Origin of the sequence: Pseudomonas sp. 2995-3, from assembly GCF_002742565.1 — a bacterium.
GTDB classification, from domain to species: Bacteria; Pseudomonadota; Gammaproteobacteria; order Pseudomonadales; family Pseudomonadaceae; genus Aquipseudomonas; species Aquipseudomonas edaphica.
On sequence record NZ_LJSB01000223.1, the window covers coordinates 1 to 56,117 of the forward strand.

The following is a 56,117-nucleotide window of genomic DNA, read 5'->3' on the forward strand; positions in this document are numbered from 1 at the left end:
TCCCGGCGAAGCTGGCTTCGCCGAGAAGTGTCCACCATGTCCCCGCACACCCGTCAACCATGTGTCCGGTCCGTACAGGGCGTTTGCCAAAAGTGACCCGCTGTAAGAGCGGAACCAATAGAAGCCGTTACCGCAGCAACGGATATGTACACAAAACAACACAAAAAGCCCGCCACAGCAGTCAAGCCAGCCCCCACAATTGTTTATCAGTGTGACGAATATCCTATTCCAGGCATAAAAAAACGCCGCGCATCTTGCGATGCGCGGCGTTTTTTAAATCACAACATCTTAGGCTTGAATCACCGGGATGTTGGCGCTTGCTGCGATTTTGCGGAACTCGGCGATCTGGTCGAAGTTCAGGTAGCGGTAAACGTCGCTGGCCATGGTGTCCAGTTTCGCTGCGTAACCCATGTACTCTTCGACGGTCGGCAGGCGACCCAGCGTGGAGGCAACTGCCGCCAGTTCTGCCGAAGCCAGGTAGACGTTCGCGCCATCACCCAGACGGTTCGGGAAGTTACGGGTCGAAGTCGATACGACAGTCGAGTTCGGCTCTACACGTGCCTGGTTACCCATGCACAGCGAGCAGCCCGGCATTTCCATGCGCGCGCCAGCCTTGCCGTAGATGCCGTAGTAGCCTTCTTCGGTCAGTTGGTGAGCGTCCATCTTGGTCGGCGGCGACAGCCACAGACGGGTTGGCAGCTGACCCTTGACCTGCTCCAGCAGCTTACCGGCAGCGCGGAAGTGACCGATGTTGGTCATGCACGAACCGATGAACACTTCGTCGATCTTCTCGCCGGCAACACTGGACAACAGACGGGCGTCGTCCGGGTCGTTCGGTGCGCAGAGGATCGGCTCGTTGATTTCGGCCAGGTCGATCTCGATGATTTCGGCGTATTCGGCGTCGGCATCGGCTTCCATCAGCTCCGGGTTGGCAACCCAGGCTTCCATCGCTTGGGCGCGACGTTCCAGGGTGCGTGCATCGCCGTAGCCTTCGCCGATCATCCAGCGCAGCAGGGTGATGTTGGAGTTCAGGTACTCGGTGACGGAGTCCTTGGACAGCTTGATGGTGCAACCGGCAGCCGAACGTTCAGCCGAGGCGTCGGACAGCTCAAAGGCTTGTTCCAGCGTCAGGTCGTTCAGGCCTTCGATTTCCAGGATGCGGCCGGAGAAGGCGTTCTTCTTGCCTTTCTTCTCTACGGTCAGCAGGCCAGCCTGGATCGCGTAGTAAGGAATGGCATGAACCAGGTCACGCAGCGTGATACCAGGTTTCATTTTGCCTTTGAAGCGCACCAGGATCGATTCCGGCATGTCCAGTGGCATTACGCCAGTGGCTGCGGCGAACGCGACCAGACCGGAACCGGCCGGGAACGAGATGCCCATCGGGAAACGGGTGTGGGAGTCACCACCGGTACCGACGGTATCCGGCAGCAGCATACGGTTCAGCCAGCTGTGGATGATGCCGTCGCCTGGACGCAGCGAAACACCGCCACGGGTCATGATGAAGTCAGGCAGGGTGTGGTGGGTGGTCACGTCGATCGGCTTAGGGTAAGCCGCGGTGTGGCAGAAGGACTGCATTACCAGATCGGTCGAGAAGCCCAGGCACGCCAGGTCCTTGAGTTCATCACGGGTCATTGGACCGGTGGTGTCCTGGGAACCTACGGTGGTCATCTTCGGTTCGCAGTAGGTGCCAGGACGAACGCCTTTGCCTTCTGGCAGACCGCAGGCCTTGCCGACCATTTTCTGTGCCAGGGTGAAGCCTTTGCCGGTGTCGACAGGTGCTTCAGGCAGTTTGAACAGGTCGGTAGGGCCAAGGCCCAGTTCAGCACGCGCCTTGTCGGTCAGGCCGCGACCGATGATCAGCGGGATACGGCCGCCGGCGCGAACTTCGTCCAACAGAACCGGGGTCTTCATTTCGAAGGTGGTCAGGACTTCGTCGGTGCCGTGTTTGCAGACTTTGCCAGCATGCGGGTACAGGTCGATCACGTCGCCCATGTTCATGTTGGTGACGTCGAATTCGATTGGCAGTGCGCCAGCATCTTCCATGGTGTTGTAGAAGATAGGAGCGATCTTGCTGCCGAAGCAGAAGCCGCCGGCGCGCTTGTTCGGCACGTAAGGTACGTCGTCGCCGAAGAACCACAGTACCGAGTTGGTTGCCGATTTACGCGACGAACCGGTACCCACCACGTCGCCGACGTAGGCGATCGGGAAACCTTGGCCGCGCATTTCTTCGATCTGCTTCATCGGACCGGTTTTGCCTTGCTCGTCCGGCACGATGCCTTCGCGCGCCATTTTCAGCATGGCCAGAGCGTGCAGCGGGATGTCAGGGCGGGACCAGGCGTCCGGGGCAGGGGACAGGTCGTCGGTGTTGGTTTCGCCGGTGACCTTGAAGACGCGCAGGCTGATCTTGTCGGCCAGGGTTGGGCGGTTGCGGAACCACTCGCCGTCAGCCCAGGACTGGATCACGCCTTTGGCGTGCTCGTTGCCGTTCTTGGCTTTTTCGGCCACGTCGTGGAACGCATCGAACATCAGCAGGGTGTGCTTGAGTTGGGCGGCCGCGACAGGGGCCAGCTCGGCGTCGTCCAGCAGCTCGACCAACGTCACGATGTTGTAGCCGCCTTGCATGGTGCCAAGCAGTTCAACCGCGCGTTTCTTGTCGATCAGGGGAGAAGTGACTTCGCCCTTGGCCAGGGCGGACAGGAAACCGGCCTTGACGTAGGCAGCCTCGTCAACGCCTGGTGGAATGCGGTTGGTGATCAGGTCAACGAGAAATTCTTCTTCGCCAGCCGGAGGATTCTTCAGCAGCTCGACCAGGCCTGCGGTTTGTTCGGCGTTAAGCGGCTGGGGAACGATACCCAGTGCTGCACGCTCTTCGATATGTTTGCGGTAGGCTTCAAGCACAGTTATTACCCTCATCAGTGGTCCCACGGGACGCTCATCCAGAAATGAACGGCACGCATGCGCTCGGGGGCTTTTTGGGCCGCAAAGCCAGCGCTGCCGGCATTCCTCACAGAAGCTGCTTTCAAAGTTTTACGCCTGCAGAACGGAGCTGATGAGGGTTGGCGCGGGCTCTGACCTACCGGGTCGAACCTGCGCCAACACCGTTCTGAAGGAACGACTGTGCTCGTGACGCTTTGAAAACAGCTTCCAGCGGATTATTGGCGCCTTACAAGGCCGGATGATTCTACGGCAAAAAAAATCTAAAGGTAAGTTACCTAGCCAAGTTTGCTGGGTGATCAACCTTAGACAAAGGGCTAACATGGCGCACTGTTTCGCTGATTTGTGTGCATTGCCCATGTCCAACCAAGCCATCAAGACCCCCTGCGTCGGCCTGTGCTCCACGGTTTACGGCGATCTCGTCTGCCGCGGTTGCAAGCGCTTCCACCATGAGGTGATTCAGTGGAATGGCTATAACGAAGAAGAAAAACGTGCGGTATGGCTGCGGTTGGAGCAACTGTTGGTGCAAGTGATGGCCGGCAAACTGGAAGTCTTCGACCCCAAGATGCTGCGCGGGCAGCTTGAGCTGCGCAAGATTCGCTTCGTGCCGCACCAGTCCGAGTACTGCTGGGCCTACCAGTTGATCGCCCGAGGCGCGCGGGTGATTTCCAACCTTGAAGCCTATGGCATGGTGTTGCTGCCGGAGTTTCGTGAGTGGGCACTCCCGGAACTGCGCGATGCCATCGATCGTGAGTTCTTTATCTTGTCCGAGGCGCATTACCAGCGCTATATCGCGCCGGGGTTCCTGAGAGACGCACTGGGACACTGACCGCGCAGGTCAATGTGGGAGCTGGCTTGCCTGCGATGGCGGCAGATCAGCCAAAGGTGTTTTGACTCAAAGGTCGCTATCGCAGGCAAGCCAGCTCCCACCTTTGATCTCCATAGTTTGAAGAGGCTATGTCAGGCCTTGGTGGCCAACTCCTCCAGGTGATCCATCAACGCCTGCGGCTTAAGTACCAGCACATCACCTTCCACCGCATCCAGCACCACCTCCGCCGTATTGCCGATCAATGCGCCGGAAATCCCGGTGCGCGCCACTGTGCCGATAATGGTCACCGCCGCTTGCAGTGTGTGCGCGGCATAGGGGATCAACACATCCGCCGGGCCTTCGTTGATGTGCAAGTGGGTGTCGTCGATATCAAACTCGGCCTGGAACGCCTTGCATTGCTCGCGATAGCGCGCCTCGATAGTTTCCTTGAGCTGGAAGGTCGGGTCTGCTGCTGACAGCATGGGGGACGGGTGAGCGCTGATCACATGCAACTGGGCCTTGGCCAGGCTTGCAATATCGAACCCATGGTCGACGATAGCGTTGTGCAGTGCCTGGTGTTCGCTGTCGGTGTTGCCCACATCAATGGCCGCCAGCACCACCTTGCCGGCCCAGGGCGTCGAGGTTTTTACCAGCAGCACCGGCGTAGGGCAGTAGCGCAGCAGTTTCCAGTCTGCTGGCGTCAGCAGGGCCTTTTTCAATGGGCTGTCCGGGAAGTGCTGCTTGATCACCAGGCCACAGCCTTCGGCCTGCTGCACGTCGATGATGGTTTCATGCAGGCTGTCATTCCACGCCTGCTCGGTGGTCACGCTGTAGCCGTCCTCCTGCAGGCCGGACTTGAGCAGGCTGAGCAGCGCCGAATGCTCGTGCTTTTTGTCGCACACCAGCAAGTGCAGGTGCGCGCCGGTGACCCCGGCAATCAGCTTGGCGCGCTTGAGCGCGAGGCTTTCGGAATGCTCGGGTTCGATAACCACCAGGATGCTGCGGATGGCTTGCATGGTCGGGGTCTCCAAAGGGTGGGCCTGGAACAACTATAGTTGCTGCCCGCGAGACGTCATGTTGATGCACATCAAGGCCAGTAGCTGGTGGTCTGCGGCGGGGTCGGTATAATCGCCGGCCTTTTGTGATCCTTTTGCCCGTGAGCCCGATGAACCTGCCCGAAATCCACGAATTCCTCGGCTGCCGCACCCCCGACGCCTGGGTCCAGGCCGCGTTGGCCGATCAGCACACCCTGCTGATCGACCACAAGAACTGCGAATTCAAAGCCGCGAGCACCGCCCTCAGCCTGATCGCCAAGTACCACGCCCACGTGGACCTGATCAGCATGATGTCGCGCCTGGCCCGTGAAGAGCTGGTGCACCACGAACAGGTCATGCGCCTGATCAAAAAGCGCAAGATCGAGCTGCGCCAACTGCATGCCGGCCGTTATGCCTCGGGTTTGCGCAAGGTTGTGCGCAGCCACGAGCCGGTCAAGCTGGTGGACACGCTGGTGGTCGGCGCCTTTATCGAGGCGCGCAGTTGCGAGCGTTTCGAAGCCCTGGTGCCGCATTTGGACGAAGAACTCGGCAAGTTCTACTTCGGTTTGCTCAAAAGCGAGGCCCGGCACTTCCAGGGTTACCTGAAGCTTGCCTACCAGTACGGCGACGCCAAGGACATCGCCCAGGTGATAGAACGGGTGCGCGCCGCCGAGCAGGAACTGATTGAGTCACCCGACATCGAGTTCCGCTTTCACAGTGGCGTGCCAGCCTGAGGCGACGGCCACGCCGATCAGCGCGGTGATCCCGGCCAACAACAGGATCACCGTTTGCGTGCCCAACGGCGCCGCCAGCACGGCAATCAACAGGCCCGCCAGCGGCTGCGCCAGGTTGTTGAGCAAGGTGATCACGCCCACTGTCTTGCCGAAGTCCTGCACCGGAATCACCCGCTGGCGGGTGCTGCGCATGTACACGTTGAACATCTTGTCGAAGCCGGTGATCAGTAAAAATCCCAGGGTGTAAGCCCACAGGTTAGGGCTGACGGCCATGACCAGTGCCCCCGCCGCGATCATTGAATAAGACAGCCCGCCCAGCACCTTCAGCGGCAGGCTGGAACGCGCCAGGTAAAACAGAATGACGATGGTCACCACCGCGCCGGCAGCCTGCAACAACGCATAGGCGTCTTTGCCGGCGGCGAACAGGCCAGTGACCATGGCCGCGGACGTGGCCAGCGTTACCCCGATGATCAAGTTGACGCCCACCGCCAGGGCAATGACCCGCTTCAATTCCGCCAGTTTGCGGATATGCCCGAAGGCAATGCGCAGTGGTTGCAGCCAGATATCCTGATGCTGCTCAAAGCTTTCCAGGCTGACCGTGGTGTTGCGCTGCCACACCAGCATCGCCAGGTCCGCCAGCACAAACAGCCCGGCAATGCCCGCCACCACCCACGGCCACGCCCACACCTCCAGCATCAGCGCCGCCACCAGTGGCCCCAGCACCAGGCCGCTCTGGTCGGCGATCTGTGAGTAGGACAAGGTCTTGGCATAGGTGTAATGCTTGAAGATATGCGGCATCACCACTTCGCGGGCCATGATGCCCTGGGTCGTCAACACGCCGCACAGCGCCGACAGGATGACCAGCCAATAGATGCCGTCGAACACGCCATACAACGCCACCGCCAGCACGCACGCCAATGCGCGGTAAACCTGGCTGATATGCAGGATGCGCACCGGCGAGAACTTGTCGCACAATGCGCCGCACACCGGGAACGCCAGGTAACGCGGCAGTGACTCGACGAAAAACGCCAAGCCAGCCCACGACACACTGTTGGTGGTTTGGAATACGATCAGCGGCACGATAAATAACAGAATCTGGTCCGCCAGCCGCGACAGGAACAGCGAGATAAAAAAAGCCAGGTAGTCCTTGCGCATGGTGCTCTCGTTTCAATCGATCAAAGCGTCAAGTGGGGTGCGTTGCCGCCGTAATTGCGCCCACGCGCAGGACGGCGAGATAAGCGGCAATGAGATCGATGCAGATCGGTGAATACAGGGCGACGCGATCGCCTGGTTGAACACCGCTGGCGACCAGCAGTCGGGCTATTTGTGTCGTTCTTGCTTGAAGCATTCCATAGCTGTAATGGACGGCATCGAGCGCAACAGCGCACTTGTGCGGGTGGCGGGAGGCGTTATGTTCGATGACCTCGTGATACAAAAGCATGGCGTGTACCTGTATTCAATAACACGCTTAAATAAAGACAGAACGGCTGTGTGAGAGCGGTTCGCTAAATTAAATAAAGGCTGTGTTTGAATAAAGCGCTGAGGTAAGCGCCAGGGGTAGCAATCGATAAAAGTTGCGGGTGCACAATATCAACTCCTTTGATATTTATTTTAATTATCTTCCATGACTTTCACCGGCAGGTGTCGCTGAAAAGTGCATGGATAGTTTCATTGGCGTTGTTGGGCTGTCAACGACGGTCGCGTCACTGTTTTGTCACTGCGTCGTGACAATTTAAGGCGTTTACTCAATAAATGTTAGTGTCGAAACTTCCGAAAATGACGTGAGTTATGGCTGTCAGAAAAATCACTATCTTTCTTGGGCAAGGCTGCGAACGCCGCGATTTGATACGTTAAAAACTCCGGGTGAAATGTTAAAAACCTTTAAAAACATGAAGGTTGTTCGAAAGCCCCACAGAAAGGCTTTTTTTGCCGCGCCCAGTACCTTTTCAGGCCAGCTTGCCACCTATAATGCTCCAACTTCAATCCGCGCATCCACACTGAGAACTTATGGAAAACCTGGGTCTGGGCAAGGTCCTGCTCGTTGAGGACGATGAAAAGCTGGCAGGGCTGATCGCGCACTTCCTGTCGCAACACGGTTTCGAGGTGCGCGTGGTGCACCGGGGCGATGAGGCCTTGGCGGCGTTTCTCGACTTCAAACCGAAAATTGTGGTGCTCGACCTGATGCTGCCGGGCCAGAGCGGGCTGCACGTGTGCCGGGGAATTCGCAGCGTGTCCGACACGCCCATCGTCATCCTCACCGCCAAGGAAGACGACCTTGACCACATCCTGGGCCTGGAGTCGGGCGCCGATGACTACGTGATCAAACCGATCAAGCCGCCGGTATTGCTCGCCCGCCTGCGCGCGCTGCAGCGCCGCCAGGTGCCGGAGCCCACGGTGCGCGGTGCGCTGGAGTTCGGCCGCTTGTCGATTGATCGCAGTTGTCGGGGCGTCAGCCTGGGCGGTGAGGCCATCGACCTCACCACCATGGAGTTTGAGTTGCTGTGGCTGCTGGCCAGTCACTCTGGGACTATCCTTTCGCGCGACGACATTCTCAACCGCATGCGCGGTATTGCCTTCGACGGCCTGAACCGCAGTGTCGACGTATACATCAGCAAATTGCGCAGCAAGCTCAATGACAACCCGCGCGAACCGGTGTGCATCAAGACCATCTGGGGCAAGGGATATCTGTTCAATCCGTTTGCGTGGGAGGTTTAGATGCTGCGCCTGTTTCTGCGCCTGTATGTGATCCTGGCGCTGGGGTTGGCCGGGGCAATCTGGCTGGTCAACTACACCTTCGACGAGTTATTGCCCGAGGCCAACGAGGTTTATAACCGTGAAGCCTTGCGCGGGCCGGCCTATGGCCTGGTCGAGCAACTGCGCCCGGTGCAGGGGGCGGCCCGCGATGCGCGCCTGGCTGAGCTGCAACCCCATTATGGTTTGCGCCTCAAGCTGGTGCCGCGCGACACCCTGGCGCTCAATGACCGCGAACAGCAACTGTTGGCGGGCGGCCAACTGGTGGTGCGCGGCGACTTCATGGAGTTCCTGACCACCATTGATGGTGGCCCGCAATTGTTGCAGATCAAACTGCCGGAAGAGCCCAAATGGTTGTACCTGTGGGCCTATGGCTTCCTGGGTGTGAGCCTGGCCATCGTCCTGTATTTTTGGGTACGCCCGCATTGGCGCGACCTGGAGCATATCCGCCTGGCCGCGCAGCGTTTTGGCGATAACGACCTCGGCTCGCGTATCCTGCTGCCGCGCCGTTCCACCGTGCGTGAGCTGGCCGGGCACTTCAACCAGATGGCCGAGCGTATCGAAAGCCTGATCGCCAACCAGCGTGAACTGACCAACGCGGTGTCCCATGAGTTGCGCACACCGATTGCGCGCTTGTCGTTTGAGCTGGACCAACTCAAGCAACAGGCCGACCCACGCCAGAGCCGCGAATTGATCGCCGATATGTACGCCGACCTTGGCGAACTGGAAGAAATGGTGTCTGAGTTGTTGACCTATGCCAGCCTGGAGCGCGGCGCCACACAGGTCACCCGGGAAAATATCGAAGCGCATAGCTGGCTCGATAGTGTGATCGGCAGTGTGGCCCTGGAAGCTGAAGCCGCGGGTGTGCAGCTCTCGTTGCGCACCTGTGACGTCGACTTTATCCAGATCGAGCCGCGCTTTATGGCGCGTGCAGTGATCAACCTGCTGCGCAATGCCATTCGTTATGCCGAGCGCCGTGTAGAAGTGTCGCTGGTCAAGTTCGGCAATGGTTACGAAGTGCGGGTCAATGATGATGGCCCAGGTGTGCCGATGGAGGGCCGTTCCAAAATCTTCGAACCCTTCCTGCGCCTGGACGCCAGCCGCGATCGCCGCACCGGCGGCTTTGGCTTGGGCCTGGCGTTGGTCAAACGCGTCAGCCAGTGGCATGGCGGGCAGGTTGAAGTGCTGGACTCGGAGTGGGGCGGGGCGTCGTTTCGGATGACGTGGGCGTATGGCGAGTAGGCGGTTGCCGGCGGTCGCGGGCAGCCGCCAAAGGCTTTAAGGTGCCCCGAACCGTACCAGCATGCGCTGGCCCACACGCAGTGACGCAGGTGCAGGTTGTTCGAACGCTACTATGCATTCCACGGTACGCATATTGGCTCGTGCCTGTGGGTCGCCTTCAAGCGTGCTGTTACCCAGCACGGAGCTGATACGCACCACATGACCGGACAGCGACGGTTGGTCGTTGCCGTTTTCGGTCGATATATCGGCTTTCATACCGGCGTGGACCTGCGCAATAAACGACTCGTTGAGCTCGGCTCGCACGATGCGTACCTCGTTCGGCAGCAACACGAAGGCAGGCCCTGACTCCGATGAAACGGTAGCGCCAGGTTGGGTCAGGCGCCGCACGACTTCGGCGTCCGCCGGTGCATAGAGGTTGCGCTGGGTCAGTTCGTAGCGCGCACCGGTGAGTGTTCTTGTGGCGGCTTCGAGGTGTCCTTGGTTTTTTTCAATAGCGTCGCGCAGTTGCTCGGCGGCCTCGCGCGCATCATCGGCACTCTGGCCATCTGCGGCTCCAGCCGCGGCCGCCTCTGACAGGCGCGTGGCTTTCTGGTCGGCAAAGTTGAACTGTCTTTGCAGGTGCCTGGCGTGCACTTGAGCCTGTTGTTGGTCGGCAAGCGCGGCACTTACGGCCAGGCGCGCCTGTTCGCTGTCCAGGGAGGCGAGCAGTTGGCCTTTTTTTACAGGGTCACCTTCTTTGGCTTTGATCTCGGCCACCACGCCATCGCGGGCAAACTGCAGGTTGAGCAGGCCACCCTCGACATCGACGCGGCCGCGAGCCACTGCCAGGTAAGTCGGTGACGAGGCCGTGGCTTGAGCCGGCGTATCCTCACGTGAACAGCCGTTCAGGAGCAAACAGGCACTGAACAGGGTCAGCCAAGGGGAGAGGGAGCGGACATTCATACACAGTGTTCCTGGGGGGCGGCAGGGCTGGCGGGCCGCAGGTGATGGTGGGAGTCGCTGATGATGCGGCCGTCTTCAATGGCCAATACACGGTCGGTGTGGCTGATCAAACGCGGGTCGTGGCTGACGCACAGCACCGTAGTGCCGCGTTCACGGGCGATACGGTGCAAGATATCGATCACGATCTGGCCGTTGGCCGCGTCCAGGGCGCTGGTGGGTTCGTCTGCGAACAGCAACTCGGGCGCCTTCGCCACGGCGCGGGCGATAGCCACCCGTTGTTTTTCTCCCCCGGACAGCGCGGCCGGGCGCAAGGCCATGCGCGAACCGAGGCCTACATCTTCCAGAGCCTGAGTCGCGCGCCTGCGCACTTCCTGCGAAGTGAGCCCGAGGTAACTCAGGGGCAACTCGACCTGTTGCAAGGCCGTCAGCGCCGGGAACAGATTGAAGCCTTGGAATATGAAACCCGTGTGATGCAGTCGAAAATGCTCCAGCGCCCGTGGGGCAAGCGTTCCCAGGCTTTGCCCGAGGGCCTCCACACGGCCTTGGTCGGGTTGCTGCAAGCCGCTGAGAATCGCCAGCAGCGTGCTTTTTCCGCAACCGGATGGCCCCGCGATCAGGGTCAGTTCCGCGGGCCTTATTGCCAGGGTGATGTCGTGCAGTACAGGGGTCATAACCTGGCCTGATACAAATGCCTTGCCGATGCCAGTGGCATGCAGGGTGAAGGATGTGGTCATCGTGGGTTCTATCTCAAAAGGCTTGCTGGGTCGGCATGACGCAATGAGTGCATCGCGGCCAGGCCGGAAACCAGGGCCAGGGTCATGTTCAAGAGCAGGCAGGCCAGGGCTGCGACGGGGGAAAGAGTCATCGGAACGTTGTAGTAATGCGCCAGGGCGAAGAACAGGCCGGTCAGCCCAGTGCTGCCCAGCAAGCCCAGGGCGCCCACCCAGAACGCTTGTTCCATCACGACTTTGCGCAGAGACGTGACGCCGACGCCGAGGGCGTTAAGGGTTGCGTATTCGCGGATCGATCCAATCACGGCCGCCACCAGGGTCTGGCTGGTAATCACCGCCCCTACCAGGAACACGATCACTGCCAAAAACAACACACCCGCGCCGGCCCCGGTGTCGAACATCCAATGCATCTGCGAGCGGTAGCTGAACTGCGCTGCGGTCCACACCGCGTATTTGCCGAATGCCGGGCTGCCGTCGATGCGTGCTGCAACCGCGTCCGCCTGACTGGGGTCTCGGACCTTGGCCACCCAGTAGGTCATGCGATCTGTATCGGCGCTCGTATCCAGCTGGCGGGCCGTGGCTAACGATGCAATCACGTTAACCCCACCCAGTGCGCGTAATCCGCTGATGACGCCGACTACATGCACCCGGTGGCCGTTGATAGTGGCCGCGTTTCCAGGATCAAGGCCCAGGCTGTCGAGGTCGGCGCGGTCAACGATGACCGCTCCCGGTTCATTCAGGCGTGCCCGCAACGAGCCGGGCAGTAAGCGGGCGAACATCAAACCTTGTGGGTCTGCGTCGATACCGGAAACAAATACCGAGACTCCACCTGTGTCCCGGGTACCCCGCCAGTCAGCATCCACCCAGCGGTAGGGCTCGACCCTGAGGACATCGGGGTCCATGCGTATACGCATCTCTACACCGGCATCGATCGGTCGACCCAGGTTGACGCTTTGGGTGCCGGGGTACCCCACCCAAAGGTCGGCGCGCGAGCCGGTGACGTACACACTGGCGCTGCTGAAGATACCCAGTACCAACGCGGTCTGAAGCAGTTGCAGCAGCCCTGCGAAGCCCACTGCAATAATCGCTGGCAGGAAGCGCCGCCATTCATGGATCAGCGTCAGGCGTGCAAGCGCAACCATCAGTCAGTCTCCTTATGGCGCGTGGCTGTCTGAGGTGCAGCGCTGGGCAACGGTGCGCCGCCGAGTGCCTTGTAGAGTGCGACGTAGGCAATGGCACGCTCGGTGCCGGCCCGGTCGACTTGTTGCTGCGCATGCAGTGTCTGAACCTGCGCTTCTACCAGGTCCAATGGACTCAAGAGCTTCAACGCTGCCCGTTGTTGCAGTGCGCCAAGCTGGGTTTGCCTGGCGGCATAGGCCTGACGGGACAATTGTTCGCGTGCACGTAATTGCTCCAGGTCACCCAAGGCGTTTTCGACTTCGGCAACCCCCTCCAGCACCGCTTGGCGATACCCGAGGACGGCGGCCTGCAGATGGTGGTCCTTGGCTTTCGCAGCCGCCACGCGCAGGCCCCAGTCGAACAAGGGAATACTGATGCCGGGGCCCGCCGAGAAGATGCTGTTGCCATTGGGGGTATTGTTGCGGTTGCTGGCGATATTGAGCGACCACTGCAGTGAGGTGCCGAAGCTGATGTGCGGGTAAATATCGGCCTGGCTCATGCCCAGCTCACCGGCGGCGATAATCACCGAGGCTTCGGCGCCGGCAATTTCCGGGCGGGTGCGCAACAGGTCTGTGGGAACGCTATTGAGCTGCCAGTCACCGAGCGTCGGTAGCCGCCCCGGTTGCAGCCAAAGAGGGTCGGGCGCGATCTGGCCCAACAATAACGCCAACTGCTGCGCGCTGCGGTTTGTCCGCTGGTGCACACGCGTCAGTGCCATTTCAGCGAGGGCCAGTTCAGCCTGTGCAGCGGCAACGTCTGCGCAGGAGGCCAGTGCGAGCTGTTCCCGGGCGCGCAGCCGTGCCAGTTTTCCATGGCCAACTTCGCGCAGGGTTGCAAGGGTCTGCTCCGTTTGTTGGGCTGCTCGCAATTCGATCCAGCGCCGGCTGACTTCAGCCACCAATGAAACTTGTAGGGTGCGCAGGTTGTTATCCGCCAATGCCTGGTTCCCTTGGGCGAGGCGCTCGGCACTTTGTTGCATGCCAAACAATGGCAACTCCCAGACCGAATCGAAGCCGATCAGGAAATAAGAAGTACTGGTATCAGGGCTGACGGCATCCTTGGTTTTTATACTCAGCGAGGGCAGGTAAGGGGACTGCGCGTGCTGGCTCATAATCCGGATGGCGCGCAAGCGCTCCACCGCTACGGCGACGTTCAGGTTGTTTTGCAGTGCACGATCCACCAACGCATTGAGCTGGGGGTCGTTGAATGCATGCCACCATTGGTTCAGATCGGGTTGGGGCGGCGCAAGAGAAGGTTGGACGTTGCGCCATTGCTCCGGTGTAGACGGTTTCAATACGGGCAGGGGGGCAGTTGAGCATCCTGCAAGCGCCATTGACACTAACGAGAGTGCGCATAGCGATCGAAAGGCATGCGATCGGTTAAGAGGCTTGATGGTCGTTCCCCGGTTAAATACGGATACTGCGGTATTCATGCGATGGGCGCGTTGGTCGGCGCGCCAATGCACGATGTCACTGATCGGTTGATATTGAATGAAGCGTTCGAGCACCAACGTAGCGGCAGGGGGTGTTCAGTTCTGTTGGTAAATTGTATTGGTGCGCAATGATGGCTTTTGCTTCAGCCCAGGTTCAGAAACTCAAGGGTTTATCTCGCGATTGCGTGCGTTTGAAGGAGTAACCCGAAGCGCTGAGTCCGTTTACCTGGCGGCTTACCGTGTCGCCCAGGCCGTAGCCGTTGCCGGCCAGCACCGCGTGGGCGTTGTCGACGGGAAGCAGGATGTAGTCGGTGAGCGGCTCGTTGTGCAATTGGCCGCGAATCACCAGAAAGCCTTCTTCCAGGCGCACGCTGATACCGCTCAACGGCGCGTCGGGTTCGTGGGTGTTAAGCACCTGGTAGGTGCCGATGGTGTTGGCCCACGCCAGCGGCAGCGGCGGCGGGTCGATGCGCTCGCCGATGGCCAGGCGTTGGCCATGGCTGCGGGCCGTGAGTACTTGGCGGCCCTGCACCGTGACCACGTCCAGCTGCACGCGGCCCAGTTCACCCAGGTCCTTGAGCCAAAAGCCAAGGACTTTTTTCTGCGCGCGCAGCCAGCCGTGTTCGTCGCGCAACAACTCGAAGTCAAACCCGGCCAGCTCACCGCTCAGTCGATCGCCCTCATCCTTGACCCGGAATACGCCCCAGGCCGTGGCATAAAACCCGGCCAGGCGCTTGCGGTCGACGGCGGCGGGCACCTGGCGCAACTTGAGCCCATGGCTGGGCGCCTGGCAGTCGTCGGCGCACACGGACTGCCCGGTTTGCGCCTGGAACATCAGGCGCAGGGTCTCGGTGGCCAGGCGCGCGACCAGTTCTTCGGCGTTGCTGTCATTGGCCATGATGATCACCGCCAACTGCTGGTCTGGCAGTACGCTCAGCTGCGCGGCAAAATCATCGCCGCCGCCACTGTGCTGGTAAGTGCGCACGCCGGGGGCGACGGGTTCATCGCCGCAGGGCGCCAGGAACCAGCCCAGGCCCATCTGGCAATCGAAGTCCAGGGCATTGCCGGTGTTTTGCTGGGTGAACATCTGATCAATCGACGGGCTCTCAAGCACACGGTTGCCCTTATAGAGGCCGTGGGCAAACAGCATCTGCACATAATGGCTAAGGTCTTTGGGGCTGGCCCACAAGCCGCCGGCGGCAAGGTCACGCACCTGTGCATCGGTACTTGCCACGCCGTCTTCGTAGCCCAGGGCGCGAAAGCTCAATTGCGTGCCGGTGCCGACAAAACTCGACTGGTTCATCTCCAGGGGCTTGAGCAGGCGGCTTTGCAGTTGGGCTTCAAAACTCTTGCCGCTGCTGCGCTCGATGGCCGCACCGACCAGCGAATAACCGAGGTTGGAATAGGCCACCTGCGAGCCCGGCGGGCTGCTCAGCCATACACCCGACACCCGCATCGGCATCTGGCCCATGGCGTAAGTGCTGCGCACGTCGCGCAGGTGCTCGCTGGGCAAGCCGGATTGATGGCTGAGCAGGCGGCGCAGGGTGATGTCGCGGTCGGCGGCGGCCTGGTCAGTATGAAAGCGCGAGCGCACGTAGAATTCGCGCAAGGTCTGCTGGATCGGCGCGTCGAGGGCCAGGCGCTGTTGGTCGACCAACTGCATGGCCGCTGTGGCTGTCAGTAGTTTGGAAATGCCGCCGGCGCGAAACGCCGTGTTGGCGGTCACCGGCACACCCTGGGCCTTGTCGGCCAGGCCAAAGCCGCGCGCCCAGATCAGCTCCTGGCCATTGACCAGCGCAATCGACAAACCGGGCACATTCTCGCGGGCCAGGTCCTTGGGGATGCGCGCTTGCAGGTAACGGATGATCGCGCCGTAATCGCCCTTGGGAATCGCGGGCGGGGCAGGCGGCTGCACGTGGCAGCCGAGCGTGCCGAGCAGGCAACCCCATAACGGAATACCGCGCAATGTGCGAAACATGAAGAGCACCCGAATGGTGGTTTGGATGCTCGAATGCTAAGGCGATGCTGGCCAACAATCTTTGAGAGCTTTGTCGAGAAACTGTCAAAGAGTGTTAACGCGCGAGCCCCAAACGCTCATGCCACTGGGCGATGGATTCTTCGGGGTACTCGTCGAACTGCAAATCGCCCTTGTGCACACTGACTTCGACCCACGGCACCTTCGAGCCGAGCATCAGGTGCGTGTGCTCAGGCGGCACCGGCAACGGCGTGTCGATGGCTGAAGCAAACGGGTGAATCAGCTCTGGCCATTCGGGGCTGAACAGCCACAAGGCGCTGCCGCATTGCGAGCAAAAATGCCGTTCGGCAGTGCTCGCATGCGCGCGGCTGGCGCCTTCGGGCTTGAGCCTGGCGTGGTAGACCGAGATCAGCTTGCGCCCGCGTACCTTCAAACTCTTGGCGTCGCCGCCCAGGTTGATCGCATAACCGCCGCCGCCTTGGGTCTTGCGGCAGATCGAGCAATAGCAACGCTGGTACGGGTAGGGATGCTGGCTGTTCAGGCTGAATGTTACGGCGCCGCAATGGCAGGATCCTTCGAGTTGCATGGGCTGGCTCCTCTAAGAGTGTGTAACAACACTTTGCTAATACCTTAGCCTCAGGCAAGATTCTCTGCTTTGGTTTCAGGGAAGACACCCATGATTGCTCAGTTGCAAAGCGCTGCCACGCAAATCCGCCACGCTGTGCGCAAGGCGACCGAAGGATTGATCGGGCGCGAGCAATTGGCCGAGCTGATTGTGCTGGCGGCGGTCGCCCAAGAGCACATTCTGGTGATCGGCCCGCCTGGCACGGCCAAGAGCGCCGTGGTACGCCGTGTGGCGCAGTCCATGGGTGGGCGTTACTTCGAATACTTGCTGGGGCGCTTCACTGAGCCGTCGGAGCTTTTTGGTGCCGTAGACCTGAAGAAATTGCGTGAAGGCACGGTGGAAACCGACGTCAGCGGCATGCTGCCAGAGGCCGATATCGTGTTTCTCGATGAAGTCTTCCTGGGCTCGACCGCCATTCTCAATACCTTGCTGGGCGTGCTCAACGAGCGTCGCTTTCGCCGGGGTCATACTCAAATTCAATGTCCGCTGCGTGTGTGTGTCGGCGCGGCCAACGGTTTGCCGGACGATGAGGCACTGGCGGCGTTTGGCGACCGCTTCCTGTTGCACCTGTTCGTCGATTCGGTGCCGGACAATCAACTGGAAGCCATGCTGGCGGGCGGTTGGCAGTCGGAGCAGCGCCCGGTGCAACAGTTACTGGGTCTGGCCCAGTTGGATACGCTGAGCCAAGCCCTGAAAAACGTCGACCTGGGCGCGGTGCGTCCAGCCCTGGCCCAGGCGATTCGGCGCCTGCGCGAAGCCGGCATAGCGTTATCGGACCGCCGTATCGTCAAGTCTCAACGGCTGATCGCGGCCGCCGCGTTGCTGGGCGGGCGGCTGGAAGCCAGCGACGCGGATCTATGGCCCCTGCTGTATGTGCTGCCCACTAAAGAGACTCAGCAGCATGGCCGCGAGGTGCTGCGCGACCTGTTTGCCGCGTCCAGCAACAGCCATTTGTTCAGTGCGGTCGAAGAGGCCACCTTGCAACCGATGTCGCGCTTGAATCGCTTGCTGGAAACTGCGCAAGACTACCTGGCCCGCAGCGAGCCGCCGGACAGCACGGCCCTCGAAGGGCTGCTGCGCGAGATCGACGCCAACTTCAATAGCGAGACAATGCCGGAAACCTTGCAGCAGGTACGCGGGCAACTGTCCCGAATGCTGACGCCATGAGTGCAGACCACTACGCCTGGACCTGGCGCCCAAGGCCGGTGCCTGCCGAGCCACAAGCAGCCGTCGGATGGGGCGACGCCGCGCGCCGCTTGCTTGCGCGCTTGCTGCTGCTCGCAGATGAACAGGCTGCCCGCTTGCACGCTACCGCCAATGGCGATGTATTGGTCGTCACTGGGGCGGTGGCGGATTTGCCGTGGGTCGACGGTGTCGAATACGCCGCAGTACACCCCGGCGCGCCTGGCGTATGGCTGCCCACCAGTTGGGAGCCGACAGTGCCGGTAGACTTGCTCGGCCAGACGCTGTCGGCACGTTTCAAGCGCTCGCCCTTGCTGTTGTGGCGCGAACCGCAAGTTGTAGTGCCGTTGGATCGCCTGTTGCCGGTGACGGTTGAACACCTTCAGCGCATCGCGACGAATTGGGGCACCCGCCATGCAACTGCCTGAAGCCTTGCAACCCTGGCGCCAGTGGCTGGAGTGGTTTGCGCCGCAGCATCTGCCGCTGTTCGCCGACTTGCTTGGGCGGCTTAACCCGGTGCTGGGGCCACTGCGCGGTAGGCAGCAAGGCGGGGTGCCTGAGCCGGATGGCGTGGGCGATCTGCAACGCCGTGGGCCTTACGAGCGCCTGCTTTCCAGCGAATGGCTGCTGGCCGATGAAGTGCCGGATGAGTTTATGCGCAGGGCTGTCGGCGGCGAGCATATGTTCCTGGCGCCGCAGTACCGCGCCCGTGAAGCCAACCGCCTGATTGTCGTGCTGTTCGACGCCGGCCCGTTGCAATGGGGCGCCGCGCGGCTGGTGCATATCGCCTTGCTGATGCTGCTGGCCCGGCGTGCCGAGGAGGCAGGGGCGCAGTTGCGTTGGGGGATCCTGCAAGGCGCGCCGCTGCTGCATGAGTTCGATAGCGCGGGGCAGCTCAAGCAACTGCTCAGGGCGCGCACCTATGAAAGTGTCGCCCCGGCGCACTGGCAAGCCTGGCAGGAATGGCTGGCCACGCAGGGTGAGACGTTGGGTGAGTGCTGGACAGTCGGGCAACGCTTGCCCAAGGACACGACCAAGACCTGTACGCACCGGGTGCAGGTGCAGCGCAGTCTGGATGGGCACAGCCTGTCATTCGAGTTGCAAGCCGGTTCTGTGCGGCGCGTGCTGCTGCCTATGCCGGATGAGGCGCACGCGGTGCAACTGCTCAAAGGCCAGTTCGACGATGAAGTCCAGGCGCCGCCGCCGAATCTCGCACGTGCGGTGCCACGCGTAGCCTTGACCTTGCCGCCGGTAATCTCCAGCGCCGGTAACTATGTGGCGCTGCGCCTGCTCGATGAGACGGGCATGGTGGTGATCAAGCTGCCGCACAAAAACCAGAAAAAGTCGCTGGAGGTTCGACGCCGTCTGTGGGGCAAGCATCAGCGCGTATTGAGCACCACCTTTCACCACCGCAGCCTCGGTGCCGTGTTGAGCGACAACGACAGCCTGACGTTCTGGAACATTCCCGGTATGCCCACCGTCGACAAGCCCGCCCGTGAACAGCTGCAACTGCCACCGGGCACCGCGACGTTCCTGCCGAGTGTCTGGCTGCACAGTCAGAACGCCGTGCGTGTGTACTTGCTCGACAGCCAGGGGCGGCTTGCCTATTGGAAGTCGCGTCAACTTTGCCAGGTGGCGGATGACGTGATGAGCCTGGTGCAGGTCGACCCCTTGACCATCGCTTATGCGCGCAGAGAAGGCGGGCAGATTGTCGCGTATTCCGGGTCTGCTGACGGTTTACGCGCCAATGGTCATGCGGTCGGCTCGGCAGCGGGCGTCAGCCAGGTATTGTTGGCTGCCAACTTTTACTGGCGCCAGTACTGCGGTGGTTGCGCGCTGCTGACCACCGAGGACGGCTACCAGAGTTGGCGCCTGGTGACCCATGAAAGCTTTCCGGCGAAACACGAACAGATCGACTTGGCGCCCGGTTGGAAAGCCATCGGCCTGCACTATACGTACGCCCAACGGCCGGCTTACTCACTGGTGCTGCTGGGGCCGAACCAGCACAGCGTCGGGCTGTACGCCGAGGGGCAACAGCGCACGTTGTTCACCACCTCGGCGCCAATTGCCCGCGCGAGCTTTTGCCCCATGAGCGGCTTGATCGCCGTACTGACCACTGACCGCGAATTACTGGTTTACTCGGTTGGCGAGCGCTCCATGCGTTTGCAAGTGATGTGCAACCAGGCACCGCAGCTCACCCAGGAAGCTGCCAATGCATGAGCCAGAACGGATGCTGATTCGCCGCCCGGTACTCACCGGGCACCAACAGATTGACGGCCTATGGTTTGCCGCCGAGCGTTTTGATGAGAGCGAGCGCAGGCGCCTGATCCTCAAGTATTGGCAAGTCGACGCGCGTGCCTACCGTTTTGCCGACGGCGACTTGCTGCAGTTCCACACACCTTGCCCGGTACACTGCGAAAGCCTGCACGGCTGGCCGCTGACCCGCCAGGGCCTGGGCTTGTCGTCTGCCGCGCTGCACCCTGAGGAATTGCGCGGGCTGCCCGTTGCCGACTTGTGGCTGGTGCGCGGCAGCCAGATCCATGCATTGCAGTTGCGCGATGCACACGTGCTGACGCCTGGGCTGTGGCTCGACATCAGTACCTACACGCTGCTCGACACCTTTGACTGCCATACCCCGTTGCCGGCAACGCTGCCGGAGGCGGTGGTCACCGACCTGCGTGAAATCCTCGGTGGGCCACTGGAGCCCGTCAGCCCGGAGCGCGAAGCAATCATGCAAGCACTGCTGGAGCGCCCGCGTCACACGTCGAGTAAAGGGCCTGGCGCCAGCGCGGCGTCTGCGCAAAACAACGCAAACAGCGCCCGCGAAGTCTCTTCCCCGGTGCTGAAAATCGTGATCGGCCTGGTACTGCTGGGTGGGCTGGTCCGCCTCTTCGGCCAGAGCGAGCCCGCCGCGCTGTTGGCCGAGCACACACAGTCCTTCGGCGGCATGCTCCTGGGCGCCGTGATCTGGATGGTGGTGATCACCGCGTTGTTGTACGGGTTGAACCGCTTCCTGCACCGTGGCGCGTCTGCCCCCGCCCAAGCGGCGCCCCGGCCGGTGGCTCGCGCACCCGCTAACCCAGGCATCGCTGCGCGTGCCACCCCGCGCAGTTATAAACCTGCCGCGTGGCGCCGTTTGTTGACCCGGCTGACCCAGCATTCCCAGCTGTCCAAACTGTATGGCAAACGCCAGGCCGCCTACATGCAGCGCATGTTGGAGATGTTCGAAGACGGCAATTTCGAAGAAGCCTTGCGCCACGCGATCCCCTTGAACAGCGCTGCCTCCAGCGGTGAACAGAGCTTTGGTACGCCACAGCGCCGCGAGGATTTGAGCCTCAGCCAAAAGGCTGGCCCCGCGCGCTCGATGCTGTTTGAAGACGACTTGACCGAGCATTTGCGCCAGGTGTATCGCCAGACTTTTGAACGCCTGGACCGTGCCGGTCGTATCGAGGAAGCGGTGTTTGTCCTTGCCGAATTGCTCAAGGAGCATCATCAAGCTCTCGATTACCTGGAGAAACACGCGCGCTATCAGCAGGCCGCTGACCTGGCCCTGGCGTGGGACATGCCGCCTGCGGTGATCGTGCGCTTGCTGTGCCTGGCCGAGCAGTGGCAGCGCGCCGTGCTGGTGGCGCGGCGCGACAATGCGTTTGCTGACGCCGTGGTGATGCTCCAGGCCAAGTCGCCGGAAGCCGCCGACCGCTTGCGCCTGGAATGGGCCGAGTCGTTGATCGCCAAAGGCCTGTGGTTGCAAGCCGTCGATGTTATTTGGAGCCTGCCCGCAGAGCGCCCACGCGCCGCGCAATGGCTGCTCAACGCCGAGGCTGCCGGCGGGCGCTTGGGCATTGAGGCGCTGGTTAAACGCGCGGTCCTGTTGCCCGAAACGCTGCACGCTTACGGGCCGTGGGTCGAGCAATTGCGTGACGACCCCGCGCGCGCCGGGGAACGCGCCGCCCTGGCGCAGGCGTTGTTGCAACACAAGGCACACACCACCGCCTTGGCCTGGCTGGCAGGTGCCACTGTGCACGCGATTCTGGCCGATCAATTCAGCGATCAAGGCCAACTGACTCATAACCAGTTACAAGCGCTGGTCAAGATGAGTCGCGATAAAGCGCTTCAGGCGGACTTGCCGGGCCAAGCCCTGAAGCGTACGCCCGTGGTCTCACTGGAGCACTTGGGCGACACCCGCGAGTGGGCTGCGCCGGCGGCTGGCAGCCGGCCGATTTTCGACGCGGCGCCGCTGGAAGACCAGCATTACCTGGTGGCGCTGGGCGAGTCGGGTGTGATGGTGGTGGATGCGGCGGGCACAACGTTGTTTCACTTTGCTGTACCGGCGCAGAAAATCGTGATTGCCCATAGCCGACAGGTTGCGTTGGTGCTGATCTGGCGGGGGAATGTATGGCGCGTGAGCAAACTGGACCTGGTCAATCGTGTCGCCAAAGACCTCGGTATGCTGGCCATGGATGTCTTTGCACACGCGTTTGATGGCAGCAACTGGACCATCGGCAAAGGCCCGCAGTTGCGCGTGGTGGATGTTGACCGTGGCTTTGAAACGCTCTGGCATGTGAGTGATCTACCGGAGTCGGTGCGTGCCATCAAGGTGGATGAACACAATGAATACCTGTGGCTGTCGGCGCCGGGCGGGTGCCTGATGCTGTGGCATTATCGTCTGCCGGAGCGGCGCCTGGTCAGTCGCGAAAGCGCGTTTGACATCGTCGCGACGGACTTCCAGGTTCCCAGTGCCACGGCTGAATCGGCGCAGTATCGGATCAAGCACGACTATGGAACACCCACGCTGATACTGAAGCAGCACGGGGTTCGAAAGCGCTACCGGCTGCCTGGCAACTTACCGGAAGAAGAATGGGATGAGTCCGTCAGCCCGTTTCTATTTGAGGACTGGTTGCTGATCAGTTATCGGGTTGAGGAGCACGACACCTGCTGGCACGTGATCCACCGTGCCAGCGATCGGCTTTGCGTCACGTTGCACTGGCCGCAATCGCCGGCCCAGCTTCGCCGCCTCGGGTCTGATCTGTTGCTGTTCGATGGGCAGGGCCGGCTGAGCCATATCAATATTGATAACGCCAGCCAGCGCAACATCAGCCTGCACTGAGTGTGTCCGGCATCAAGGTGGCGATCAACGCCCGAATGGTGCCGGGCAATGCCTCAAGCTCGCGTACCAGAATACTGCGTTCGCGAATCGCCCATGGCTCATCGAGCTTCACCGTCACCAACTGCATGGTCCGGCTGTGCCGCACGGCGGCGGATTCGGGAATGATGCCAATGCCCACGCCGGCCTCGACCATTCGGCAGATCGCTTCGAAGCTCGACACCTGAATGCGCAGCGACAACTGCTTGCCCAGGCGATCGACGTGTTCACGCAAAAAACTCAATAACGTGCTGCCTTCATGCAGGCCGATGTGCTGGTAGGCCAGGGTTTGCTCCAGCGTCACCGAAGACTGGTCGGCCAATGGGTGGCCCACGGGCACCATCAAGACCAATTCATCGGTGCTGAAGTGCAACACCTGCAAACCTGCCGCTTCTACCGGCCCGGCAATGATGCCCATGTCGCTGGTGCCATCAAGCACGCCACGTACGATGTCGCGGGATAAACGCTCTTGCAGGTCGACGGTCACGCCCGGGCGCTGGGACAGAAAACCCGCCAGCACCTCCGGCAGAAACTCGGTCACCGCCGTGGTGTTGGCGAAGATGCGGATATGCCCGGCCGAATCCACGCCGTATTGGGTGAACTCGCTTTTAAGGTAATCCACCTGGCGCATGATCAGCCGCGCATGGTGCAGCAGCCGCTCGCCCGCCGGGGTGATCTCCACGCCACGGCTGTCGCGGTACAGCAGGCGCGTATCCAACTGGCCTTCCAGCGCCTTGATCCGCGCACTGGCGGCGGCCGGCGAGAGGAACGCACGCTTGGCGCCCTGGGTGAGGCTGGGGGATTCGGCGATGTGGATAAACAGGCGCAGGTCGGCGAGATCGAAATGCATGCAAACCCCTATTTTGGCAGCGGTGAGGTTCAAGTGTGGGAGCTGGCTTGTTGTGGCGAGCAAGCTTGCTTGCGCTGGGGTGCGAAGCGCCCCCAAAAAGCCGGAGACTGCTGCGCAGTCAACGGGAGCAAGCTCCCTCGCCACAACAAGCCAGCTCCCACAGGGGATGGAGTGGTACTCATGGCTAGCGTTCAGCATAACCGAACGCTGGTTTATTGAAATGCAAATTCTCAGAACGGGCAGGCGCTTGCATGATCCGGGGCAGACACTCACTGCCCGAGGACCTGCACCCGATGAGCGCCACTGACTGGATCGGCCGAAGCGAGACTGCCCACGACCACCTGAGCCTTAACCTGCTCAAACGCATTGCTGCTACTTTTGGCGAAGCTGTGCCGGAACAGGGCGCCGATTTGCCGCCGCTGTGGCAGTGGTGTTTTTTCCAGGACCCGCTGCCGGAATCGGCCTTGAGCACCGACGGCCACCCGGCCCGTGGCGGGTTCCTGCCGCCCGCTGATAACCGCAATCGCATGTGGGCCGGTGGGCGCATCGAATTCGTGCATGCCTTGCGCGCGGGTGAGGCGGCGACCCGCGTGTCGACCATCACCCAGGTCGAAGAAAAGACCGGGCGAACCGGCTCGCTGTTGTTTGTCACCGTGCGTCATGACTATTCCCAGGACGGTCGCCTGGCGATCCGAGAAGAACAGGACATCGTTTACCGCGAACCGACGCCGCCCAAACAGGGCAGTGGCGACGCCTTGCCCGAAGGCGAATGGCAGGCATCGATCAGCCCCACGCCAACCCTGCTGTTTCGTTACAGCGCCGTGACCTTCAACGGCCACCGCATCCACTACGACTACCCGTATGTCACCGACACCGAAGGCTATTCAGGCCTGGTGGTGCACGGCCCGCTGATCGCTACCTTGAGCCTGCGCGCGTTTTGCCGCGCCCAACCCGACGCGACCCTGCGCCGTTTTGCCTATCGCGGTGTTCGCCCACTGATTGCACCGCAGCCATTTGTGGTCGGTGGGCGCGTGACCGAAACCGGTGTGGCGCAGTTGTGGGCGGGCAACGCCGGTGGCCTGGCGCAGACCGCTCAGGTCCACTTCGAATAATCCAAGAACAACAGGCGGAGAGCCGTTAATGAACCCCAATGACAACGAAGAACTCAATGCCATCCGTGAAGGCGTGCGCGCCTTGTGCGCCGAGTTCGACGCGGCGTACTGGCGCAGGATCGACGAACAAAAAGGCTTCCCCGAAACCTTTGTCAAAGCCCTGACCGACGCCGGCTGGCTGTCGGCGATGATCCCTGAAGAATACGGCGGCTCTGGCCTGGGCCTGGCCGAAGCCTCGGTGATCCTCGAAGAAGTCAACCGTTGCGGTGGTAACTCCGGCACCGTGCACGGCCAGATGTACAACATGTTCACCTTGCTGCGCCACGGCAGCGAAGCGCAAAAAAGCTTCTACCTGCCCAAGCTCGCCAGCGGCGAATTGCGCCTGCAATCGATGGGTGTGACCGAGCCCACCACCGGCACCGACACCACCAAAATCAAGACCACGGCGATCAAGCGTGGTGACAAATATGTGATCAATGGCCAGAAGGTCTGGATCTCGCGCATCCAGCATTCCGACTTGATGATTCTGCTGGCGCGCACCACGCCGCTGGCCGAGGTGAAGAAGAAGTCTGAAGGCATGTCGATCTTCCTGGTCGACCTGCGCGAAGCCATCGGCAACGGCCTGACCGTGCAGCCCATCGCCAATATGGTCAACCACGAAACCAACGAACTGTTTTTCGACAACCTGGAGCTACCCCTCGACAGCCTGATCGGCGAGGAGGGCAAAGGCTTTAAATACATCCTCGACGGCCTCAACGCCGAACGCACCCTGATCGCCGCCGAGTGCATCGGCGACGGTCGCTGGTTTATCGAAAAGGCCAGTGCCTACGCCCGCGACCGCGTGGTGTTTGGCCGCCCGATCGGGCAGAACCAGGGTGTGCAGTTCCCGATTGCCGAGGCGCATATCGAAATCGAAGCGGCGGACCTGATGCGCTGGCGTGCCTGCGAAGAATACGACAGCGGCAAGAATGCCGGGGCCAGCGCCAACATGGCCAAGTACCTGGCTGCCAAGGCGTCCTGGGAAGCGGCCAACGCCTGCCTGCAAACCCACGGCGGTTTCGGCTTTGCCTGTGAGTACGACGTAGAGCGCAAATTCCGCGAAACACGCCTGTACCAGGTGGCGCCGATCTCCACCAACCTGATCCTGTCCTACGTGGCCGAGCACCTGCTCGAACTGCCACGCAGCTTCTGAGGGCCTGAGCATGAGCCATACCCAAACGCTGTGCCGGTTCCTTGCGGACCTGAACTACGAACAATTGCCGGAAAAGGTACTGGCACGCACCGAAGACCTGTATCTGGACTGGTTGGCCTCGGCGCTGGCAAGCAAGGGCGCGCACCCGATCCCGTTGTTTGAACGCTATGCACAAAAAATGGGACCCCACAGCGGTCCCGCCCAGGTGATCGTCAATGGCAGCACCACCAGCGCGTATTTTGCGGCGCTGGTGAACGCCGCATCCTCACACTTGGTGGAGCAGGATGACCTGCACAACAGCTCGGTGCTGCACCCCGCGACCGTGGTGTTTCCGGCCGCGCTGGCTGCCGCCCAGGACCTCGGCAAATCCGGCCGTGAATTGCTGCTGGCCTCGGTGGCCGGTTATGAAGCCGGAATTCGCATCGGCGAATTCATGGGCCGGTCCCACTACCGCATCTTCCACACCACAGCCACCGTCGGCACCCTGGCGGCGGCGGTTGCCGTGGGCAAACTGCTGGACTTTAACCAGGAACAGTTCATCAACCTGCTCGGCAGCGCCGGCACCCAGGCCGCCGGGCTGTGGGAGTTTTTGCGCGATGCCGCCGACTCCAAGCAACTGCACACCGCCAAGGCGGCGGCGGATGGCTTGCTCGCGGCGTATTTGACGGCGGACGGGCTCACCGGCGCACGCAATATTCTGGAAGGCGATCAAGGCTTGGCAGCAGGCATGTCCAGTGATGCCGAGCCTCGCAAGTTATCGGCCGACCTTGGCAGCCGCTGGGCGCTGCTGGAAACCTCCTTCAAGTTCCACGCCTCGTGCCGTCACACCCATCCGGCCGCCGATGCGCTGCTGGATCTGATGCAGCGCGAAGGGCTGTGCGCTGCAGATATCGCCACGGTTGAAACGCGTGTCCATCAAGGTGCCATCGACGTGCTGGGCCGCGTGACCACGCCTGCCACTGTGCACCAGGCCAAATTCTCCATGGGCACCGTGCTCGGCCTGATCGCCGTGCACGGTAAAGCCGGGCTCACCGAGTTCCACGAACGAGCGCTGACCGACCCCGCCGTCTCGGCTTTCCGCGACAAGGTCAGCATGACCCCCGACGCAGAAGTTGACGGCGCCTACCCGCAGCGCTGGCTGGGCCGCGTCACCGTCACCACGCTCGATGGCCGCACGCTGCAGGGCGCCATCGATGAACCCAAGGGCGACCCTGGTAACACCCTGAGTCGGGTGGAGCTGGCGGATAAATTCCGGCGCCTTACCCAATTCAGCGGCGCGCGCACACCCGCGCAGGCCAATGCACTGATCGAGAAGGTCTGGAACCTGCGCAGTGCAGCGTCCATGGCCCACTGGCTTTGAGGAAGCGTCATGACTAATCAACGACCGCTGGACGGCATCACCGTGATCAGCCTTGAACACGCGATTGCTGCGCCATTCTGCACCCGCCAGTTGGCGGACCTCGGCGCCCGTGTGATCAAGATCGAACGCCCCGGCGCCGGTGACTTTGCCCGTGGCTATGACGAGCGCGTGCGCGGCCTGGCCTCGCACTTTGTGTGGACCAACCGCTCCAAGGAAAGCCTGACCCTGGATCTCAAACAGGACGAGGCCGGCGACATCCTCCAACGCCTGCTGGCCGATGCCGACGTGCTGGTGCAGAACCTTGCACCCGGCGCGGCGGCGCGCATGGGCCTGTCGTTTGAAGCGCTGCATGAGCGCTTTCCACGGCTCATCGTCTGCGATATTTCCGGCTATGGCGAAGGCGGGCCTTACGAGAAAAAGAAAGCTTATGACCTGCTGATCCAAAGCGAGGGCGGTTTTTTATCGGTAACCGGTGGCCCGGGTGAAGATCAGATGGCCAAGGCCGGTTGCTCGATCGCCGATATTTCCGCCGGCATGTACGCCTACAGCGGCATCCTCTCGGCCCTGCTGTTGCGCGGCAAGACGGGGCAGGGCAGCCGCATCGATGTGAGCATGCTCGAAAGCTTGGTGGAGTGGATGGGCTACCCGATGTATTACGCCTTCGACGGCGCGCCCCAGCCACCACGGGCCGGGGCGGCGCATTCGACGATCTACCCGTATGGGCCGTTTCCCACCGGCGACGGCGGCACGGTGATGCTCGGCTTGCAAAACGAACGCGAATGGGCGGCGTTCTGCGACAAAGTGCTGCTCACGCCTGAGCTGGCTACCGATGAACGTTTCTCGGCCAACTTCAAGCGCTCGGCCAACCGTGACGTGCTACGCCAGATCATCGTTGACAGCTTCGCGCAGTTGGACGCTGAAGCCGTGATCCAACGCCTGGAAAACGCGCAGATCGCCAGCGCCAGGGTCAACGACATGCAAGGCGTGTGGGACCACCCGCAGCTCAAGGCGCGAGACAGCTGGCGTGAAGTCCAGAGCCCGGCCGGGCCGCTGCCGTCGTTGTTGCCGCCGGCGCGTAATGCTGCGTTTACCCCGCGCATGGACGGCGTTCCCGCCTTGGGCCAGCACAGCCAGGGCATCCTCGATCAGCTTGGGTTTTCGGCGCAAACCATCGACGGCCTGCGCGCACGCGGCGTTATCTAATAAGGAATTCAAGTGATGCCAAAGCCTATAGTTCGTTCGGCCTTGTTTGTGCCCGGCAGCCGCCCGGAGCGGTTTTCCAAAGCGCTGGCCAGTGGCGCCGACGCGGTGATTGTGGATTTTGAAGACGCGGTTGAAGAACCCCTCAAGCGCCAGGCGCGGGATAACCTCGGGGTGTTCTTGCAAGCGCATCCAGAGGCTCAGGTGTGGGTGCGCATCAACGCGCCGGAGCATGCCGAGCATTTTGAGGATGTTGCGTTCTGTAAAGCCCATGCCAATGTGACGGGTGTGCTGCTGCCCAAGGTAGAGAGCGCCGCCCAGGTGGCCGTGGTGGCGGCTGCTGGCAAGGTGATATGGCCGATTATCGAAAGCGCCAAGGGCTTGCTGGCGGTGGCTGAGATTGCCCACGCGCCGCAGGTCGAGCGCCTGTCGTTTGGCGGCCTGGACCTGGCGCTGGACTTGAACCTGTGCAGCGGTTCTGCGGCTGCGCAGTTTGCGTTGGATCAGGCACGCCTGGCGCTGATTGTGCATTCCCGTGCTGCTGGCTTGGTGGCGCCACTGGACGGCGTGCACCCGGCCATCGACGACCCTGAAGGCCTGCGCCGTTCGATCCGGCATGCCTATGAAATGGGCTTTGCCGGCGCGCTGTGCATCCATCCCAAGCAGGTGGCAGTGATTCATGCCGCACTGGCGCCCAGCGCTGAAGACCTGGCCTGGGCCAAGCGCGTGGTAGAGGCGGGTGCCCATGGGGCCGGGGCTTATCAGATGGATGGGCAGATGGTGGATGCGCCGGTGTTGCTGCGCGCACAAAGGCTCCTGGCCGGCCAACTCTGACTGACACAACCTGGAGCAAAATGTGGGAGCTGGCTTGCCTGCGATAGCGGTGGACCCGCCCATGAATCGACTGCCTGACACACCGCCATCGCAGGCAAGCCAGCTCCCACACTGGATCTTCATTGTTCTGAAGTATGGCGTTCGGCCTGGCCGAACGCAGGTATCTAAAATTCGAAATTCACTACACGCACCACATCAGGCACCTTGCCCTATAACACAACAATAAGAAGGTGATTCCCCATGCTCAAGCTTTCTCGGGCGCTGTTGTGCGCCGCCACTCTGTTTGCCGCGGGCCTGGCCCAGGCGGCAGACCCGATTGTGATCAAGTTCGCCCACGTGGTTGCCGAAAACACGCCTAAAGGCCAGGGCGCGCTGCTCTTCAAGAAGCTCGCCGAAGAACGGCTGCCGGGCCGTGTGAAGGTCGAGGTGTACCCCAACTCCTCGCTGTTCGGCGATGGCAAGGAGATGGAAGCGTTGTTGTTGGGCGATGTGCAGATGCTGGCGCCGTCCCTGGCCAAGTTCGAGCAGTACACCAAGCAAGTGCAGATCTACGACCTGCCGTTCCTGTTCAACGACCTGGCCGCCGTCGACCGTTTCCAGGCTGCTCAGGGCAAGGCATTGCTGACCTCTATGCAGGATAAGAACATCCTCGGCCTGGCCTATTGGCACAACGGCCTCAAGCAGCTTTCTGCCAACAAAGCACTGCGTGAACCCAAGGACGCCCGTGGCCTGAAGTTCCGTGTGCAGGCTTCCAGCGTACTTGAAGAGCAGTTCAAGGCGATCCGCGCCAACCCGCGCAAGATGAGCTTTGCCGAGGTATATCAAGGCCTGCAGACCGGCACCGTGAATGGCACCGAGAACACCTGGTCCAATTATGAAAGCCAGAAGGTCAACGAGGTGCAGAAGTACTTCACCGAGTCCAACCATGGCCTGATCGACTACATGGTGATCACCAACGCCAAGTTCTGGAACGGCCTGCCGCCGGATGTGCGCACCACCCTGGACCAGATCATGGTCGAAGTCACCGTCGAGGTGAACAAGCAGGCCGAAGCGCTGAACCAGTCGGCCAAGCAGAAGATCATCGACGCCAAGACCAGCGAAATCATCGAACTGACCCCGCAGCAACGCCAGCTGTGGCGCGAAGCCATGCGCCCGGTGTGGCAGAAGTTCGAAGGTGAGATCGGCGCCGACCTGATCAAGGCGGCGGATGCGTCCAACCAGTGATTGGGCGACCACCCAAAACTACTGTGGAAAGGGCTTTATGTGGGAGCTGGCTTGCCTGCGATGCAGGCAACTCGGTGTATCTGTAGCGCCGAGTTGATCCCATCGCGGGCAAGCCCGGCTCCCACAGAGGTCCGCTTCCACAGTTTGTTCCGCTTTCCACCCCGACATCATTCCCGCTTCGCGAGGTTTTGCCATGCAAACGCTAAGGCGCGTCTGGGAGCACCTGGAGGAAGGGTTTATCGCCTTCCTGCTGGCCGCCATGACCCTGGTGACATTCGTCTACGTCATGCTCAACAACATCTACACCCTGTTTTTTGCTCTGTCTGACAAGTGGGCATGGAGCAGCAGCTTTTTCGGTGCCTTGGGCGACCACACCATGACCTGGGCCCAGGACATGACCTGGAGCGTGGCGCTGACCAAGGCCATGTTCGGCTGGCTGATTTTCTTCGGCATCTCCTACGGCGTGCGCACCGCGGGCCACCTTGGCGTAGATGCGCTGGTCAAGCTGACCAAACGCCCGGTGCAACGCCTGCTCGGCATGCTCGCGTGCCTGTGTTGCCTGGCCTACGCCGGGCTGTTCATGGTCGCCAGCTACAAGTGGGTGAGTGCGGTGATGACCGCGCAGATCGGCGCCGAAGACCTCGACCAATACGGCGTGGACGTGGGCGATATCGTGATCATCGTGCCCATCGGTTTTGCCCTGGTGTTTATCCGCTACCTGGAAATTTTCTACCGCATCTTTACCCACCGTCAGGTCGGGTTGGGGCTGGCCGACGAGGCCGGGGAGGCCAGTAAGCTGGCCGGCAGCCATGAGGAGCGTCACTGATGGCCGTGCTCTGTCTGTTTTTGCTGTTGTTCGTGTTCATGTTCCTCGGCGTGCCGATCGCGATTTCCCTGGGGCTGTCCGGCGCGGTGTCGATCCTGATGTTCAGCCAGGACTCGGTGAGTTCGCTGGCGATCAAGCTGTTTGAAACCTCCGACGCCTACACCTTCCTGGCGATTCCATTCTTCCTGCTGTCCGGTGCGTTCATGACCACTGGCGGTGTGGCGCAACGGCTGATCGACTTCGCCAACGCCTGTGTCGGGCATATCCGAGGCGGCCTGGCGATTGCGGCGGTGCTGGCGTGCATGCTGTTTGCGGCGCTGTCCGGGTCATCGCCGGCGACGGTGGCGGCAGTGGGCTCGATTGCCGTGGCGGGGATGGTGCGCTCGGGTTACCCGAAGGAGTTCGGCGCCGGGATCATCTGCAACGCCGGCACCCTGGGCATCCTGATCCCGCCGTCGATTGTGATGGTGGTGTACTCGGCAGCCACCGAAACCTCGGTGGGCAAGCTGTTCATGGCCGGTGTGATTCCAGGATTGCTGCTGGGCCTGATGCTGATGGTCGCGATCTACATCGTCGCGCGCATCAAGAAGCTGCCGGCGCAGCCCCGTGCGACCTTCCGCGAGTGGCTGACCTGCGCACGTCGCGCGTTCTGGGGCTTGCTGTTGCTGGTGATCATCCTCGGCGGCATCTACAGCGGCATGTTCACGCCGACGGAAGCGGCGGCCGTGGCGGCGGTGTATTCGGCGTTTGTCGCGCTGTTTGTGTACAAGGACATGAAGCTGCGCGATTGCCCCAAGGTGCTGCTGGAATCCGGGCGCCTGGCGATCATGCTGATGTTTATCATCGCCAACGCCATGCTCTTTGCCCATGTACTGACCACCGAACAGATCCCGCAGGAAATCACCGCCTGGGTGATCTCCGAAGGCCTGACGCCGATTGGCTTTTTGATCATGGTCAACGTGGTGTTGCTGGTGGCCGGCAGCTTTATGGAGCCTTCCGCGATTGTGCTGATCCTGGCGCCGATCTTCTTCCCGATTGCCATGAAGCTGGGGATTGACCCGATTCACCTGGGGATTGTGATGGTGGTCAACATGGAAATCGGCCTGGTACACCCACCGGTAGGGTTGAACCTGTTTGTGACCTCGGCGGTGACCGGGTTGACCCTCGGGCAGACGATTCGCGCGGCATTGCCGTGGCTGATGATCCTGCTGGTGTTTTTGATAATGGTCACGTACTTGCCGTTTATCTCGCTGGCGCTGCCGCACTGGCTGGGCATGTAACACGGTCTGAAAATGTGGGAGCTGGCTTGCCTGCGATAGCCATACGTTCGAAGGCACCCCGTTCCCCTGTGGCGAGCAGGCTTTGTTTTAACCGGCAGTTGTGTAGATACCTATGCTGAGATAGCGGTGGTTCAGTCAGCCAATTCGGTGACTGATATACCGCCATCGCAGGCAAGCCAGCTCCCACCTTTGATTCTTGTCAGGCCTTAGTTGTCCATCGCATTCAAGATCGCATAAGCCAATTTAACCCGCTCGGCATTCGGGTAATTGCGGTTAGCCAGAATCACCACACCCATGTCCTTGCTCGGTACGTAAGCCACATACGCGCCAAAACCGCCTGTGGAGCCGGTTTTGTTGTACAGCACGTTGGCCGGTTGTGCCTGCGCCGGCGTCAGCCAATTGACCTTGTGCGGCTGCATCGCCATTTCGGTCGAGTTGCCCTCCAGCAAGGCCTGCAGCTTGATCGGGTAGGGGTAGCGTTCCCAGCCCAGGCCCTGGGTCATGCCATTGACGGTGTAGTAACCCGCGTGAGTGGTGGAGATCGCTTGTTGCAGCGGTTTTTCCAGGGTCTCGGGGTGCAGGTTGGCAATCACATAGCGCGCGAGGTCCTGGGTGCTGGTCTTGATACCGTAGGCTTCGCTGTCCAGGGCGCCGGGGCTGACGCGAATGGGTTTCAGATTTTTGTCATAGCCTTGCGCATATTGAGCGGTTTTGCTCGCCGGCACGCTGACGTGGGTGTTGGTCAGGCCCAGCTTGGGCAGCAAGGTTTTCTCCATGGCAACGTTAAAAGGCTGCCCCAGGCTTTGCGCCGCGAGGTAGCCGAACAAGCCGATGCTGGGGTTGGAATACAAACGCTGTTCGCCCGGCGCATACGCGGGTTTCCAGTGCTGGAAATAACCGAGCATGGCACCGGCGTTGTCGGCCGCGTCGGGAAACTGCAACGGCAGGCCACCCGGTGTGTAGGTCGCCAGTTGCAGCAGGCTGATGTGATCGAATACGCCACCGGCCAGGGCTGGCAGGTGCTGGCTGGCGGTATCCGAGAGCTCGAGCTTACCGGTGGCCTGCGCGTAGCCGCCGAGGGTGGCGGTAAAGGTTTTGCTGATCGATCCGATTTCAAACAGGGTGTCTTGGTTAACGGCCTGTTTGGTTTCCCTTGATGCAACACCGTAGTTAAAGTATTGAACCTTGCCTTGGTTAACCACCGCGACCGACAGGCCTGGGATCCCTTGTTGCTGCATCAGCGGCGCAACGCTGGCATCGACTACCGTGCGCAGGTCGGTGGCGGCCATGCAGCTACCGGAGCCTATTAACAGGGCGCTGAACAGAATTTTTTGTAAGGTGTGATTCATGCGGGTTCGCTTCCATGTAAAAGATGTGCTGACGATCAAGGCCTGCGCAGGCGGGGCAAATCTAGGTGGATTTTGTTCGGCGGGCAAACGATGATATCTCGCATCAGCCATTAGTTAATTTAGGGTCATGCATGCTGCGCTCCCATTTACCGCTCAATGCGTTGCGCGCATTCGAAGCTTCCGCCCGGCATTTGAGCTTCACCCGAGCAGCCATCGAGCTGTGCGTGACCCAGGCGGCAGTCAGTCATCAGGTCAAAAGCCTGGAGGCGCAGTTGAACGTCACCTTGTTCAAGCGCCTGCCACGCGGCCTGATGCTGACCCGCGAAGGCGAAACACTGCTGCCGGTCGTGCGCGACTCTTTCGACCGGATTGCCCTTACCTTAGGCCAGTTCGAAGGTGGCCATTACCGTGAAGTGCTCACCGTCGGGGCGGTGGGCACCTTCGCCGTCGGCTGGTTGCTGCCGCGTTTGCCGGACTTTCAAAGCCGCTACCCGTTTATCGACCTGCGCCTGTCGACCCACAACAACCGTGTTGACGTTGCCGCCGAGGGTCTCGACTACGCGATCCGCTTCGGCGCTGGCGCCTGGCATGGCACCGACGCCTGCCAGTTGCTTGACGCGCCGTTGACCGTGCTGTGCGTGCCGCAGATTGCCGAGCAATTGCACACGCCGGACGACGTGCTCAAGCACACCTTATTGCGCTCTTACCGCGCCGATGAATGGAACCTGTGGTTCCAGGCCGCCGGGCTGCCGGCCGACACGCCGGTGCCGCGCAGCATCGTGTTCGACTCGTCCCTGGCGATGATGGAGGCCGCGCAGCAGGGCATCGGCGTGGCCTTGGCGCCGGCGATGATGTTCTCACGGCAACTGGAGAGTGATCTTATTCGCCAGCCGTTCAGCGTGGGCATCAGCACCGGCAGTTATTGGCTGACGCGCTTGCAATCGCGGGCAGAAACCTCGGCCATGGCCGCGTTCAAAGGCTGGTTGAAAGCGCACAGCGCCCAGGCTTGAAGTTTTTATTCTTGAAACAAAATGAAACATTCGTGACGGGCCAGCCTCTACCGTACCCCGTACCGAGTGCTTCCATGAAAATTCCGCGCCCCTCTGCCCGCATGCCCCACCTCATCCAACTGCGCAACCTGAAGATGGCGCGCTCGGCCCATGCTTATGTGCGCGGCAGCACGGTGCAGTTTTACGAGTGGCTGCACAGCCAGCCCGGCCGCCGCTTGCCCCATGGCCCGGCGATCTGGATCTGCGGCGATTGCCACGCGGGCAACCTCGGCCCCACGGGTGATACCAAGGGCCGTATCGACATGCATATCCGCGACCTCGACCAAACCGTGATCGGCAACCCGGCCCATGACCTGGTGCGCCTGGCGCTGTCGTTAGCCACCGCCGCACGCGGCTCGGACCTGCCGGGCGTGACCACCGCACGCATGCTGGAAGAAATGATGGTGGGCTACGAACAAGCCTTCAAAGACAAGCCCGATGAAGCGCCGCCGCGTCCTTCCCAAGTCAAGGCTGGCATGCGCAGCGCGGTGGAACGCACCTGGAAAAACCTGGCGCGTGAACGCATTGAAAATGCCCGGCCTACTATTCCGTTGGGCAAGCACTTCTGGTCATTGTCACGGGCGGAAAAGAGCGCGCTGCAAAGTGTTTGCGCCTCGGATGAAATCCACCAGTTGGTGACCTCGCTCAAAGGCCGGCCCAAAGACGCCAAGGTCCAATTGCTTGATTCGGCCTATTGGGTCAAAGGCTGCAGCTCCCTCGGCTTGCTGCGTTATGCAGCCTTGTTGGGCGTGGGCGACAAGGACGACCAGGAATATTGCCTGATCGACATCAAGGAAGCCGTCGGCGCCGCCGCGCCCCGGGCGGCACGCGCGAAAATGCCACGCGACAATGGCCGGCGTGTGGTGGAAGGCGCCCGCCAGCTGTCACCGGGCCTGGGCGAGCGCATGCTGGCCACACGTTTTCTCGATCACGGTTTCTTCATCCGGGAACTGCTGCCTCAAGACATGAAACTGGAACTCGATGAGCTGAGCGAGATCGACGCCATGCACGCCGCCGGTTACCTGGCCCGCGTGGTCGGCATCGCCCATGCCCGCCAGATGGACCGCGATACGCGCAAGGAGTGGATGGCGGTGTTGCAGGAAAACCGCTCCAAACAGCTGGATGCGCCGTCGTGGTTATGGACCAGCGTGGTGCAGTTGGTGGGCAGCCATGAGCAGGGGTATCTCAACCATTGTCGGCGGTATGCGTTGGAGCACTAGAAGCGGCGCATGAGCGGTGTGGCTGTTTATGGCGTTAATAAAACTCGGCTATTGCTCAGCATTAAACGTGGTGCGCCGCCTATTTTTCTATTCTTTTTTATTTGATAACGGTGTGTCAGCCAATTAACTCGCCACTGACACACCGCCTTCGCAGGCAAGCCAGCTCCCACAGTTGGTTTGTGGTGTGTCAGCAGGTTTTGGGTTGCAGGCACTCCAGCGCACGGTCGGCCAGGGTTTGGGCCCTGTCGATCAGGTGTTCGGTGGCACCGGCCATGTGGCGTTGATCGCCTGTCAGGCCTTGGGTGGTGTCGGCAGCGGTGGCGGCTGCGCAGCGCAGCAGGTCGCAGAGTTGGGCGAGGGCGTCTTCGAAGCTGAGGTCGTGATGCACTGTAAAGGGCTGCGGTGAGGTGGGTTGCAGGTAGTGACTCAGGGCGCGTTCAAATATTTCGCGGCTGGGGGTGAAGCGCGTTGTATTGCTCATGCATAAGCTCCTGATAAGGGGCCTACTTGTTTCAGGTTTCCACACCTGTTCGCTGATAGGCAGCGACAGAGCACAGGCTAGCCAGTGGCATGCGCAGGCGCAAGGCCGAAGGGCTGCTTAGGAAGCTTCCTGCAAGGTTAAGGGATATGGATTGCTGGCCTTTAACACTGCATGTCGATCAGGCAACACCGATCAAAGCTGAGAGGCGGGGTGTTGTGGCGAGCGGGCTTGCCCCGCGTTGGGCTGCGCAGCAGCCCCAGGGGAGTCAACGCGGTTTTCCAGATGTATCGCGTCGTGAGGTGTCAGGGCCGCTTCGCGCCCCAGCGCGGGGCAAGCCCGCTCGCCACAAGAAGTTAGCTGCCACAGTTCTGAACGTGTTCAGACCAGGTATTTGCGGAACCAGCCCAACGTGCGCTCCCACGCCAGATTCGCCGCTGCCTCGTCATATCTCGGCGTCGAATCATTATGAAAGCCATGATTGGCGCCCTTATAAATAAACGCCTCATAGGTGGTGCCTGCGGCCTTCAACGCCTGTTCATACGCCGGCCAACCCTCGTTGATTCGCGTGTCCAACTCGCCATAGTGCAGCATGATCGGCGCCTTGATGCGTGGCACGTCCTTCGCTTCTGGCTGCCTGCCGTAAAACGACACCGCTGCGCCGAGTTCTGGATAAGCCACCGCCGCCGCATTGGTCACGCCGCCGCCATAACAGAAGCCGGTAATCCCGACTTTGCCGGTGCTGCTGTCGTGGTGCATCAGCCATTCGATGGCGGCGAAGAAGTCGTTCATGAGTTTGGTGGGGTCGACTTTTTGTTGCAGTTCCACGCCTTTTTCATCGTTGCCGGGGTAGCCGCCCACGGAGGTGAGGCCGTCGGGTGCCAGGGCGATGAAGCCGGCTTTGGCCAGGCGCCGGGCGACGTCTTCGATGTAGGGGTTAAGGCCTCGGTTTTCGTGCACCACCACCACGGCGGGCAGTTTGCCGCTGGCCTTGGCCGGGCGTACGAGGTAGCCGCGTACGGTGCCGTTGCCTTTGGGCGAGGGGTAGGTGATGTAGTCGGCGACGATGTCTGGGTCAGTGAATTTGACTTGTTCGGCCAGCGCGTAGTTGGGGCTCAGGGCTGCCAGCAGGGCCGAGGCGGTGAGGCCGCCGAAGGTGAACAGCGCGGCGCGGTCGAGAAATTCGCGGCGGTTGAGCTTGCCGTGGGCGTAGCCGTCGTAGAGTTCCAGCAGTTCGGGGGCGAAGTCTTTCGCGGTGAGACGAGTCATCGGAGCAGTCCTCGATTAGCGGTGGTCATCACTGTAGACCAGGATCAACGTTCGCGGCCATGGGCGGAATCCGACAGTTGCCGGGTATCGATGCGCACGAACACCGAGTCGCCGAGGGCGGTGAGCACGTCACCGGCGTACACCTCGCAGACCACGCGGCTTTTACGCCCCACGTCGCCTTCAACCCGCGCGCGCAGGGTCAGCGTGACGCCCATGGGTGTGGGCTTGATGAATTTGATCCCCAGGTTACCGGTCACGCAGTCGATGCGCGGCAGGCTGCCGGGCTCGCGCAGTTCGTTGCGGTAGTGGTAGGCCATGGCCGTCCAGTTGGAGTGGCAGTCGACCAGCATGGCGATCAGGCCGCCGTAGACCAGGTCCGGCCAGCCGCTGTATTGAGCTTCGGGCAGGTGCTCGGCGATCACATGGATACCATCGGCATCCCAACGGCTTTTGATGTGCAGGCCATGGGGGTTGCTGCCGCCGCAGCCGTAGCAGATGCCTTCGGGCGCGGTGATGTCCTGCAGGGAAGGGGTGTGCATGCAAAGTCCTTATTGTTTCTTTTGGCGACTACTCTGTTTAGCAGGGCACGCTGCGAAAGGGAATAAAACCATGGCATGGCGTGTTAGCTCAGCACATCTGTTCATTTATCTTGCGGAGTGTTGCATGAAGTGTCGAATGCCCCTGTTTGTAAGCCTGGCGGTGCTCCTTGGTGTGTTTCTCGGCAACGCGCAGGCCGTGGAATACAAAGACGTCAACCGCACCGCCAGCCAGATCAGTTTTACCTTCCAGCAATTCGGGCAGCGGGTGTATGGCACCTTCAGTGACTTTGAAGGCACTCTGACCTTCGACACGCAAAAGCCTGAGGCGGCGCATGCGTTGCTCAAGATCCAGCTCGCCAGCATCGACGCCGGCAGCCAGGACGCCAATACCCAATTGCAGCAACCGGCGTGGTTCGACACCGCGACCTATCCTGTGGGCGTGTATGAGTCCAATGGCGCCACGGCGCTGGGCGATAACCGCTACAAGATCACCGGTAACCTGACGATCAGGGGCATCACGCGGCCGGTGGATATTGAGGTGCAGCTCAAGGAGCAAAGCGGCATCGGCGTGTTTGACGGGGCGTTCATCCTCAAGCGCAGCGACTTCAAGATTGGTGAGGGTGAATGGGCGGGCAACAGCGTGGTGTCCAATGACATCAACATCAAATTCAAGATGGTTGCGCCGCAGCGCTAACGGGCAAACTTCTTGGCCCCGGCCACACAGCCGATCACCGCAACCGTCACCAGCACCATGCCCAGGCTGACCTGCTCATGCAGCAGGCTCGCCGCCAGCGCCAGGCCGAAAAACGGTTGCAGCAACTGCAACTGGCCGACCGCAGCGATGCCCCCCTGGGCCAGGCCGCGATACCAGAACACAAAGCCGATCAGCATGCTGAACAGCGACACATAGCCCAGGCTCAGCCACGCCGGCAGGCTGATGCCCGTGAGGGTTGCCGGCGCCAGCATCACGCTCAACGGCGCCACCACCGGCAACGACACCACCAGCGCCCAGCAGATCACCTGCCAGCCGCCCAGGCTGCGCGACAACGTGGCGCCTTCGGCGTATCCCAGGCCGCACACCAATACGGCCAACAGCATCAGCAGGTCACCGGCCGGCGCGGCGCTCAAGCCTTGGGCAACGGCGTAGCCCATCACCAGCAGGCTGCCGAGAATCGAAAACACCCAGAACACCGGGCGCGGCCGCTCGCCGCCACGCAGTACACCAAACACTGCAGTGGCCAGCGGCAGCAGGCCAATGAACACGATGGAGTGCGCCGAGGTCACGTATTGCAGCGCCAGTGCCGTGAGCAGTGGAAAACCGATCACCACACCCAGGGCGACGATCACCAGCGGCCCCCATTGGTGGCGTGCAGGGCGTTTTTCCCTGAACAACCACAACAACAGCACGCCGAGCACGGCGGCGATGGCGGCGCGGATCATGGTCAGAAACACCGGGTTGAACTCCATCACCGCCAGGCGCGTGGCTGGCAGTGAACCGCTGAAGATCACCACGCCGATAAACCCGTTGATCCAGCCTTGGGTGCTGGTGTGCGGCGCAGTGAGGCTTGAGGTGCGTTCCATGATGAGGGCTCGAACTAGGTGGTTGCGTAAACACCATCCTAGGGGCCAGGATTAAGACAATCAAAAAATTGTCATGGATACACCGCCTATGCCGCGCGCCCGCTACAAGTCGCTGGTCGACACCTTTGCCCAAGACATCCGCAGCGGCGCACTGGCGCCCGGTACACGTCTGCCCACGCACCGGCAATTGGCGGCTGAACATGGCCTGGCGTTGGTCACCGCGAGCCGGGTGTACACCGAGCTTGAAGCCATGGGCCTGGTCAGCGGCGAAACCGGGCGCGGCACCTTTGTGCGGGAAATCGCGTTGCCGCCAGGGCAGGGCAGTGGGCAGATGAATGTGGCCACCGGCATGCTCGACCTGAATTTCAATTACCCCTCACTGCCCGGTCAGGCAGACCTGCTGCGCACCGCTCTGCGCCAATTGGCGCTGTCGGGCGACCTGGAAGCGCTGTTGCGTTACCAGCCGCATGCCGGTCGTCTGCATGAGCGCGCTGCCGTGGCACGGCATCTATTGAGCCGAGGCCTGGCGGTTGAGGCGGAGCAGGTGCTGATGGTCAGCGGCGCCCAGCACGGCCTGGCGGTGACGATGATGGCGTTGCTCAAGCCTGGGGATGTAATTGCCGTGGATGCGCTGACCTATTCAGGCTTCAAGGTGTTGGCCGAAACCCTGCACCTGGAAATCGTCGCCATTCCGGTGACCGCCAGCGGCCCGGATCTGGCGTTCCTGCACGCGCTGTGCCGCAGGCGCCCGGTGCGTGCGGTGTACAGCATTCCAACCCTGCATAACCCGTTGGGGTGGGTGATGAGCCTTGCGCAACGCGTGCAACTGATTGCCATCGCGCGTGAGCACCATCTGATGCTCATTGAGGACGCGGCCTATGCGTTTCTGGCCGAAGACGCGCCACCGCCGCTGGCCACATTGGCGCCTGAGTGCACGGTGTACGTGGGCGGGTTATCCAAAAGCGTTGCCACGGGTTTGCGCGTCGGGTGTATCGCCGCGCCGTTGGAGTGGGTGAAAAAACTGGAGCGCACGATCATGGCCACCACCTGGAACGTGCCCGGTGTGATGAGCGCGATTGCGGTGGGCTGGATCGAGGACGGCACCGTCGCGCAGCTCGAAGCACAAAAGCGCCAGGACGCACGTGCACGCCAAGCCTTGGCTGCGCAGGTGCTCAAAGGCGTGCCTTACATCAGCCATCCGTCTTCGTATTTTTTGTGGTTGCCGCTGGGGGACGAGGCGCGGGCCGATCAGGTGTCCATGGCCTTGCAGCGCGAGCAGATTTCCGTGTCCACCGCCGAGCCGTTTGCGGTCTCGGCCACGGTGCCGCACGCGCTGCGCCTGGCGCTGGGTTCGGTGAGCATGGCCGCGCTGGGTGAGGCGCTGCTGAAGGTCCGGGAAGCGGTGCGGTGGTGAGCCGCACCGCTTGGCGTCAGTATTTGTAAGCCTGACGCCCGATCAGCAGCCATTTGCCTTTTTGCTTCTGCCAGACCTGGAAGTTGTCGATATCGGTCGGCACTTCGACGCCGCTGTTCACGGCCAGGGCGTGAAAGTGGTTGCGTACCAGCGCGGTGTCGCCGTCCAGGGTGATGGTCTGGTTTTGCATTTCGAGGGTTTTGAACGCGCTGGTGTGGGTTTCCAGGTCAGCGATAAATTGCGCTTTGCTCTGCACCTTGCCGCTGGAGTGGCCATAGGTGAGCTTGTCGGACGTCAGCGCGTGCAGCGCCTTGAGGTCCAGGTGCAGCATGGCTTGGGTCAGTTGGTCGACCGCTTGAGCCACATCCTTTTCGGCCGGGGCAGGCGCAGCTGCGACGTAGCCGGTGAACAGGCACAGAAAACCGATCAGCACTTTGACGTTTGGCATGGGTGTTTCCTTATTGTTGTTGGGGTGAACACGACAACTTAAGTCGTCGTACAACCATGCAATATTTTCGAGGGTCAAGGAAAGTGAAATTTTGAAATATCTCGAAAAGATTAGGCTTGATGACGTTATAAAGAATTCCAGTTCTTGTACGACGTCCCAACACATCAAATAAGTGTGGGCGGCACGCCTTGTCGCTTCCAGCCCAACAAGCCGGTCGCTATGCTACTGCGCAAATAACAAGCCGCCCGAGAGACAACATGGATTTTGACTGGCACAGCGACGCCATCACCCGCGCCACTCCCGTGACCCCACACTACAAAAATACCCAGAACGTTCGCCGTTTCATGCTCGAACACTGCGGCCCGACGTTCAAGTTCGACCGGCCGTTCATGGCCTGGATCCGCAACGACATGCCCAAAACCTTGGGCGATGTGGTGGATGAGTGGAAACGCCGCAACGAGGACGCACGCCCATGACACGCGACGAAAAATACCAGGCTGCCCAGGAACGCATCGGCTACCTGCTGGAGGAATTCAAAATCGGCGGCAACTACACGCCGTTGGTGCGCGATGGCAACCAACTGTACATCAGCGGCCAGATTCCGCGTGTCGGTGACACCCTCATGCTGCCGGGCAAGGTCGGTGAAAGCCTGACCCTGGCCCAGGCGCAAATCGCCGCCAGTATCAGCGCGTTGCGTTGCCTGGGGTTGCTCAAGCAAGCGCTGGGTTCGCTGGATCAGGTCAAGACCCTCGTGCGTATCACCGTGTATGTGCGCAGCGCAGAAGACTTTGATCAGCAAAGTGAAGTGGCCAACGCCGCGTCGGACCTGTTCCACGAAATCCTCGGCGCTGCCGGTGTGCACACGCGCACGTCGGTGGGGGTGATGCAGTTGCCCAAGTCGGCGGCGGTCGAGATCGACATGATTGCTGTCGCACACGGTTGAGTGACCGATGATTACCCAAGGGCTTGAGGTACTGATCGACTACGCCGTGCACTTGGCGCCGGGTCTGCTGCTGTTTGGTGCGTGGTTCGCGTTGACACCGAGAGCGCAGGTGGCGATGCGCATCCTGATTCTGCTGGCGGCGTTTGTGCTGATGCGCGATGTGATGACACCGCTGGGTATGTGGGCGGTGAGTCGCGATGTGCAGATCGCATTCAGTGGCAATGCCTTCGTACTGGCGGCGCTCGGCGGGCTGTCGGTGCTGCTGATCATGCTGCTCTCACGCCTGGCACCCGAGTTGTGGCGGTTGATGCGTTGGTCCATTGGCAACCCGTTGGTTGGCATGGCGGTGGGGGTTGTGGTCGGCTGTTTGATCGGCGTGCCACTGCGGGTTTACCAAGGCATTGATGCAAGCCAGTTCCACGGCTACTGGGTGTGGTTGCCGGGCATGGTGGTATTGGCCTATGGCGCCAATGCGTTGGAGGAAGTGCTGTTCCGCGGCTTTTTGCAGGGTTACCTGGAGCAACAGGTTTCGCCATTGCGCGCTGCGTTGATCAGCGGCGTGGCCTTTGCAGCCTGCCATGGGTTCCTGGCCTTAAGCGTTACCCAACTGGGCTGGCCGGTGTTGCTGTTCACCCTGCTTGAAGGGTTGGCCTGTGCGCTGGTGCGCATGCGTTACGGCGTACTGCCCGCCGCACTCGCCCACGGCACCGCCATCCTGCTGATCGCCGTGCCCTACATGGCCTGATATTAAACACAACCCTGATCGCCCTGATCGTTCCCACGCTCCGCGTGGGAATGCAACCCTGGACGCTCTGCGTCCGCTCTTGAAGTCGTGACGCGGAGCGTCACAGAATGCGTTCCCACGCGGAGCGTGGGAACGATCAGTGATCCCACAATTTTTACAGCGGCGGTGTGCGCGGCGGGATCAGGCGTTTGCTGCCGGTGGCTTCATACGCGCTGGCAAAGCTCAGCAGCGCCGAATCATCGTAAGCACGACCGGCAAAGGTCAGGCCGACCGGCATGCCGATGTCGGCCATCACGCCCATCGGCACGGTGACGGTGGGCACGCCGAGGTGGCGGATGGCGAGGTTGCCGTTAGCGACCCACACGCCATTGCTCCAGGCGATGTCGGCACTGGCTTCGTTCACGTCGGCATCTGCCGGGCCTACATCGGCCACGGTCGGGAACAGCACCGCATCCAGCCCAAGCGTGTCCATCCAGTCTTCCAGATCGATGCGCCGGGTTTGCTCCAGGCCGCGCAAACCGTCCGGCACCGTGCTGATCTCGTTCCACGGCGTGATGCCGCGCTCGGCCATGCGCACGTATTCGTCCATGCCGGCGGCCAGGTCATCTTCACGGTTGGGCAGGGTGCCCGGGTCGTGCGGGAAGATTTTCGGCCCGTCGACATCCGCCAGGCGGTTAAGCGCCGGGTCGTTGTTGGCGCGCAGGAAGTCATCGAAGGCCCAAGCCGACAGTTCCCACAATTCGTCGTGCAGGAATTCCTTGGAAACCAAGCCACGGGTAAACACGGTTGGCGCGCCAGGGCGATCGCCTTCGCAGTTGGACACCAGCGGGAAATCCACCTCGATCACTTCGGCACCGGCGGCTTGCAGCGCCTTGCGTGCAGCTTCCCACAGGTCGATCACGCTGGCGCGGGTGTTGATCTTTTGCCCGGTCGGCCCACCAATGCCGGGCTTTTCGCTGGTGCCCGCCTCGGGGTCGGCATTGATGTACATGCGCGGCACGCCGAAACGTTTACCGGCGAGGGCTTCGCTGCTTACCGCCAAGTCGGCGTAAGACGCGGGGCGCACCGACGCCACGCTCGGGATCGGCACCCAGGGCTGCAGGCGCCACAGGTCGCCACGGGTGTCGGAGTCTTCGGCGACCACCACATCCAGCACTTCCAGCAGGTCGGCCATGGTGCGTGCATAGGGCACCACCACGTCCATGGTCGGCGTGAGCGGCCAGTTGCCGCGTACCGAAATCACCCCACGGGACGGTGTGTAGGCGCACAAACCATTGTTGGACGCCGGGCCACGCCCGCTCGACCAGGTTTCTTCAGCCACACCAAAGGCGGCGAAGCTTGCCGCCGTGGCGGTACCCGCCCCGTTGGACGAACCGGAGGCAAACGGTGCAGTCAGGTAGTCGGCGTTGTAAGGGCTTTCGGCACGGCCATACACACCCCGCTGCATCCCTCCATTGGCCATCGGCGGCATATTGGTCTTGCCCAGGCAGATGGCGCCGCCCGCTCGCAGGCGTTCGATGGTGAAGGCGTCGCGCTGCGCAACCAGCTTGGCAAAGGCCGGGCTGCCGGATGCGGCCGTCAGGCCCTTGACCAGGTAGCTGTCCTTGGCGGTATAGGGAATGCCGTCCAATGGCCCCAACGTTTCACCCCTGGCCCGGCGCGCATCGGACGCCTCGGCTTCTTTGAGGGCTTCAGGGTTGCGCACCACCACGGCGTTCAGCGCGGTGGCGGTCTGCGGGCCGTCATAGGCATCGATCCGCGCCAGGTAGGCGTTTACCAGTTCAACGGCAGTGGTCTGGCCGGTTTCAAGCGCCGCGCGCAGTTGGGCAATGGAGACTTCGGTAACTTGCATCACGTTTTTTTCGCCGCCTTCAAGTGGGAGGTATGGCGGCAGTCTACGGACAGATATTTCACAAAACCAGCGCGGCATGCTCCGCATAGGCGGCGCGCATGACTTGCCACGTCGGCTCGTCAGCCGGAATCAGATGCTCGATACGCAGCGACGTGAGGGTGATGTCCTGGGGCATGCCGAACGTGGTGAAGGTCGACAGAAAGCTCAGCTCGCCCTGGGGTGAGCGGATGCGCGTCAGCGCCAAGGGCGGCATGTGGCCGGGTGGTTCGGTGTGGGTGGGCGTCGGCAGGCTGGCTAATAAAACCGCCAATTCAGGATTGCCCAACGCCTCCCGGCTGGCGCGTTGCCAGGCAAGCGTGCGGATCTCTTCGGCGTTGATCAGGTGGTCGCCAAAGCCGCCGGTTTGCAGCAGCGTGGTCAGCAGGTTCAGCCCGTCTGCCGCATCCGGTTCAAGCCCCAACAATTCAAACAGGACGCCGGTACTCGCATTCGCCGCCAGCACTTGCCATTGGCTGCCGAGCAGAATCGCCGGGGCCGGGTTATTGGCGTGCAACACATGGCTGACGGCTTCGCGAATCGCGGCCATGGCCGGTGAGGCGAGCGGGGTGGCGGTGTAGCGTGGCGCGTAGCCGGCGGCGAGGAACACTCGATTGCACTGCTCAAGCGGCACATCCAGCGCGGTCAGTAAATTGTGCAACGTGCCCGGGCTCGGCTTGGCGCGACCGGTTTCGATGTAACTGAGGTGGCGTTGCGAAACGCCGGTGATCAGCGCCAGGTCCAGCTGGCTCAGCTTGGCGTGGCGACGCAGTTGGCGCAGTTGGTCGCCGGCAGTAGTGTCCATGGCGGGTTCATAACCTGTGAGGTCATTGCGAGGGCCAAGACCTTATCACTATCGTGAGCTTCATTCACTTCAAGGACGAGACCATGCACAGACCCTCTATTGCCCTGGTCGGGTTAGTTGGATTTTCACTCTATACACTGGTGACGATGCTCACCGCCGAGCAATCGCTGCTGGCTTTCGGGCGGCAATTGATGTCGCGGCCGGACACCGCGCAGGTGGTGATCGACCTGTACCTGATGGCGGTGCTGGCGTGTGTGTGGATGTATCGGGATGCGCGCGGGCGCGGGCGGTCAGTCGTGTCTGTGCTGCCGTATTTTGCGCTGACGGCGGTGTTTGTTTCGGTGGGGCCGTTGCTTTATATCGTCGTCAATGGGTTGCGCGATGAATGACCTGCTGGCTATCTACGCAGGCTGTGTGCTGGTGCTGTGCCTGAAAATGTTTGCGATTTCCTGCTATCAGGGTTTTTGGCGGATTCGGCGGCGGGCGTTCACCAACCTTGAAGATGCGGCGTTCTTCAGCCGTATGGCGCAGCCACAAGAATTGCCGCACGTCGTGAGGGCGCAAAGGGCGTGGGCCAATGACCTGGAAAACATCCCGCTGTTTTTTGTGTTGGGCGGATTATGTGTGGCGCTGGGGAGTTCCCAGGGTGTCACGGGTTGGCTCTTTGGCCTGTTTACCCTGGCCCGATTGGCGCACACGGTGACGTATCTGGCAGGGCTGCAACCCTGGCGCACGCTGGCCTATGCAGTGGGCGTGGCCTGCCTCTTCGGGCTCGGTGCCCTGGTGGTCTTGAGGCTGAGATGAAATCCCCCCTGGCTGAGCAAACTTATTGTGGCAAGCCCGCTCGCCACAACAAGCACGCTCGCCACAAGAAAACCTGGCCATAGGCAAGGGATTAAGGGTTCAGAAACGCCTGGTAATTGTCTTTGGTGATCTGCTGATAAGGAATGGTCAGCTCAGCCACATAGGGTTCCTTCTTGACCATCTTCACCGCCAGATCAATCGAGCCGACGGCCTGGCCTTTGTTGTCCTGATACACCGTCACCAGCAACTGGCCCTTCTTCACCGCGTCCAGCCCCGCTGCGCCGCCATCGCTGCCGGCCACCAAGATATCCTTGCCCGGTTGCATGCCCGCCTGGCTGATCGCCATGGCGGCGCCAATCGCCATTTCATCGGCATTCGCCGCCACGGCATCGATTTTGCGTCCGGACACAATCCAGTTGCTCATCAGGTCAATCGCCTTGCCGCGCTGCCATTCGGCGCTTTGCTCCTCGACAATCTTGATGTCCGGGTAATCCTTGAGCACCGTCTTCACCCCCAGCGTGCGGTTGTGCGTGGCGTTGTTGGACAACAGCCCGAGCATGATCGCTAGGTTGCCCTTGCCGCCCATTTTCTCTGCCAGGTAGCGCATCTGGATTTCCCCGGCCTTGATCTCATCCGAGCCAACATAACCCACGCCCGGCGGCACGTCCTGGAACTCCGGGCGGCGGTTGACGTACACCAGCGGGATCTTGGCCTGCTGGGCATTGACGGTCATTTTCTGCGTGGCCGCCGTGTCCACCGCGTTGACGATAATCGCGTCCATGCCCTGGGCGGTAAAGTTCTGCACCTGATTGAGTTGGCGCACCACATCGCCCTGGGCGTCTTCAAATTGCAGGGTCACGCCGGGTAGCTCCTTGGCGTGGGCCGCCATGTAGTCACGCATCTGTGCGAGGAACACATCGTCGACCTGGGCGATGCTCACGCCGATACGTATATCCGCCCAGGCCCAGGGCGTAACAGCGAGGGTCAGCAGTGCTGCGAGGAGTTGCTTCTTCATGGTTATGCTCCGTTCTTTTTGTTGTTGTAAAAGCAGTGGGATTCACGCCTGGCGCTTGGCCCGCAGTTGCGCCACGGCAGCGGCGAAGTCTGAATAGGGCCAGCGTTCGTCAAGGGCTTGTTGCATTAATTGCTGCCCGGTTTGCGGGGCGAGCCCGTGCAAGGGCGGGTCGGTGTCGAGGTTGGTGGGGAAGGCATAACCGTCGGCCGTACAGGCGATCACCGCTTCGGCATTCAACGCAGGGTTGGCCAGCAACACCGGGTACACCGCGAGCATCATGCGGTCGCGGTCGAGGGCTTCCATGGGCTTGCCGAACGCCGACGAGATTTGCAGCAGGTTGGCCATACGCCGGTGGTGGGTCGTGCGGTTGGTACCCGCCGCGTGGAACAGCGCCGGGTTGAAGAACAGCAGGTCGCCCTTGTTCAGCGGCAATTGCACGGCGTGCTGCTGGAAGTAGTCGATAAACTCTGCGCAGCGCCAGGCCAGGTAACCCAGCGGGTATTGCTGGGAGAAGGGCAGCAGTTGGGTCGGCCCGCTTTCCAGCGGCATATCCGAATGGGCCACCGCGCCTTGCAGCGTCAGGTATTGCGACAACAGATGCAGCGGCAGCGGAAAGCGTTCAACCACCTCAGTGGTCTGAAAGCCCAGGTGATAGTCACGGTGCGGCTGTTGCGCCTGCCCGCCAGGGTGGACCACGTTCACTTGCGCGGTCATCTGAAAGCTCGGCCCCAGCCACGCTTCGGCGATCAAACCGAGCAGCGGGTTGGCGTAGTACTCGGCAAACGATTCCGGCGACTGCAGCGCGGCTTTCTGCAGCGAATTCCAGATGCGCCCGTTGCTGCCGGCCTGGGCAAAATGGTCGGCGGCCACGCCTTGCGCAGCCTCATGGGCAAAGATCGCCTCGAATACCTGGCTATGGCGATCGACCACCGCCAGGTCTTCATAGGCCTGGCGCACCACCATCACCCCAGGCCCGTCGCGGAACAGGTGATGCAGCTCATCCATGACGCGCAAGCGCTCGCTGTTGCGTAAAGTGCCGGCCTGATAGATCGGCACATTGCTCACCACCTCGGCACACAGCGGGTAGTCCTCGGCGTTGGTCCGTTGGGCGCAAATACGGCTGAAATCCGCCAGGCGCACCGCCGCGCCGGTCACGAACGCCGACATCACACACCTCCCGGCAGGCTCAGTGCCTGGTGCGGTTGCGGGCTGCCGCTGTCGGTGCAGCCGACCACGCCTTGCTCCAGGTCGATCACCGAGCCGGTCATCATCCCGGCTTCACGCGAGAGCAAAAACGCCACGCTTTGCGCCACTTCTTCGGGCTTGAGCAGCCGCCCGAACGGCTGCGCGCGCTCGGCCTCGGCCAGCCAGCCGTCCTGCGCGCCGTGGTATTGGCGCTGGATCTGATCCTCGTGAGGCGTGTCCATCCAGCCGATATTCAGGCCATTCACGCGGATGCGATTACGCAATGCGCTGAACGCCACGTTCTTGGTCAAAATCGCCAGCGCGCCCTTGGACGCCGCATAGGCGCTCAAAAACGATTGCCCGCCATGCCCGGTGATGCTCTGGATATTCACCACCGCGCCTTCCACGCCGGTGCTGATCATCAGCTTGAGTGCTTCCTGCATCAGAAAAAACGGCGCCCGCACGTTCACCGCAAACAGCCGGTCAAACAGCTCGGGCGAGGTGTCGAGAATAGTGCCGCGATCCGACATGCCGGCGCAGTTCACCAGCCCGTGCAAGGTGCCGAAGTGGGTGCGTGCTGCGTCGATGATCGCACGGCAATCCTCGACGTTTTCCAGGTCGGCCTCGACAAAAAATGCCTGGCAATCGAGCTGTGCCAGTTGCCGGACCTGCTCTTCGCCCTCGGCGCGGCGGCGCCCGCAGACGATCAGCCCGGCAGCGCCACGCTGAGCCAGGGTATGTGCCACGGCAGCGCCCAGCCCCTGAGTGCTGCCGGTGACAACAAAATATTGGCCGTTGAATGCGCTGGCGAGATCGGTGTGAGGCATGCGGTTCTCCTGAAATTGTTGTTGTTTTATCGACCCGGCTCGACGCCGGGCAAAACTGAGACTAGCATTGCAAAACCTCAGTAACGCCCAAAAAAGACCTCAAAAACACCTCAGACGAACCGCATGCTCGAACGCGCAAAACACTTCTCCATCAAGCAGCTCGCGACCCAGGCCGGCGTGAGCAAAGCCACGGTCGACCGCGTGTTGCACCAGCGCGGCAGCGTGCATGCGCAGACCACCCGGCGCATCGAGCAGGCGCTGGATGAGTTGGAGGCCCAGGAAAAAAACGGTCTGGCGGTGGGGCGCACGTTTCACGTCGATGTGATCATGCACACCCCCCAGCGCTTCAGCGCGGCGGTGCAGGCGGCGATCACCGCGCAATTGGGCAGCTTGGCGCCGTTTCGCATCGCGCCGCGTTTTCACCTGTTTGAAGAAATCGAACCCCAGGCCATGCATGACCAATTACTGCGCTGCCTCGACACCGGCAGCCAGGGCGTGGTGCTTAAAGCGGCGGATGAGCCGGCGGTGAATCAGGCCGTCAAGCAGCTGATCGCGGCCGGCATTCCCGTGGTAACCCTGGTCACCGACCTGCCGCAAAGCGAGCGCATCGGTTATGTAGGCATGGACAACCGCACCGCCGGCCAAACCGCGGCCTACCTGATGTCGCGCTGGCTGCCGGCGCAACCCCAGGACGTAGCGGTGGTGATCGGCAGCGAACTGTTCCGTGGCGAAGAAGAGCGCGAGATGGGCTTTCGCGCCTGGCTGCGTGGGCGTGCCCCGCACCTGCGGGTGCTGGATATCAGCGGCGGCTATGGCGTGTACGACCGCACGTTTGAGCGCGTCACCCAGGCCCTCAAGCAACACCCCGAACTCAAGGCGGTGTACAGCGTCGGCGGCGGTAACCGCGCGATTGTCGATGCCTTCACCGCGCTCGAGCGCCCGCTGGAAGTGTTTATCGGCCATGACCTGGACGAAGAAAATCGCCAGCTGCTGCTGGAAGAAAAAGTCGCCGCGATCATCGACCACAACCTGCAGATCGATGCCCGCAGCGTGTTTTTGCACATCCTGCAACACCACCGGCTATGGAAAACCGGGCCGATTGCGCCGTCACAGGTGCAGATCGTGACACCGTTCAACCTGCCGGACTGAAGCTCCCTCAATAACAACGCCAGGAGTTCGACCATGCTACGTATTGCCGTTTTAGGTGCCGGGCGCATCGCCAGGATCCACGCCGCCAACGTCGCCGCTCACCCCAACGCCACGCTGGTGCTGGTGGCCGACCCCTGGCGCGAAGGTGTCGATGCGCTCAGCACACAATTGGGCTGCGAAGCGGCCTATGACTGCGCCGCCGTGCTTGCCCGCCAAGACATTGATGCCGTGGTGATCGGCACGCCCACCGACACCCATATCGACTTGCTGCTGGCAGCGGTGGCCGCAGGCAAGGCGGTACTGTGCGAAAAGCCCATCGACCTGGATATCGCCAAGGCTCGCAGCGCCGCCCAGGCCGTCGAACGCCTGGGCGGCAAGGTGATGCTCGGTTTCAACCGACGTTTTGACCCCGACATGCTGCGCCTGCGCCAAGCGCTGGACGCCGGCCAGATCGGCGCCGTGCGCCAGGTGATCATCACCAGCCGCGACCCCGGCCTGGCGCCGCGTGACTACCTGGAACACTCCGGTGGCATCCTGCGCGACATGACCATCCATGACTTCGACACCGCCCGCCACCTGCTCGGCGAGGAGCCGGTGCAAGTCAGTGCCTTCGCCAGCCGCTTGGTGGACCCGAGCCTGGCCGACATCGACGACTACGACAGTGTGATGGTGCTGCTGCGCACGGCCTCCGGCAAGCAATGCCACATCAACTGCTGTCGCCAGGCGGTGTACGGCTATGACCAGCGCGTGGAAGTGTCCGGCGCCACGGGCGTGCTGCTCACCGACAACCACCGCCCCAGCACGTTGCGCCATTGGAGTGCCGACCACACCGAAGCGCTGGAGCCGTTGCAGCACTTTTTCCTCGAGCGTTACGCGGATGCTTATCGCAATGAGCTAACACAGTTTATTGACGCGCTGAACGCTGGCCGAGAGCTACCGACCAGCGTGCGTGATGGCCTGTATGCCTTGCACCTGGCCGATAGTGCATTGGAGTCGGTGAAGACCGGGCGCAGCGTAGCGGTGCATTACGACCTTTAGCCGAACGTGCCGGTCTGGTCCACCAGACGAATGCTGTCGCGCCCGCCACGCTTGGTTTCGTAGAGCGTGGTGTCGCCTTGTTCGATCAGCGCGGCCAGGCTTGCCGGTGGTTGGTCGAACAGGTTGGCGCCGATGCTCAAGGTCACCGGCGCCGGCGTGGTAAAGGTTTCAGCGGCGACTTGCTGGAACTGTTCACGCAAGCGGCTGCCCAGCTCGACAATCTGCTGGGTCGAGGTGTTGTTCAGTAGAATCAAAAACTCGTCCCCACCCAGGCGCGCAGCTAACGCACTTTGGGGTACGACGCTGCGGATCATCTCGCTGAGGGCGATGAGCAAACGGTCGCCGGCGGTATGGCCGTAGAGGTCGTTGACCCCTTTGAAGTTGTCGATATCGATCAACAGCACGGCGCCTGGCTGGGCCGACGAGACTTGCGCCAACAGGCGGGGCGCTTGCAGGTCAAGGGCGCGGCGGTTGAAGAGCGCAGTGAGTGGGTCGCGGGCCGCCAGCCGCGCGATGTGCTGCTCGCGGCGGTAGCGTTCGGAGCCGGTCATCGACAGCGCGATCAACATGATCGCCATCGCACCTTCCACCAGGGACACCTGGATGATTTCGCCCTTGAAGGCAGCCAGGTCAATCAGTGTGCCGGGGATCATCACTGACAACGCTTTGGCTACATAAAACGCGCCATGGATCAGCAGCACATAGCGCAACTGCACCGCGCCGATGCTGAGTGATTTGCCGTGCGGGCGCAGCAAAAAGCTGGCGCGCAGAGTCGGCGCTGCCACCAGCAGCGACTGCACCGCCAGCATGGCTTTGGACCATGGGAGCTCGGCTGGAAGCATCAGCATTCCCAGCCACACCAGCAGCATCAACAGCCATAGCGGTGAAAGGCGCGCCTGGGTAAAACGCGCCACGCCGAGCAGGAACAGAAAGTGCGCAGTCACCAGCAAGCCGTTGGCGAACCAGATGCCGATCATTAACAGGCCACTGCCGCGCAGCAACGCCAGGGTGGAGCCGACGCTGATGGTCGCAAAACCTGCGGCCCAGAACAGCAGGGAAGCCTCGCGTACGCTGCGCCATTCAATGGCCAGATACAACGCGGCAGCGGCGGCCAGCGCGATGGTCAGAATCAGAATCGTAGGAGGGTCGAGCGTCATGTCGTGCCGGGCTGCCTGGGTGTGCGCTTGAAAATCGGGATTGTAAGCGCACACGCAGGTTTTTCAGAGCATTCCGGCTAATAGCACACGGCCAGCCGATAATCGGCGGGTCAGACGCCTTTGGTCGAAGGCAGCAATATCGTGAGGATGCCCGCCAGTGGCAGGAACGAGCAGATCTTATACACGTACTCAATGCCATGGTTGTCAGCGAGCAAGCCCAGCAGCGCAGCACCAATGCCGCTGAAGCCGAACATCAGGCCGAAGAAGATACCGGCGATCATGCCCACATTGCCCGGCACCAGTTCCTGGGCGAAGACCACGATGGCCGAGAAGGCCGAGGCGATGATAAAGCCGATGACCACGCTGAGTACGGCGGTCCAGAACAGGTCGACGTAGGGCAGGGCCAGGGTGAAGGGCGCCGCGCCGAGGATCGAGAACCAGATGACTTTCTTGCGCCCGATCTTGTCGCCAATCGGGCCACCGGCGAAGGTGCCCACGGCCACCGCGCCAAGGAACAGGAACAGGTACATCTGCGAACTGGCCACCGACAGCTGGAACTTCTCGATCAGGTAGAACGTGAAGTAACTGGTCAGGCTGGTCATGTAGAAGTATTTGGAGAACACCAGCAGCGCCAGCACCACCAGGGCAAAGGTCACGCGGCCTTTGGACAGGCCATGAGTGGCCTTGCCGCCTTGCTTGAGCTTGAACAGGTTGAGGTGGTTGCGGTACCAGCGGCTCAGGCCGTACAGCACCAGAATCGCAAACACGGCGAACAGCCCGAACCAGGCGATATGGCTCTGGCCGTAAGGAATGATGATCGCCGCCGCCAGCAACGGGCCGAAGGCACTGCCGGTGTTGCCGCCGACCTGGAAGGTCGATTGCGCCAGGCCATAACGCCCACCGGAGGCCAGGCGTGCGACGCGCGAGGTTTCCGGGTGAAAGGTCGACGAGCCGACGCCCACCAGGGCCGCCGCCAGCAAAATCGCCGGGAAGGTGCCGACAAACGCCAGCATCAGAATGCCGATCAAGGTGCACACCATGCCGGCCGGCAACAGCCAGGGCTTGGGGTGGCGGTCGGTGTGGTAGCCGATCCAGGGTTGCAGCAGCGAGGCGGTCAATTGGAAGGTCAGGGTGATCAGGCCCACTTGGGTGAAACTCAGCCCGTAGTTGGCCTTGAGCATCGGGTAGATCGAGGGCAGCACGGCCTGGATCAGGTCATTGATCAGGTGGGCCAAGGCGCAGGCGCCGAGGACGCGCATAACCAAGGGGCTCACTTGGGGCGTAGTGGTTGCAGCGGCGGGTGACGCGGTAACGGTCGTCATGCAGGCATTCCATACAGGGCAGCAAACTGAGGTGGCGAGTACTTGAGCCCGGCACCCATTTCTAATTGTTTCGGCGGTTATGCTAAATTCGGTGCCAATGCCTGTCTCACGAAATTCGGGAGGCAACTGTCGCAAAAAGGGCGAAATGATCAAACCACTGAATGAATTTTTGCAGGAAATCGACGCAGGCGACTGGGCTGTCATCAGTTCCGCCACCGATTACCCCGAAAACTGGGTGATCCCCGAGCATAGCCACGAAAAGCACCAGTTACTCTACGCCATCGAGGGCGTGATGGTGGTGCACTCGGCGCACAACCAATGGACGGTGCCGTCCAATCGTGGCTTCTGGATGCCTTGCGGGCAAGTCCACTCGCTGCGCTGTGTCGGCCCGTTGAAAATGCGCAGTGTGTTTGTGCGCCCCGATGCGTTCCCGAACCTGCCGACCGAGACCAAGGCGGTGAGCGTTTCACCGTTGCTCAGTGAGCTGATCAAGGCGTCGGTGAGTTTGAAACCGCCGTATGCCGAGGACTCACGCGATGCGCGGATCATGCACCTGATCCTCGATGAGCTGGCGATTCTGCCGGCCTTGCCGCTGTCGCTGCCGCAGCCCGGCGACCCGCGTATCAACCGGATTTGCCTGGCGCTGCAGCAGGATCCCGGGGATGCGTCGACGGTGGAGGATTGGAGTGGGCGCCTTGAGCTGGACCAGAAGACCATCCAGCGTCTGTTTCGCAAGGAAACCGGGTTGACCTTTGGCCAATGGCGCCAGCAGGCGCGCTTGCTGCTGGCGCTGGAGCGGATTGCGGTGGGGCAGAAGATTATCGATGTTGCCATCGAACTGGGCTACGAGAGCCCGAGCGCCTTTACCAGCATGTTCAAGAAACAGTTTGGCAAGACGCCGAGTCAGTTTTTCAGGTAGGGCGGCTGGCCATCAACCCTGGCGCTGAGTGCCGCGCGGCCAGGCCTGCCAGCAGCGCAGCTACCCCCAGCGTGGCTGCGCTCAGTTCAAAGGTGGCCTGATAACCGCTGTGGTCGAACGCCACGCCACCGACAGTGGCACCGGCAGTAATCGCCAATTGAATGATTGCCACCATTAATCCACCGCCGGCCTCGGCATCGTCCGGCAACACGTGCGCCAGCCAGGTCCACCAACCCACCGGCGCGGCGGTAGCCACGAAACCCCAGCAACCGAGTAACACGGCTGTGGTGATCGGCGAGCCGCCGAAGGCCACCAGGGCCACGGCGATCAACGCCATGATCAATGGAATGGCAATCAGCACAGGATACAGGCGGTTTTTCAGC

At 61.5% G+C, this 56,117-nt stretch carries 53 protein-coding genes (1 of these 53 running past the window's edge); 28 read left to right on the forward strand and 25 right to left on the reverse strand.

Features of this window, described 5'->3' with window-relative positions:
* Positions 1–288: 288 nt before the first annotated feature.
* Positions 289–2,898: a bifunctional aconitate hydratase 2/2-methylisocitrate dehydratase gene (gene acnB / locus AOA62_RS20955; RefSeq protein ID WP_017137496.1), complete on the reverse strand. Its 2,610-nt coding sequence runs from the start codon at positions 2,896–2,898 to the stop codon at positions 289–291.
* A gap of 394 nt (positions 2,899–3,292) precedes the next feature.
* Here acnB and AOA62_RS20960 point away from each other — a divergent pair, with 394 nt between their 5' ends.
* Entirely contained in the window at positions 3,293–3,763 is a 471-nt protein-coding gene (locus AOA62_RS20960) for a DUF1289 domain-containing protein (protein ID WP_017137495.1), read from the forward strand.
* A gap of 131 nt (positions 3,764–3,894) precedes the next feature.
* On the opposite strand, the gene AOA62_RS20965 is transcribed toward AOA62_RS20960, so the two are convergent.
* Positions 3,895–4,758, reverse strand: coding sequence for a universal stress protein (locus AOA62_RS20965; protein ID WP_099549609.1), 864 nt, complete (start codon positions 4,756–4,758; stop codon positions 3,895–3,897).
* Between the two features lie 149 nt (positions 4,759–4,907).
* Here AOA62_RS20965 and AOA62_RS20970 point away from each other — a divergent pair, with 149 nt between their 5' ends.
* Entirely contained in the window at positions 4,908–5,510 is a 603-nt protein-coding gene (locus AOA62_RS20970; protein ID WP_017137493.1) for a tRNA-(ms[2]io[6]A)-hydroxylase, read from the forward strand.
* Here the strand turns inward: AOA62_RS20970 and AOA62_RS20975 are convergent.
* A complete protein-coding gene (locus tag AOA62_RS20975) occupies positions 5,466–6,665 on the reverse strand; it encodes an MFS transporter (RefSeq protein WP_099549610.1) in 1,200 nt (399 codons plus the stop codon). The genes AOA62_RS20970 and AOA62_RS20975 overlap by 45 nt on opposite strands.
* 28 nt (positions 6,666–6,693) lie before the next feature.
* The gene (locus tag AOA62_RS20980; protein WP_099549611.1) at positions 6,694–6,951 is read right to left on the reverse strand and encodes an AMP-binding protein; all 258 of its coding nucleotides are present in this window, start codon (positions 6,949–6,951) and stop codon (positions 6,694–6,696) included.
* Positions 6,952–7,517: 566 nt separating this feature from the next.
* Between AOA62_RS20980 and AOA62_RS20985 the strand changes: the two genes are divergently transcribed.
* Positions 7,518–8,225 (forward strand): winged helix-turn-helix domain-containing protein, encoded by a 708-nt coding sequence (locus AOA62_RS20985; RefSeq protein WP_017137491.1) that lies wholly within the window; start codon positions 7,518–7,520, stop codon positions 8,223–8,225.
* Positions 8,226–9,503: an ATP-binding protein gene (locus AOA62_RS20990; RefSeq protein ID WP_017137490.1), complete on the forward strand. Its 1,278-nt coding sequence runs from the start codon at positions 8,226–8,228 to the stop codon at positions 9,501–9,503.
* A gap of 36 nt (positions 9,504–9,539) precedes the next feature.
* On the opposite strand, the gene AOA62_RS20995 is transcribed toward AOA62_RS20990, so the two are convergent.
* From AOA62_RS20995 to AOA62_RS21020, 6 genes are all read right to left on the reverse strand, one after another.
* Entirely contained in the window at positions 9,540–10,445 is a 906-nt protein-coding gene (locus AOA62_RS20995; RefSeq protein ID WP_099549612.1) for an HlyD family secretion protein, read from the reverse strand.
* Positions 10,442–11,179 carry an ABC transporter ATP-binding protein gene (locus tag AOA62_RS21000; protein ID WP_099549613.1) on the reverse strand — a complete coding sequence of 246 codons (738 nt, stop codon included), beginning with the start codon at positions 11,177–11,179 and terminating at the stop codon, positions 10,442–10,444. The genes AOA62_RS20995 and AOA62_RS21000 overlap by 4 nt, the downstream gene beginning before the upstream one ends.
* Before the next feature lie 8 nt (positions 11,180–11,187).
* Positions 11,188–12,318, reverse strand: coding sequence for an ABC transporter permease (locus AOA62_RS21005; RefSeq protein ID WP_099549614.1), 1,131 nt, complete (start codon positions 12,316–12,318; stop codon positions 11,188–11,190).
* Entirely contained in the window at positions 12,318–13,649 is a 1,332-nt protein-coding gene (locus tag AOA62_RS21010) for a TolC family protein (protein WP_099549615.1), read from the reverse strand. Before AOA62_RS21010 ends, AOA62_RS21005 begins: the two co-directional genes overlap by 1 nt.
* Before the next feature lie 292 nt (positions 13,650–13,941).
* Positions 13,942–15,765, reverse strand: a complete 1,824-nt coding sequence (locus AOA62_RS21015) for a serine hydrolase (protein WP_017137485.1) — start codon at positions 15,763–15,765, stop codon at positions 13,942–13,944.
* 94 nt (positions 15,766–15,859) lie between these two features.
* On the reverse strand, positions 15,860–16,348 hold the full coding sequence (locus AOA62_RS21020; protein WP_017137484.1) for a GFA family protein: 489 nt from the start codon (positions 16,346–16,348) through the stop codon (positions 15,860–15,862).
* Positions 16,349–16,438: 90 nt separating this feature from the next.
* Here AOA62_RS21020 and AOA62_RS21025 point away from each other — a divergent pair, with 90 nt between their 5' ends.
* The 4 genes from AOA62_RS21025 to AOA62_RS21040 are packed head-to-tail and all read left to right on the forward strand — an operon-like array spanning position 16,439 to position 22,676.
* Complete coding sequence (locus AOA62_RS21025) at positions 16,439–17,554, forward strand: AAA family ATPase (RefSeq protein WP_099549616.1); 1,116 nt, start codon at positions 16,439–16,441, stop codon at positions 17,552–17,554.
* On the forward strand, positions 17,551–17,997 hold the full coding sequence (locus AOA62_RS21030; RefSeq protein ID WP_099549617.1) for a hypothetical protein: 447 nt from the start codon (positions 17,551–17,553) through the stop codon (positions 17,995–17,997). Before AOA62_RS21025 ends, AOA62_RS21030 begins: the two co-directional genes overlap by 4 nt.
* The gene (locus AOA62_RS21035; protein WP_099549618.1) at positions 17,984–19,789 is read left to right on the forward strand and encodes a hypothetical protein; all 1,806 of its coding nucleotides are present in this window, start codon (positions 17,984–17,986) and stop codon (positions 19,787–19,789) included. The genes AOA62_RS21030 and AOA62_RS21035 overlap by 14 nt, the downstream gene beginning before the upstream one ends.
* Positions 19,782–22,676 (forward strand): bpX6 domain-containing protein, encoded by a 2,895-nt coding sequence (locus tag AOA62_RS21040; RefSeq protein ID WP_099549619.1) that lies wholly within the window; start codon positions 19,782–19,784, stop codon positions 22,674–22,676. The genes AOA62_RS21035 and AOA62_RS21040 overlap by 8 nt, the downstream gene beginning before the upstream one ends.
* Here AOA62_RS21040 and AOA62_RS21045 read toward each other — a convergent pair.
* On the reverse strand, positions 22,663–23,562 hold the full coding sequence (locus AOA62_RS21045; RefSeq protein ID WP_017137479.1) for a LysR family transcriptional regulator: 900 nt from the start codon (positions 23,560–23,562) through the stop codon (positions 22,663–22,665). The two genes, AOA62_RS21040 and AOA62_RS21045, sit on opposite strands and share 14 nt — an antisense overlap.
* Before the next feature lie 293 nt (positions 23,563–23,855).
* Between AOA62_RS21045 and AOA62_RS21050 the strand changes: the two genes are divergently transcribed.
* The 8 genes from AOA62_RS21050 (at position 23,856) to dctM (ending at position 32,590) form a co-directional block, all read left to right on the forward strand.
* Positions 23,856–24,674, forward strand: coding sequence for a MaoC family dehydratase N-terminal domain-containing protein (locus AOA62_RS21050; protein ID WP_099549620.1), 819 nt, complete (start codon positions 23,856–23,858; stop codon positions 24,672–24,674).
* Between the two features lie 28 nt (positions 24,675–24,702).
* Positions 24,703–25,866, forward strand: coding sequence for an acyl-CoA dehydrogenase family protein (locus AOA62_RS21055; RefSeq protein WP_099549621.1), 1,164 nt, complete (start codon positions 24,703–24,705; stop codon positions 25,864–25,866).
* 10 nt (positions 25,867–25,876) lie between these two features.
* Positions 25,877–27,226: an MmgE/PrpD family protein gene (locus tag AOA62_RS21060; RefSeq protein ID WP_099549622.1), complete on the forward strand. Its 1,350-nt coding sequence runs from the start codon at positions 25,877–25,879 to the stop codon at positions 27,224–27,226.
* A 9-nt stretch (positions 27,227–27,235) separates the two neighbouring features.
* Positions 27,236–28,429 (forward strand): CaiB/BaiF CoA-transferase family protein, encoded by a 1,194-nt coding sequence (locus AOA62_RS21065; RefSeq protein ID WP_099549623.1) that lies wholly within the window; start codon positions 27,236–27,238, stop codon positions 28,427–28,429.
* 15 nt (positions 28,430–28,444) lie between these two features.
* Positions 28,445–29,260: a CoA ester lyase gene (locus tag AOA62_RS21070; RefSeq protein WP_099549624.1), complete on the forward strand. Its 816-nt coding sequence runs from the start codon at positions 28,445–28,447 to the stop codon at positions 29,258–29,260.
* Positions 29,261–29,500: 240 nt separating this feature from the next.
* Positions 29,501–30,484: a TRAP transporter substrate-binding protein gene (locus AOA62_RS21080; protein ID WP_017137474.1), complete on the forward strand. Its 984-nt coding sequence runs from the start codon at positions 29,501–29,503 to the stop codon at positions 30,482–30,484.
* A gap of 193 nt (positions 30,485–30,677) precedes the next feature.
* Entirely contained in the window at positions 30,678–31,310 is a 633-nt protein-coding gene (locus AOA62_RS21085; RefSeq protein WP_017137473.1) for a TRAP transporter small permease, read from the forward strand.
* A complete protein-coding gene (gene dctM, locus AOA62_RS21090) occupies positions 31,310–32,590 on the forward strand; it encodes a C4-dicarboxylate TRAP transporter large permease protein DctM (protein WP_017137472.1) in 1,281 nt (426 codons plus the stop codon). Before AOA62_RS21085 ends, dctM begins: the two co-directional genes overlap by 1 nt.
* Positions 32,591–32,796: 206 nt before the next feature.
* On the opposite strand, the gene ampC is transcribed toward dctM, so the two are convergent.
* Positions 32,797–33,939, reverse strand: coding sequence for a class C beta-lactamase (gene ampC / locus AOA62_RS21095; RefSeq protein WP_099549626.1), 1,143 nt, complete (start codon positions 33,937–33,939; stop codon positions 32,797–32,799).
* Positions 33,940–34,070: 131 nt separating this feature from the next.
* Here ampC and AOA62_RS21100 point away from each other — a divergent pair, with 131 nt between their 5' ends.
* Positions 34,071–34,949: a LysR family transcriptional regulator gene (locus AOA62_RS21100; RefSeq protein ID WP_099549627.1), complete on the forward strand. Its 879-nt coding sequence runs from the start codon at positions 34,071–34,073 to the stop codon at positions 34,947–34,949.
* A 74-nt stretch (positions 34,950–35,023) separates the two neighbouring features.
* A complete protein-coding gene (locus tag AOA62_RS21105; RefSeq protein ID WP_026013734.1) occupies positions 35,024–36,208 on the forward strand; it encodes a DUF2252 domain-containing protein in 1,185 nt (394 codons plus the stop codon).
* A gap of 187 nt (positions 36,209–36,395) precedes the next feature.
* Here AOA62_RS21105 and AOA62_RS21110 read toward each other — a convergent pair whose 3' ends face one another.
* The 3 genes from AOA62_RS21110 to AOA62_RS21120 form a co-directional block, all read right to left on the reverse strand.
* Complete coding sequence (locus AOA62_RS21110; protein ID WP_225932995.1) at positions 36,396–36,689, reverse strand: hypothetical protein; 294 nt, start codon at positions 36,687–36,689, stop codon at positions 36,396–36,398.
* Between the two features lie 378 nt (positions 36,690–37,067).
* On the reverse strand, positions 37,068–37,955 hold the full coding sequence (yghX, locus tag AOA62_RS21115) for a YghX family hydrolase (protein WP_017138976.1): 888 nt from the start codon (positions 37,953–37,955) through the stop codon (positions 37,068–37,070).
* 44 nt (positions 37,956–37,999) lie between these two features.
* On the reverse strand, positions 38,000–38,494 hold the full coding sequence (locus AOA62_RS21120; RefSeq protein ID WP_099549628.1) for a PaaI family thioesterase: 495 nt from the start codon (positions 38,492–38,494) through the stop codon (positions 38,000–38,002).
* A gap of 124 nt (positions 38,495–38,618) precedes the next feature.
* Here AOA62_RS21120 and AOA62_RS21125 point away from each other — a divergent pair, with 124 nt between their 5' ends.
* On the forward strand, positions 38,619–39,188 hold the full coding sequence (locus tag AOA62_RS21125; RefSeq protein WP_099549629.1) for a YceI family protein: 570 nt from the start codon (positions 38,619–38,621) through the stop codon (positions 39,186–39,188).
* On the opposite strand, the gene AOA62_RS21130 is transcribed toward AOA62_RS21125, so the two are convergent.
* On the reverse strand, positions 39,185–40,075 hold the full coding sequence (locus AOA62_RS21130) for a DMT family transporter (protein ID WP_099549630.1): 891 nt from the start codon (positions 40,073–40,075) through the stop codon (positions 39,185–39,187). The genes AOA62_RS21125 and AOA62_RS21130 overlap by 4 nt on opposite strands.
* 88 nt (positions 40,076–40,163) lie before the next feature.
* On the opposite strand from AOA62_RS21130, the gene AOA62_RS21135 reads away from it, so the two are divergent.
* Complete coding sequence (locus AOA62_RS21135) at positions 40,164–41,489, forward strand: PLP-dependent aminotransferase family protein (RefSeq protein ID WP_099549631.1); 1,326 nt, start codon at positions 40,164–40,166, stop codon at positions 41,487–41,489.
* 16 nt (positions 41,490–41,505) lie between these two features.
* Here the strand turns inward: AOA62_RS21135 and AOA62_RS21140 are convergent, their stop codons facing one another.
* Positions 41,506–41,937, reverse strand: coding sequence for a nuclear transport factor 2 family protein (locus AOA62_RS21140; protein WP_099549632.1), 432 nt, complete (start codon positions 41,935–41,937; stop codon positions 41,506–41,508).
* A gap of 257 nt (positions 41,938–42,194) precedes the next feature.
* On the opposite strand from AOA62_RS21140, the gene AOA62_RS21145 reads away from it, so the two are divergent.
* The 3 genes from AOA62_RS21145 to AOA62_RS21155 are packed head-to-tail and all read left to right on the forward strand — an operon-like array spanning position 42,195 to position 43,625.
* Entirely contained in the window at positions 42,195–42,413 is a 219-nt protein-coding gene (locus AOA62_RS21145; protein WP_099549633.1) for a DUF6434 domain-containing protein, read from the forward strand.
* Entirely contained in the window at positions 42,410–42,880 is a 471-nt protein-coding gene (locus AOA62_RS21150) for a RidA family protein (RefSeq protein WP_017138969.1), read from the forward strand. The genes AOA62_RS21145 and AOA62_RS21150 overlap by 4 nt, the downstream gene beginning before the upstream one ends.
* 7 nt (positions 42,881–42,887) lie before the next feature.
* Positions 42,888–43,625 carry a CPBP family intramembrane glutamic endopeptidase gene (locus tag AOA62_RS21155; RefSeq protein WP_099549634.1) on the forward strand — a complete coding sequence of 246 codons (738 nt, stop codon included), beginning with the start codon at positions 42,888–42,890 and terminating at the stop codon, positions 43,623–43,625.
* Positions 43,626–43,779: 154 nt separating this feature from the next.
* On the opposite strand, the gene AOA62_RS21160 is transcribed toward AOA62_RS21155, so the two are convergent.
* Positions 43,780–45,480: an amidase gene (locus AOA62_RS21160; protein WP_099549635.1), complete on the reverse strand. Its 1,701-nt coding sequence runs from the start codon at positions 45,478–45,480 to the stop codon at positions 43,780–43,782.
* Positions 45,481–45,535: 55 nt separating this feature from the next.
* On the reverse strand, positions 45,536–46,318 hold the full coding sequence (locus AOA62_RS21165; RefSeq protein WP_099549636.1) for a helix-turn-helix domain-containing protein: 783 nt from the start codon (positions 46,316–46,318) through the stop codon (positions 45,536–45,538).
* 83 nt (positions 46,319–46,401) lie between these two features.
* Between AOA62_RS21165 and AOA62_RS21170 the strand changes: the two genes are divergently transcribed.
* Both AOA62_RS21170 and AOA62_RS21175 read left to right on the forward strand, forming a co-directional pair.
* Positions 46,402–46,707, forward strand: a complete 306-nt coding sequence (locus tag AOA62_RS21170; RefSeq protein WP_026013836.1) for a DUF2834 domain-containing protein — start codon at positions 46,402–46,404, stop codon at positions 46,705–46,707.
* Positions 46,700–47,122 carry an MAPEG family protein gene (locus tag AOA62_RS21175; protein WP_099549637.1) on the forward strand — a complete coding sequence of 141 codons (423 nt, stop codon included), beginning with the start codon at positions 46,700–46,702 and terminating at the stop codon, positions 47,120–47,122. The genes AOA62_RS21170 and AOA62_RS21175 overlap by 8 nt, the downstream gene beginning before the upstream one ends.
* A gap of 91 nt (positions 47,123–47,213) precedes the next feature.
* Here AOA62_RS21175 and AOA62_RS21180 read toward each other — a convergent pair whose 3' ends face one another.
* The 3 genes from AOA62_RS21180 to AOA62_RS21190 are packed head-to-tail and all read right to left on the reverse strand — an operon-like array spanning position 47,214 to position 50,149.
* Positions 47,214–48,137 carry a sugar ABC transporter substrate-binding protein gene (locus AOA62_RS21180; RefSeq protein WP_017138963.1) on the reverse strand — a complete coding sequence of 308 codons (924 nt, stop codon included), beginning with the start codon at positions 48,135–48,137 and terminating at the stop codon, positions 47,214–47,216.
* Between the two features lie 42 nt (positions 48,138–48,179).
* The gene (locus AOA62_RS21185; protein ID WP_099549638.1) at positions 48,180–49,304 is read right to left on the reverse strand and encodes a phytanoyl-CoA dioxygenase family protein; all 1,125 of its coding nucleotides are present in this window, start codon (positions 49,302–49,304) and stop codon (positions 48,180–48,182) included.
* On the reverse strand, positions 49,304–50,149 hold the full coding sequence (locus AOA62_RS21190; RefSeq protein ID WP_017138961.1) for an SDR family oxidoreductase: 846 nt from the start codon (positions 50,147–50,149) through the stop codon (positions 49,304–49,306). Before AOA62_RS21190 ends, AOA62_RS21185 begins: the two co-directional genes overlap by 1 nt.
* Positions 50,150–50,272: 123 nt before the next feature.
* Between AOA62_RS21190 and AOA62_RS21195 the strand changes: the two genes are divergently transcribed.
* Together AOA62_RS21195 and iolG are read left to right on the forward strand one after the other, a co-directional pair.
* On the forward strand, positions 50,273–51,298 hold the full coding sequence (locus AOA62_RS21195) for a LacI family DNA-binding transcriptional regulator (RefSeq protein WP_099549639.1): 1,026 nt from the start codon (positions 50,273–50,275) through the stop codon (positions 51,296–51,298).
* Positions 51,299–51,331: 33 nt separating this feature from the next.
* Positions 51,332–52,336, forward strand: a complete 1,005-nt coding sequence (gene iolG, locus AOA62_RS21200) for an inositol 2-dehydrogenase (RefSeq protein WP_099549640.1) — start codon at positions 51,332–51,334, stop codon at positions 52,334–52,336.
* Here iolG and AOA62_RS21205 read toward each other — a convergent pair.
* Both AOA62_RS21205 and AOA62_RS21210 read right to left on the reverse strand, forming a co-directional pair.
* Positions 52,333–53,493, reverse strand: a complete 1,161-nt coding sequence (locus AOA62_RS21205) for a GGDEF domain-containing protein (protein ID WP_017138959.1) — start codon at positions 53,491–53,493, stop codon at positions 52,333–52,335. The genes iolG and AOA62_RS21205 overlap by 4 nt on opposite strands.
* A 110-nt stretch (positions 53,494–53,603) precedes the next feature.
* Positions 53,604–54,815: an MFS transporter gene (locus AOA62_RS21210; RefSeq protein ID WP_017138958.1), complete on the reverse strand. Its 1,212-nt coding sequence runs from the start codon at positions 54,813–54,815 to the stop codon at positions 53,604–53,606.
* A 97-nt stretch (positions 54,816–54,912) separates the two neighbouring features.
* Between AOA62_RS21210 and AOA62_RS21215 the strand changes: the two genes are divergently transcribed.
* Positions 54,913–55,734: a helix-turn-helix domain-containing protein gene (locus tag AOA62_RS21215; RefSeq protein ID WP_065931628.1), complete on the forward strand. Its 822-nt coding sequence runs from the start codon at positions 54,913–54,915 to the stop codon at positions 55,732–55,734.
* On the opposite strand, the gene AOA62_RS21220 is transcribed toward AOA62_RS21215, so the two are convergent.
* Positions 55,727–56,117 carry the 3' end of an MFS transporter gene (locus AOA62_RS21220; RefSeq protein WP_099549641.1) on the reverse strand. Its footprint extends 797 nt past the window's final position, so the window shows 391 of its 1,188 coding nt (coding positions 798–1,188); the start codon falls outside the window, past its right edge — the gene reads right to left on this strand; it ends in the stop codon at positions 55,727–55,729. The two genes, AOA62_RS21215 and AOA62_RS21220, sit on opposite strands and share 8 nt — an antisense overlap.

Excerpts from the sequence above, each read along its gene's own strand:
- AOA62_RS21190 (WP_017138961.1), bottom strand. The coding sequence starts at position 50,149 with ATGCCTCACACCGATCTCGCCAGCGCATTCAACGGCCAATATTTTGTT.
- AOA62_RS21030 (WP_099549617.1), top strand. The coding sequence starts at position 17,551 with ATGAGTGCAGACCACTACGCCTGGACCTGGCGCCCAAGGCCGGTGCCT.
- AOA62_RS21055 (WP_099549621.1), top strand. The coding sequence starts at position 24,703 with ATGAACCCCAATGACAACGAAGAACTCAATGCCATCCGTGAAGGCGTG.
- AOA62_RS21100 (WP_099549627.1), top strand. The coding sequence starts at position 34,071 with ATGCTGCGCTCCCATTTACCGCTCAATGCGTTGCGCGCATTCGAAGCT.
- AOA62_RS21000 (WP_099549613.1), bottom strand. The coding sequence starts at position 11,179 with ATGACCACATCCTTCACCCTGCATGCCACTGGCATCGGCAAGGCATTT.
- AOA62_RS21050 (WP_099549620.1), top strand. The coding sequence starts at position 23,856 with ATGAGCGCCACTGACTGGATCGGCCGAAGCGAGACTGCCCACGACCAC.
- AOA62_RS21185 (WP_099549638.1), bottom strand. The coding sequence starts at position 49,304 with ATGTCGGCGTTCGTGACCGGCGCGGCGGTGCGCCTGGCGGATTTCAGC.
- AOA62_RS21170 (WP_026013836.1), top strand. The coding sequence starts at position 46,402 with ATGCACAGACCCTCTATTGCCCTGGTCGGGTTAGTTGGATTTTCACTC.
- AOA62_RS20970 (WP_017137493.1), top strand. The coding sequence starts at position 4,908 with ATGAACCTGCCCGAAATCCACGAATTCCTCGGCTGCCGCACCCCCGAC.
- AOA62_RS21070 (WP_099549624.1), top strand. The coding sequence starts at position 28,445 with ATGCCAAAGCCTATAGTTCGTTCGGCCTTGTTTGTGCCCGGCAGCCGC.
- AOA62_RS21020 (WP_017137484.1), bottom strand. The coding sequence starts at position 16,348 with ATGCAACTCGAAGGATCCTGCCATTGCGGCGCCGTAACATTCAGCCTG.
- AOA62_RS21025 (WP_099549616.1), top strand. The coding sequence starts at position 16,439 with ATGATTGCTCAGTTGCAAAGCGCTGCCACGCAAATCCGCCACGCTGTG.
- AOA62_RS21215 (WP_065931628.1), top strand. The coding sequence starts at position 54,913 with ATGCCTGTCTCACGAAATTCGGGAGGCAACTGTCGCAAAAAGGGCGAA.
- AOA62_RS21110 (WP_225932995.1), bottom strand. The coding sequence starts at position 36,689 with ATGAGCAATACAACGCGCTTCACCCCCAGCCGCGAAATATTTGAACGC.
- AOA62_RS21105 (WP_026013734.1), top strand. The coding sequence starts at position 35,024 with ATGAAAATTCCGCGCCCCTCTGCCCGCATGCCCCACCTCATCCAACTG.
- AOA62_RS21065 (WP_099549623.1), top strand. The coding sequence starts at position 27,236 with ATGACTAATCAACGACCGCTGGACGGCATCACCGTGATCAGCCTTGAA.
- AOA62_RS21195 (WP_099549639.1), top strand. The coding sequence starts at position 50,273 with ATGCTCGAACGCGCAAAACACTTCTCCATCAAGCAGCTCGCGACCCAG.
- AOA62_RS21155 (WP_099549634.1), top strand. The coding sequence starts at position 42,888 with ATGATTACCCAAGGGCTTGAGGTACTGATCGACTACGCCGTGCACTTG.
- ampC (WP_099549626.1), bottom strand. The coding sequence starts at position 33,939 with ATGAATCACACCTTACAAAAAATTCTGTTCAGCGCCCTGTTAATAGGC.
- yghX (WP_017138976.1), bottom strand. The coding sequence starts at position 37,955 with ATGACTCGTCTCACCGCGAAAGACTTCGCCCCCGAACTGCTGGAACTC.
- AOA62_RS21035 (WP_099549618.1), top strand. The coding sequence starts at position 17,984 with ATGCAACTGCCTGAAGCCTTGCAACCCTGGCGCCAGTGGCTGGAGTGG.
- dctM (WP_017137472.1), top strand. The coding sequence starts at position 31,310 with ATGGCCGTGCTCTGTCTGTTTTTGCTGTTGTTCGTGTTCATGTTCCTC.
- AOA62_RS21125 (WP_099549629.1), top strand. The coding sequence starts at position 38,619 with ATGAAGTGTCGAATGCCCCTGTTTGTAAGCCTGGCGGTGCTCCTTGGT.
- AOA62_RS20985 (WP_017137491.1), top strand. The coding sequence starts at position 7,518 with ATGGAAAACCTGGGTCTGGGCAAGGTCCTGCTCGTTGAGGACGATGAA.
- AOA62_RS21060 (WP_099549622.1), top strand. The coding sequence starts at position 25,877 with ATGAGCCATACCCAAACGCTGTGCCGGTTCCTTGCGGACCTGAACTAC.
- AOA62_RS21045 (WP_017137479.1), bottom strand. The coding sequence starts at position 23,562 with ATGCATTTCGATCTCGCCGACCTGCGCCTGTTTATCCACATCGCCGAA.
- AOA62_RS20980 (WP_099549611.1), bottom strand. The coding sequence starts at position 6,951 with ATGCTTTTGTATCACGAGGTCATCGAACATAACGCCTCCCGCCACCCG.
- AOA62_RS21175 (WP_099549637.1), top strand. The coding sequence starts at position 46,700 with ATGAATGACCTGCTGGCTATCTACGCAGGCTGTGTGCTGGTGCTGTGC.
- AOA62_RS21085 (WP_017137473.1), top strand. The coding sequence starts at position 30,678 with ATGCAAACGCTAAGGCGCGTCTGGGAGCACCTGGAGGAAGGGTTTATC.
- AOA62_RS21140 (WP_099549632.1), bottom strand. The coding sequence starts at position 41,937 with ATGCCAAACGTCAAAGTGCTGATCGGTTTTCTGTGCCTGTTCACCGGC.
- AOA62_RS21210 (WP_017138958.1), bottom strand. The coding sequence starts at position 54,815 with ATGACGACCGTTACCGCGTCACCCGCCGCTGCAACCACTACGCCCCAA.
- AOA62_RS21135 (WP_099549631.1), top strand. The coding sequence starts at position 40,164 with ATGCCGCGCGCCCGCTACAAGTCGCTGGTCGACACCTTTGCCCAAGAC.
- AOA62_RS21040 (WP_099549619.1), top strand. The coding sequence starts at position 19,782 with ATGCATGAGCCAGAACGGATGCTGATTCGCCGCCCGGTACTCACCGGG.
- AOA62_RS21165 (WP_099549636.1), bottom strand. The coding sequence starts at position 46,318 with ATGGACACTACTGCCGGCGACCAACTGCGCCAACTGCGTCGCCACGCC.
- AOA62_RS20960 (WP_017137495.1), top strand. The coding sequence starts at position 3,293 with ATGTCCAACCAAGCCATCAAGACCCCCTGCGTCGGCCTGTGCTCCACG.
- AOA62_RS21005 (WP_099549614.1), bottom strand. The coding sequence starts at position 12,318 with ATGGTTGCGCTTGCACGCCTGACGCTGATCCATGAATGGCGGCGCTTC.
- AOA62_RS21015 (WP_017137485.1), bottom strand. The coding sequence starts at position 15,765 with ATGTTTCGCACATTGCGCGGTATTCCGTTATGGGGTTGCCTGCTCGGC.
- AOA62_RS20995 (WP_099549612.1), bottom strand. The coding sequence starts at position 10,445 with ATGAATGTCCGCTCCCTCTCCCCTTGGCTGACCCTGTTCAGTGCCTGT.
- iolG (WP_099549640.1), top strand. The coding sequence starts at position 51,332 with ATGCTACGTATTGCCGTTTTAGGTGCCGGGCGCATCGCCAGGATCCAC.
- AOA62_RS21205 (WP_017138959.1), bottom strand. The coding sequence starts at position 53,493 with ATGACGCTCGACCCTCCTACGATTCTGATTCTGACCATCGCGCTGGCC.
- AOA62_RS20975 (WP_099549610.1), bottom strand. The coding sequence starts at position 6,665 with ATGCGCAAGGACTACCTGGCTTTTTTTATCTCGCTGTTCCTGTCGCGG.
- AOA62_RS21145 (WP_099549633.1), top strand. The coding sequence starts at position 42,195 with ATGGATTTTGACTGGCACAGCGACGCCATCACCCGCGCCACTCCCGTG.
- AOA62_RS20965 (WP_099549609.1), bottom strand. The coding sequence starts at position 4,758 with ATGCAAGCCATCCGCAGCATCCTGGTGGTTATCGAACCCGAGCATTCC.
- AOA62_RS21130 (WP_099549630.1), bottom strand. The coding sequence starts at position 40,075 with ATGGAACGCACCTCAAGCCTCACTGCGCCGCACACCAGCACCCAAGGC.
- AOA62_RS21080 (WP_017137474.1), top strand. The coding sequence starts at position 29,501 with ATGCTCAAGCTTTCTCGGGCGCTGTTGTGCGCCGCCACTCTGTTTGCC.
- AOA62_RS20990 (WP_017137490.1), top strand. The coding sequence starts at position 8,226 with ATGCTGCGCCTGTTTCTGCGCCTGTATGTGATCCTGGCGCTGGGGTTG.
- AOA62_RS21150 (WP_017138969.1), top strand. The coding sequence starts at position 42,410 with ATGACACGCGACGAAAAATACCAGGCTGCCCAGGAACGCATCGGCTAC.
- AOA62_RS21180 (WP_017138963.1), bottom strand. The coding sequence starts at position 48,137 with ATGAAGAAGCAACTCCTCGCAGCACTGCTGACCCTCGCTGTTACGCCC.
- AOA62_RS21120 (WP_099549628.1), bottom strand. The coding sequence starts at position 38,494 with ATGCACACCCCTTCCCTGCAGGACATCACCGCGCCCGAAGGCATCTGC.